At 59.3% G+C, this 57264-nt stretch carries 50 protein-coding genes and 2 pseudogenes (1 of these 52 only partly in view); 24 read left to right on the top strand and 28 right to left on the bottom strand.

Going from position 1 to position 57264, the window contains the following annotated elements; translation table 11 throughout:
* The 3 genes and pseudogenes from AEQ67_RS33540 to rpiB form a co-directional block, all read right to left on the bottom strand.
* Positions 1–137 (bottom strand): annotated as a pseudogene (locus tag AEQ67_RS33540) (transketolase); the annotation flags it as partial.
* A gap of 17 nt (positions 138–154) precedes the next feature.
* Positions 155–1126, bottom strand: a complete 972-nt coding sequence (tal, locus tag AEQ67_RS03900) for a transaldolase (protein ID WP_059402577.1) — start codon at positions 1124–1126, stop codon at positions 155–157.
* A 78-nt stretch (positions 1127–1204) separates the two neighbouring features.
* Entirely contained in the window at positions 1205–1684 is a 480-nt protein-coding gene (rpiB, locus tag AEQ67_RS03905; protein WP_059402578.1) for a ribose 5-phosphate isomerase B, read from the bottom strand.
* A 269-nt stretch (positions 1685–1953) separates the two neighbouring features.
* On the opposite strand from rpiB, the gene AEQ67_RS03910 reads away from it, so the two are divergent.
* Genes AEQ67_RS03910 through dhaL form a run of 6 tightly spaced genes read left to right on the top strand, consistent with a single transcriptional unit; the run spans position 1954 to position 8002 of the window.
* Positions 1954–3441 (top strand): sugar ABC transporter ATP-binding protein, encoded by a 1488-nt coding sequence (locus AEQ67_RS03910; RefSeq protein WP_059402579.1) that lies wholly within the window; start codon positions 1954–1956, stop codon positions 3439–3441.
* On the top strand, positions 3438–4433 hold the full coding sequence (locus AEQ67_RS03915) for an ABC transporter permease (RefSeq protein WP_059402580.1): 996 nt from the start codon (positions 3438–3440) through the stop codon (positions 4431–4433). Before AEQ67_RS03910 ends, AEQ67_RS03915 begins: the two co-directional genes overlap by 4 nt.
* Before the next feature lie 44 nt (positions 4434–4477).
* Positions 4478–5500: a substrate-binding domain-containing protein gene (locus AEQ67_RS03920; RefSeq protein WP_059402581.1), complete on the top strand. Its 1023-nt coding sequence runs from the start codon at positions 4478–4480 to the stop codon at positions 5498–5500.
* A 55-nt stretch (positions 5501–5555) separates the two neighbouring features.
* Positions 5556–6314: an SDR family oxidoreductase gene (locus AEQ67_RS03925; RefSeq protein WP_059402582.1), complete on the top strand. Its 759-nt coding sequence runs from the start codon at positions 5556–5558 to the stop codon at positions 6312–6314.
* 35 nt (positions 6315–6349) lie between these two features.
* The gene (locus AEQ67_RS03930; RefSeq protein ID WP_059402583.1) at positions 6350–7351 is read left to right on the top strand and encodes a dihydroxyacetone kinase subunit DhaK; all 1002 of its coding nucleotides are present in this window, start codon (positions 6350–6352) and stop codon (positions 7349–7351) included.
* Between the two features lie 3 nt (positions 7352–7354).
* Entirely contained in the window at positions 7355–8002 is a 648-nt protein-coding gene (dhaL, locus tag AEQ67_RS03935; RefSeq protein ID WP_059402584.1) for a dihydroxyacetone kinase subunit DhaL, read from the top strand.
* A 57-nt stretch (positions 8003–8059) separates the two neighbouring features.
* On the opposite strand, the gene AEQ67_RS03940 is transcribed toward dhaL, so the two are convergent.
* Positions 8060–9037 (bottom strand): sugar-binding transcriptional regulator, encoded by a 978-nt coding sequence (locus AEQ67_RS03940; RefSeq protein WP_059402585.1) that lies wholly within the window; start codon positions 9035–9037, stop codon positions 8060–8062.
* 154 nt (positions 9038–9191) lie between these two features.
* Entirely contained in the window at positions 9192–9698 is a 507-nt protein-coding gene (locus AEQ67_RS03945) for a GNAT family N-acetyltransferase (protein WP_059402586.1), read from the bottom strand.
* Between the two features lie 300 nt (positions 9699–9998).
* On the opposite strand from AEQ67_RS03945, the gene AEQ67_RS03950 reads away from it, so the two are divergent.
* The 4 genes from AEQ67_RS03950 to katG all read left to right on the top strand — a co-directional run bounded on the left by AEQ67_RS03950 (position 9999) and on the right by katG (position 16606).
* Positions 9999–11297 (top strand): sialidase family protein, encoded by a 1299-nt coding sequence (locus tag AEQ67_RS03950; protein WP_059402587.1) that lies wholly within the window; start codon positions 9999–10001, stop codon positions 11295–11297.
* On the top strand, positions 11294–11905 hold the full coding sequence (locus AEQ67_RS03955) for a hypothetical protein (RefSeq protein WP_059402588.1): 612 nt from the start codon (positions 11294–11296) through the stop codon (positions 11903–11905). The genes AEQ67_RS03950 and AEQ67_RS03955 overlap by 4 nt, the downstream gene beginning before the upstream one ends.
* A gap of 32 nt (positions 11906–11937) precedes the next feature.
* Entirely contained in the window at positions 11938–13974 is a 2037-nt protein-coding gene (locus AEQ67_RS03960) for an LTA synthase family protein (protein WP_059402589.1), read from the top strand.
* 376 nt (positions 13975–14350) lie between these two features.
* A complete protein-coding gene (gene katG, locus AEQ67_RS03965; RefSeq protein WP_059402590.1) occupies positions 14351–16606 on the top strand; it encodes a catalase/peroxidase HPI in 2256 nt (751 codons plus the stop codon).
* Between the two features lie 390 nt (positions 16607–16996).
* On the opposite strand, the gene AEQ67_RS03970 is transcribed toward katG, so the two are convergent.
* A complete protein-coding gene (locus tag AEQ67_RS03970) occupies positions 16997–18400 on the bottom strand; it encodes an MFS transporter (RefSeq protein WP_059402591.1) in 1404 nt (467 codons plus the stop codon).
* Positions 18401–19456: 1056 nt separating this feature from the next.
* Positions 19457–21109 (bottom strand): malate dehydrogenase (quinone), encoded by a 1653-nt coding sequence (gene mqo / locus AEQ67_RS03975; RefSeq protein WP_059402592.1) that lies wholly within the window; start codon positions 21107–21109, stop codon positions 19457–19459.
* A 691-nt stretch (positions 21110–21800) separates the two neighbouring features.
* On the opposite strand from mqo, the gene ilvD reads away from it, so the two are divergent.
* Complete coding sequence (gene ilvD / locus AEQ67_RS03980; RefSeq protein ID WP_059402593.1) at positions 21801–23483, top strand: dihydroxy-acid dehydratase; 1683 nt, start codon at positions 21801–21803, stop codon at positions 23481–23483.
* A 164-nt stretch (positions 23484–23647) separates the two neighbouring features.
* Here ilvD and AEQ67_RS36635 read toward each other — a convergent pair whose 3' ends face one another.
* From AEQ67_RS36635 to AEQ67_RS04005, 6 genes and pseudogenes are all read right to left on the bottom strand, one after another.
* Entirely contained in the window at positions 23648–24511 is an 864-nt protein-coding gene (locus tag AEQ67_RS36635; RefSeq protein ID WP_442965628.1) for a methyl-accepting chemotaxis protein, read from the bottom strand.
* Positions 24506–25261: pseudogene (locus AEQ67_RS36640) on the bottom strand (MCP four helix bundle domain-containing protein); the annotation flags it as partial. The pseudogene AEQ67_RS36640 and the gene AEQ67_RS36635, both read right to left, overlap by 6 nt.
* A gap of 155 nt (positions 25262–25416) precedes the next feature.
* Positions 25417–26364, bottom strand: coding sequence for a phosphatidate cytidylyltransferase (locus tag AEQ67_RS03990; RefSeq protein WP_059402595.1), 948 nt, complete (start codon positions 26362–26364; stop codon positions 25417–25419).
* Positions 26361–26960: a lysophospholipid acyltransferase family protein gene (locus AEQ67_RS03995; RefSeq protein ID WP_059402596.1), complete on the bottom strand. Its 600-nt coding sequence runs from the start codon at positions 26958–26960 to the stop codon at positions 26361–26363. The genes AEQ67_RS03990 and AEQ67_RS03995 overlap by 4 nt, the downstream gene beginning before the upstream one ends.
* Positions 26947–27579 carry a CDP-alcohol phosphatidyltransferase family protein gene (locus tag AEQ67_RS04000; protein WP_059402597.1) on the bottom strand — a complete coding sequence of 211 codons (633 nt, stop codon included), beginning with the start codon at positions 27577–27579 and terminating at the stop codon, positions 26947–26949. Before AEQ67_RS04000 ends, AEQ67_RS03995 begins: the two co-directional genes overlap by 14 nt.
* Positions 27580–27688: 109 nt before the next feature.
* Entirely contained in the window at positions 27689–28432 is a 744-nt protein-coding gene (locus AEQ67_RS04005) for a DUF72 domain-containing protein (RefSeq protein WP_059402598.1), read from the bottom strand.
* A 225-nt stretch (positions 28433–28657) separates the two neighbouring features.
* Between AEQ67_RS04005 and AEQ67_RS04010 the strand changes: the two genes are divergently transcribed.
* The 3 genes from AEQ67_RS04010 to AEQ67_RS04020 all read left to right on the top strand — a co-directional run bounded on the left by AEQ67_RS04010 (position 28658) and on the right by AEQ67_RS04020 (position 30599).
* Positions 28658–29089 (top strand): nuclear transport factor 2 family protein, encoded by a 432-nt coding sequence (locus AEQ67_RS04010; protein ID WP_059402599.1) that lies wholly within the window; start codon positions 28658–28660, stop codon positions 29087–29089.
* A 186-nt stretch (positions 29090–29275) separates the two neighbouring features.
* Positions 29276–29905, top strand: coding sequence for a hypothetical protein (locus AEQ67_RS04015; RefSeq protein ID WP_059402600.1), 630 nt, complete (start codon positions 29276–29278; stop codon positions 29903–29905).
* A 19-nt stretch (positions 29906–29924) separates the two neighbouring features.
* Positions 29925–30599 carry a helix-turn-helix transcriptional regulator gene (locus AEQ67_RS04020; RefSeq protein WP_059402601.1) on the top strand — a complete coding sequence of 225 codons (675 nt, stop codon included), beginning with the start codon at positions 29925–29927 and terminating at the stop codon, positions 30597–30599.
* Here the strand turns inward: AEQ67_RS04020 and AEQ67_RS33545 are convergent.
* The 3 genes from AEQ67_RS33545 to AEQ67_RS04035 form a co-directional block, all read right to left on the bottom strand.
* Positions 30517–31077, bottom strand: coding sequence for a nucleotidyltransferase family protein (locus tag AEQ67_RS33545; protein ID WP_082377775.1), 561 nt, complete (start codon positions 31075–31077; stop codon positions 30517–30519). The genes AEQ67_RS04020 and AEQ67_RS33545 overlap by 83 nt on opposite strands.
* 158 nt (positions 31078–31235) lie before the next feature.
* On the bottom strand, positions 31236–32324 hold the full coding sequence (locus AEQ67_RS04030) for a polyamine ABC transporter substrate-binding protein (protein ID WP_059402603.1): 1089 nt from the start codon (positions 32322–32324) through the stop codon (positions 31236–31238).
* Between the two features lie 57 nt (positions 32325–32381).
* A complete protein-coding gene (locus AEQ67_RS04035) occupies positions 32382–33683 on the bottom strand; it encodes an NAD(P)/FAD-dependent oxidoreductase (RefSeq protein ID WP_059402604.1) in 1302 nt (433 codons plus the stop codon).
* 250 nt (positions 33684–33933) lie between these two features.
* Here AEQ67_RS04035 and AEQ67_RS04040 point away from each other — a divergent pair, with 250 nt between their 5' ends.
* Complete coding sequence (locus tag AEQ67_RS04040; RefSeq protein WP_059402605.1) at positions 33934–34830, top strand: LysR family transcriptional regulator; 897 nt, start codon at positions 33934–33936, stop codon at positions 34828–34830.
* Between the two features lie 374 nt (positions 34831–35204).
* Here AEQ67_RS04040 and AEQ67_RS04045 read toward each other — a convergent pair whose 3' ends face one another.
* Positions 35205–35426: a hypothetical protein gene (locus tag AEQ67_RS04045; protein WP_059402606.1), complete on the bottom strand. Its 222-nt coding sequence runs from the start codon at positions 35424–35426 to the stop codon at positions 35205–35207.
* A 197-nt stretch (positions 35427–35623) separates the two neighbouring features.
* Here AEQ67_RS04045 and AEQ67_RS04050 point away from each other — a divergent pair, with 197 nt between their 5' ends.
* The 4 genes from AEQ67_RS04050 (at position 35624) to AEQ67_RS04065 (ending at position 38920) form a co-directional block, all read left to right on the top strand.
* Positions 35624–36394 carry an alpha/beta hydrolase gene (locus AEQ67_RS04050; RefSeq protein WP_059402607.1) on the top strand — a complete coding sequence of 257 codons (771 nt, stop codon included), beginning with the start codon at positions 35624–35626 and terminating at the stop codon, positions 36392–36394.
* Between the two features lie 130 nt (positions 36395–36524).
* Complete coding sequence (locus AEQ67_RS04055) at positions 36525–36782, top strand: DUF2790 domain-containing protein (protein ID WP_059402608.1); 258 nt, start codon at positions 36525–36527, stop codon at positions 36780–36782.
* Positions 36783–36845: 63 nt separating this feature from the next.
* Entirely contained in the window at positions 36846–37517 is a 672-nt protein-coding gene (locus AEQ67_RS04060) for a heavy metal response regulator transcription factor (RefSeq protein ID WP_059402609.1), read from the top strand.
* Positions 37514–38920, top strand: a complete 1407-nt coding sequence (locus AEQ67_RS04065; RefSeq protein ID WP_059402610.1) for a heavy metal sensor histidine kinase — start codon at positions 37514–37516, stop codon at positions 38918–38920. The genes AEQ67_RS04060 and AEQ67_RS04065 overlap by 4 nt, the downstream gene beginning before the upstream one ends.
* A gap of 225 nt (positions 38921–39145) precedes the next feature.
* Here AEQ67_RS04065 and AEQ67_RS04070 read toward each other — a convergent pair whose 3' ends face one another.
* From AEQ67_RS04070 to AEQ67_RS04090, 5 genes are all read right to left on the bottom strand, one after another.
* Complete coding sequence (locus AEQ67_RS04070) at positions 39146–40429, bottom strand: MFS transporter (protein ID WP_059402611.1); 1284 nt, start codon at positions 40427–40429, stop codon at positions 39146–39148.
* 63 nt (positions 40430–40492) lie between these two features.
* The gene (locus AEQ67_RS04075; RefSeq protein WP_059402612.1) at positions 40493–41371 is read right to left on the bottom strand and encodes an alpha/beta fold hydrolase; all 879 of its coding nucleotides are present in this window, start codon (positions 41369–41371) and stop codon (positions 40493–40495) included.
* Between the two features lie 86 nt (positions 41372–41457).
* Complete coding sequence (locus AEQ67_RS04080; RefSeq protein WP_059402613.1) at positions 41458–42462, bottom strand: PdxA family dehydrogenase; 1005 nt, start codon at positions 42460–42462, stop codon at positions 41458–41460.
* Positions 42463–42794: 332 nt separating this feature from the next.
* Positions 42795–44123, bottom strand: coding sequence for an MFS transporter (locus AEQ67_RS04085; RefSeq protein ID WP_059402614.1), 1329 nt, complete (start codon positions 44121–44123; stop codon positions 42795–42797).
* A 72-nt stretch (positions 44124–44195) separates the two neighbouring features.
* On the bottom strand, positions 44196–45392 hold the full coding sequence (locus tag AEQ67_RS04090) for a fumarylacetoacetate hydrolase family protein (protein WP_059402615.1): 1197 nt from the start codon (positions 45390–45392) through the stop codon (positions 44196–44198).
* A gap of 120 nt (positions 45393–45512) precedes the next feature.
* On the opposite strand from AEQ67_RS04090, the gene AEQ67_RS04095 reads away from it, so the two are divergent.
* From AEQ67_RS04095 to AEQ67_RS04105, 3 genes are all read left to right on the top strand, one after another.
* Positions 45513–46466, top strand: coding sequence for a LysR family transcriptional regulator (locus AEQ67_RS04095; protein ID WP_059402616.1), 954 nt, complete (start codon positions 45513–45515; stop codon positions 46464–46466).
* Positions 46467–46633: 167 nt separating this feature from the next.
* Positions 46634–48181, top strand: coding sequence for a UxaA family hydrolase (locus AEQ67_RS04100; protein WP_059402617.1), 1548 nt, complete (start codon positions 46634–46636; stop codon positions 48179–48181).
* A 72-nt stretch (positions 48182–48253) separates the two neighbouring features.
* Positions 48254–49834, top strand: a complete 1581-nt coding sequence (locus AEQ67_RS04105) for an aldehyde dehydrogenase (NADP(+)) (protein ID WP_059402618.1) — start codon at positions 48254–48256, stop codon at positions 49832–49834.
* 373 nt (positions 49835–50207) lie between these two features.
* Here the strand turns inward: AEQ67_RS04105 and AEQ67_RS04110 are convergent, their stop codons facing one another.
* Together AEQ67_RS04110 and AEQ67_RS04115 are read right to left on the bottom strand one after the other, a co-directional pair.
* On the bottom strand, positions 50208–51305 hold the full coding sequence (locus AEQ67_RS04110) for an NAD(P)H-dependent flavin oxidoreductase (protein WP_059402619.1): 1098 nt from the start codon (positions 51303–51305) through the stop codon (positions 50208–50210).
* Between the two features lie 34 nt (positions 51306–51339).
* Complete coding sequence (locus AEQ67_RS04115; RefSeq protein ID WP_059402620.1) at positions 51340–52050, bottom strand: MOSC domain-containing protein; 711 nt, start codon at positions 52048–52050, stop codon at positions 51340–51342.
* A gap of 113 nt (positions 52051–52163) precedes the next feature.
* On the opposite strand from AEQ67_RS04115, the gene AEQ67_RS04120 reads away from it, so the two are divergent.
* Positions 52164–53057 (top strand): LysR family transcriptional regulator, encoded by an 894-nt coding sequence (locus tag AEQ67_RS04120; RefSeq protein ID WP_059402917.1) that lies wholly within the window; start codon positions 52164–52166, stop codon positions 53055–53057.
* Between the two features lie 83 nt (positions 53058–53140).
* Here the strand turns inward: AEQ67_RS04120 and AEQ67_RS04125 are convergent, their stop codons facing one another.
* The 4 genes from AEQ67_RS04125 to AEQ67_RS04140 form a co-directional block, all read right to left on the bottom strand.
* A complete protein-coding gene (locus tag AEQ67_RS04125; RefSeq protein ID WP_059402621.1) occupies positions 53141–54157 on the bottom strand; it encodes an NAD(P)H-dependent flavin oxidoreductase in 1017 nt (338 codons plus the stop codon).
* Between the two features lie 2 nt (positions 54158–54159).
* Positions 54160–54714: a cytochrome b gene (locus tag AEQ67_RS04130; protein WP_059402622.1), complete on the bottom strand. Its 555-nt coding sequence runs from the start codon at positions 54712–54714 to the stop codon at positions 54160–54162.
* A gap of 151 nt (positions 54715–54865) precedes the next feature.
* Positions 54866–56539, bottom strand: a complete 1674-nt coding sequence (actP, locus tag AEQ67_RS04135) for a cation/acetate symporter ActP (RefSeq protein ID WP_059402623.1) — start codon at positions 56537–56539, stop codon at positions 54866–54868.
* Positions 56536–56850: a DUF485 domain-containing protein gene (locus tag AEQ67_RS04140; RefSeq protein WP_059402624.1), complete on the bottom strand. Its 315-nt coding sequence runs from the start codon at positions 56848–56850 to the stop codon at positions 56536–56538. The genes actP and AEQ67_RS04140 overlap by 4 nt, the downstream gene beginning before the upstream one ends.
* Before the next feature lie 259 nt (positions 56851–57109).
* On the opposite strand from AEQ67_RS04140, the gene AEQ67_RS04145 reads away from it, so the two are divergent.
* A protein-coding gene (locus tag AEQ67_RS04145) for a LysR family transcriptional regulator (RefSeq protein ID WP_059402625.1) crosses the window boundary here: on the top strand, positions 57110–57264 show its start. 757 nt of this gene lie beyond the right edge of the window; only the first 155 of its 912 coding nucleotides appear in the window; it begins with the start codon at positions 57110–57112; the stop codon falls past the right edge of the window.

Here is a 57264-nt window from a genome sequence, read left to right on the forward strand (position 1 = left end):
AGGTAGTCACCCCAAAGTACTTCGGCGATATCCGCCATACCCATAGGGGCACCGGGATGGCCGCTGTTGGCTTTTTGCACGGCATCCATGCTGAGGGCACGAATGGCGTTGGCACGCTCACGACGGCGCGAGTTCACGATTTGTTCAGGCTGGTTCAAGCGACACCTCCGGCAAGTTTTTCCCGCAGTAACACTTCAAGCTTCAACTGATCTGCTTCAAAACCACGGATGCCTTCGGCCAACTTTTCAGTTGCCATGGCGTCCTCGTTCATTTGCCAGCGGAACTCGGCTTCGGTCAGTTGTTTTGGCAAGGCGCCGTCATGCCCGGCAGCATCAATCTGCATAGGCACCAACAGTCCTCCATTCCCCTCCAGCGTCTCCAACAGCGCAGGGCTGATGGTCAGACGGTCGCAACCGGCCAACGCCTGAATCTCACCGACATTGCGAAAGCTCGCGCCCATGACCACGGTCGGATACCGATACTGGCGAAAGTACCGCAGGATGCGTTGCACCGATTGCACGCCCGGCTCTTCCTCAGGCGTATACACAACACCAGGATCGGCCTTGCCGTACCAATCGAGAATGCGCCCCACGAAAGGCGAGATCAGGTAAGCCCCCGCTTCGGCGCAGGCCCGTGCCTGAATGAAATTGAAGATCAGCGTCAGGTTGCACTGGATCCCTTCAGCCTCCAGCACTTGCGCAGCGCGCACTCCTTCCCAGGTGGCGGCGAGTTTGATCAGGATGCGTTCGCGGCCGATGCCGGCCTGTTCGTACAGCTCAACCAGGCGGTACGCCTTGGCAATACTCGCCGGGCTATCAAAGGAGAGCCGGGCATTCACTTCAGTCGACACTCGCCCCGGCACGAGCTCGAGAATCTGTTGACCCATGGCAACCACCAGACGGTCGCAGGCTTCATCTATCGCGTCTTCGACGCTTGTCTCAAGGCCACGCACATCATCCAGAATCTGATCGACCAGAGCGTCGTACTTTCCGGACTGGACCGCCTTCAAAATCAGTGAAGGGTTGGTGGTCGCGTCCTGAGGCGCGAAACGGCGGATCGCGTCGAGATCGCCGGTATCGGCCACCACAACGCTGTGTTGTCTTAATTGTTCAAGCAGGTTGGACATTTTCTGGGCTCTTGTTGATTTGTATTTCAGTCCCTGGCGCTTAACCTGACCAGACGCGCGGCACGGTAAATCCCCGCCTTATTGACTCGGTAGCTCCCGGTTCGCCTTCTCAACCGCGGTAATCCGCTCGACCTTCGACCCGGAGCGTTCAGCTTCGAACTCCGACTCAAGAAAGATTTTGACGATGCTCTTGGCCAGTTCAGGGCCAATCACCCGTGCGCCGATCGACAGAATCTGTGCGTCGTTGCTTTTGCGCGCGCGCTCGGCGGAATAGGTGTCGTGGGCCTGCGCGGCACGCACGCCTTTGATCTTGTTCGCAGAAATCGCCATGCCGATGCCAGTCCCGCAAATCAACACGCCCAAGCGATGCTCGCCCGTGCTGACAGCCGTCGCCACCGCCTCCGCGATATCCGGGTAAAGCACCGGACTGGACGAGTAGCAGCCAAAGTCCTGAAGCCTGTAGCCCAACGATTCGATATGGAGCTTGAGCAGCTCCTTGAGCTCGTAGCCCGCCTCATCGCTACCGATGGCCACAGAAAACGCTGTGTTTGCATCCATAAGTTTTCCTCCATTGCCAGGCAAGAAGCGCTGACAACGATCAAATGATCACGCAATGAAATTATGCACAACCATTACCCTGCCACAAACCCATTCATGTCAAGCGGTATTTTGATCTAAAGCCGCATAAAACCAGCAAAACGCTAAAACAAAGCAAAAGAATGCTAACCGTCGTTGACAGAGCGCAGAGAATTGATTTAAACATATGATCACTGTCCGATCAGATGATCAGTCAGACCTAACAAGAAAATCAGCAAGAGGACACACCGATGGCTACGCCATTACTGCTCCAGGCTGAACATGTCGCCAAAGCCTATGCAGGGATCCCCGCCCTGCGTGACGGACGCCTCTCCCTCCGTGCCGGCAGCGTCCACGCCCTGTGCGGCGGCAATGGCGCAGGCAAATCGACGTTTCTCAGCATTCTCATGGGCATCACCCAGCGCGACGCCGGCAGCATTTTGCTCAACGGCAAACCGGTGCAGTTCGATCGCCCCAGTGACGCACTGGCTGCAGGAGTGGCGATGATCACTCAGGAGCTGGAACCCATCCCCTATATGACGGTTGCCGAGAACATCTGGCTGGGCCGCGAGCCCCGGCGTGCCGGCTGTATCGTCGACAGCAAGGAGCTGAACCGACGCACCCGCGAACTGCTGCAAAGCCTGGAATTCGACGTCGACGCCACCAGCCCGATGCACCGCCTGAGTGTGGCGCAAATCCAGCTGGTAGAGATCGCCAAAGCCTTCAGCCATGACTGTCAGGTGATGATCATGGACGAGCCGACTTCGGCCATCGGCGAGCGCGAAGCGGAAACGTTGTTCAAGGCCATCCGCCGCTTGACCGCTCGTGGTGCCGGGATCATTTATGTGTCCCACCGCCTCAGCGAGCTGGCACAAATTGCCGACGACTACAGCATCTTTCGCGACGGCGCTTTCGTCGAAAGCGGGCGCATGGCCGATATCGACCGCGCGCATCTGGTGCGTGGCATCGTCGGTCAGGAGTTGCAGCGCATCGATCACAAAGTCGGTCGCGAATGCGCCGCACACAACTGCCTGGACGTCAGCGGCCTGAGTCGCGACGGCGAGTTCCAGGACATCAGCCTGCAACTGCGCCAAGGCGAGATTCTCGGTATCTACGGCCTGATGGGCTCGGGCCGCAGCGAATTCCTCAATTGCCTCTATGGCCTCACCGAACCCGACGCCGGCAGCGTCACGCTCCAGGGCCAGCCCCTGCCGATCGGCGTACCGGCCGCGACGATCCGCGCCGGCATGTCACTGGTGACCGAGGACCGCAAGGACAGCGGCCTGGTGCTCAGCGGCAGCATCATGGCCAACATCGCCCTCAGCGCTTACAAGCAGTTGTCGAGCTGGTCAGTGATCAATGCCCGCAAGGAAAACGAGCTGGCGCAAAGCATGGTCAAGCGCCTGCAAATCAAGATCTCGTCCCTCGATCTGCCCGTGGAATCCATGAGTGGCGGCAACCAGCAGAAAGTCGTGCTCGCCAAGTGCCTGTCGACGCAGCCGATCTGCCTGCTCTGCGACGAGCCGACCCGTGGCATCGATGAAGGCGCCAAGCAGGAAATTTATCACCTGCTGGACGAGTTCGTACGTGCCGGCGGCGCGGCCATCGTGGTCTCGTCCGAAGCCCCGGAGCTGCTCCATCTGAGTGATCGCATTGCGGTTTTCAAAGGTGGCCGACTGGTCACCGTCAGCACCGATACCGCCCTCTCCCAGGAAGCCTTGTTGAGTCTCGCCTCATGAACACCAAAATTCTTGCCACACCTGCCCCTGCCCCCATCCCCCCCACCCACTCATCACGCGCCCGCCTGCGCTATGCCCTGGACCGCTTTGGCCTGCCACTGGTTTTCATCTTGCTGTGCCTGGTGATGGCCTTCACCAGCGAATACTTCATGACCTGGCGCAACTGGATGGACATCCTGCGCCAGACCTCGATCAACGGGATTCTTGCCGTCGGCATGACCTACGTGATTCTGACCAAGGGTATCGACCTGTCGGTAGGCTCGATCCTGGCCTTTGCCGGGTTGTGCAGCGCGTTGGTGGCGACCCAGGGTTATGGCTTGCTCGCAGCCGTCAGCGCCGGCATGTTCGCCGGGGCAATGCTCGGCGTGGTCAATGGCTTCATGGTCGCCAACCTGTCGATTCCGCCCTTCGTTGCTACCCTCGGCATGCTCAGCGTAGCCCGTGGCATGACCTTCATTCTCAACGACGGCAGCCCGGTCACCGACTTGCCCGAAAGCTACCTGGCGCTGGGCATCGGCAAGCTGGGCCCGATCGGCATTCCCATCCTTATCTTTGCCGTGGTCGCACTGATTTTCTGGATGGTTCTGCGTTACACCACCTATGGACGCTACGTGTACGCCGTGGGCGGCAACGAAAAAAGCGCCCGCACCTCCGGGATCGGCGTACGCAAAGTGACGTTCTCGGTCTACGTGATCTCGGGCCTGCTGGCCGGCCTCGCCGGTGTGGTGCTCGCGGCCCGCACCACCTCGGCCCTGCCCCAGGCCGGTGGTTCTTATGAACTGGACGCCATCGCCGCCGTAGTGATCGGCGGCACCAGCCTCTCCGGCGGCACCGGCAGCATCGTCGGCACCCTGTTCGGCGCCCTGTTGATCGGCGTGATCAACAACGGTTTGAACCTGCTCGGGGTGTCCTCGTATTACCAGCAAGTTGCCAAGGGTCTGATCATCGTGCTCGCGGTGCTCATCGATGTCTGGCGCAAGAAGAAACGCTAAGTCCTGCCACTGAACCGAACGACTAAAACAATAATGGAGTTCCCATGAAGCTTTCCACGAAAAGACTCGGCAAATCCCTCACGGCGTTGGCGGCTGTCTCCCTGCTCTCCAGCAGCATCGCCTTCGCCCAGGAAAAGACCTACAAGATCGGCGCCGCGGTGTACGGTCTCAAGGGCCAGTACATGCAAAACTGGGTTCGTGAAATAAAGGAACACCCGGCGGTCAAGGACGGCACCGTGAAACTGACCGTGTTCGACGGCAACTATGACGCCATGACCCAGAACAACCAGATCGAAACCATGGTCACCCAGCATTTCGACGCGATCATTTTCGTGCCGATCGATACCAAGGCCGGTGCCGCCACCGTGACCCAGGCCCAGATCAGCGGCGTCCCGGTAATCGCCTCCAACACCAAGGTCGCCGGCGCCAACGTTCCGTTCATTGGTAACGACGACGTCGAAGGTGGCCGTCTCCAGGCCCAGGCCATGGTTGACAAGCTCCAGGGCAAAGGCAACGTGGCGATCATCCAGGGCCCGATTGGCCAGTCGGCGCAGATCGACCGGCAAAAAGGCGAGATGGAAGTCCTGCTGAAAAACCCGCAAATCAAGATCATCGAAATGAAGACAGCCAACTGGTCTCGCGCCGAAGCCCTGACGCTGACCGAAGACTGGCTGAACGCTCACCCCAACGGTGGCATCGCCGGCATTATCGCGCAAAACGACGACATGGCCCTCGGTGCCTTGCAGGCGGTGAAGTCCCGTGGCCTGTCGCCAGACGATGTACCGGTGACCGCCATCGACGGCATGCCCGACGCTATCCAGGCCGCCAAAAAAGGTGAAATCACCACCTTCCTGCAAGACGCTCAGGCTCAATCCCAAGGCGCTCTCGATATGGCCCTGCGAACGCTGGTAGGCAAAGACTACAAACCGCAGTCGGCGATCTGGGAACGCTATGCCAATGATGTGAAATGGGGCGAAGGTATCGATAAGGCGTACATCCTGCCGTGGGTGCCGGTCACCGGTAACAACGCCGATGATTTGTACACGCAAGTCACCGGAACCAAGTAAGCGTTTGCTTAACCTGAAAACCCGGGCCGGATCCGGCCCGTATGGAGTATATGCAATGTCCAATTTCTGGAATCAGGCGTTCGACCTCAACGGCCGCGGCGCCGTGATCACCGGCGGCGCTGCCGGTATTGGTCTGGCCTGCGCCAGCCTGCTGGTGGAGCGCGGCGCCAGGGTCGCCCTGCTGGATCGCGACCCGGCAGTGGTCGAAGTGGCTGCCAGCCTCGGCGCCGGGCATGTGGGCCTGGCCGTCGACCTGCGTCAACTCGATCAGGTAAACGCCGCGATTGACCGGGCCGCCGAACAGCTCGGCCGTCTTGATTTCCTGGTCAACAGCGCGGGTGTCGCCTTGCTGGACAAGGCGCTGGATGTCAGCGAAAGCGCCTGGGACACCACGTTGGACATCAACCTCAAGGCCAGTTTTTTCGTGGCCCAGGCCTGTGCCCGACACATGATCAAGCAAAACAGCGGACGCATCGTCAACCTCGCCTCCCAGGCGGCCGTGATTGGTCTGGACCGGCACGTGGCTTATTGCGCAAGCAAGGCCGCCGTGGTCGGCATGACCAAGGTCCTGGCCATGGAATGGGCGCCACACGGCATCAACGTCAACGCCGTCTCACCGACCATTGTTGAAACCGCTCTGGGCAAGAAAGCCTGGGCCGGCGAACTGGGCGAACGGGCCAAACTGCAGATCCCGATCGGACGTTTCGCCCAACCCGAAGAAATCGCCGGCCTGGTCCTTTACCTGCTCAGCGACGCGGCCAAGATGATCACCGGCGAAAACGTGGTGATCGACGGCGGCTACAGCATTCAGTGATCGGCCTTAACCTTACAAGAACAAGGAAATACTCCATGAATCGAGTCATAAACGATCCGGACCAGGTGGTTGAGGACAGGCTCAAGGGCATCCTCGTGGCTCCCCCGGAACTGGTCCGGTGCGAGGCCAATCCGCGGGTCATCCGCAAGAGTAAACCTTCGCCTGCCGGTCAGGTGGGGATTGTCACCGGCGGCGGCTCCGGCCATGAGCCGGCGTTCCTCGGTTATGTCGGTCCCGGCCTGGGCGATGCCGGGGCGGTCGGGGAAATTTTCTCCTCGCCCCCTGCCAAAAGCTTCTTTGATGCGTTCCGCGCCGCCGATCAGGGCGCAGGCGTTGCCTGCCTGTATGGCAACTACGCTGGCGACAACATGAACATCAAGTTGGCAAAAAAAATGGCCGCCAGTAAAGAAATGAACGTCCGCACCGTTGTGGCCAACGACGATGTGGCTTCCGCGCCCCTGGAAGATATTGCCAAGCGTCGCGGTGTCGCCGGTGAGATCTTCATGTGGAAAGTCGGCGGCGCGGCAGCCGCCCAAGGCTACGATCTGGACGGCGTGATTCGCGTGGCACAAAAAGCCGTCGACCAGTGCCGCTCCATCGGCGCCGGCCTGACCCCGTGCATCATTCCGGCGGTAGGCAAGCCGAACTTTCAGATTGCCGATGGCATGATGGAACTGGGTATCGGCCACCAGGGCGAGCCGGGGATCGAAGTGATCCCGGTCGAATCCGCCGCAGTCATGGCTGAACGCATGATCGCGCCGATTCTCGCCGACCGCGATTTCAGCCAGGATGAAAGCGTTGTGGTGCTGGTCTCTGGTCTGGGCGCCACACCGGTAATGGAGCTGTACATTTTCTACGCGGAAGTTGAGCGCCTGCTCACCGCCAAAGGTCTGCGCGTTCATCGTTGCTACGTCGGCAATTACTTCACGTCGCTGGAAATGATGGGCGTCACCCTGACCCTGCTCGGGCTCGACGCTGAACTGACAACCTTGATCGATCAACCGTGCCGCTCCATCGGCATGTCCCAGTCGGAGTGAACCATGAGCCAGCATTTCTCGAGTAGCACTGGTAGCGCCATCGTGGCCAACCTGGTCTCGATCATCGTCGCCAACCGCGAATACCTCAGCGAAGTGGACGGCGCCATTGGCGACGGCGACCACGGCATCAACATGGCCAAGGGCTTCGCACGTTGTGGCAAAAGCCTCGAAGGTCGCCAGCTATCCCTGGCCGAAGCGCTTGACGAGCTGACCCTGGCGCTCATGGAAGGCATCGGCGGCTCAATGGGGCCACTGTACGGCAGCCTGTTCATCGGCATGGCCGACGAAGTGCGCGGGCGCGAAGAAATCGATGCGGCACGTTTCGCCAGACTGTTGCGCGGCGGCCTCACATCGCTGCAAGACATCACCGATGCGGGCGTCGGCGACAAGTGCCTGATGGATACGCTGATTCCTTCAGTGGAAGCCTTTGAACAGGCCGAGGCCAACGGCGCGTCATTCAGCGAGGCCTTGGGGCAGATGAAAATCGCGGCCTCCCAAGGTCGGGATTCCACCCGGGACCTGGTCGCGAAAATCGGTCGGGCCAGCCGCCTGGGTGAGCGTTCGCTAGGCGTGCTGGATGCTGGTGCGGTGTCTTGCTGCTTGATCCTGACCAATCTTGCCGAGTCGGTTGAAGCACAACTGCAAAGCTAATTGCTGTAAGCCTCCTTTGTAGGAGCGAGCTTGCTCGCTCCTACAAAGCGTTTAGTGCTATTTACGGGTGGCATCGTCCAGCGCGAGTATCGTGTAGGCATTCGACACCGTCGTCGCCAGCGTATTGATCACGCCCGAACGCAAGGCGCCCAGCGTCGCCGCCGCCTTGGTGTTTTCACTGGCAATCGCCACCACATTGGGAATGCGCACCAGTTCCTGCACCGTCAAACCGATCACCCGCCCCTGCAGGGTATTCACGGCCGGCCGGCCATGAATGTCGATAAAGTCGTATCCCATCATATCGCCGACGGTCCCGGACAGGCGTGCCTGGGCAATTTCCTGAGGCGAGAACCACCCCATGCGCACCATATTGCTGTCCTCACTCATGTCGCCGATACCAATCATTGCAATGTCGGCGCGACGGGCACGGTCGAGAGTCGAACGCACGGTGTCGTTATTGATCAGGTTGCTGCGCAACTCCGGGTTCGCCACCAGGGCTGGCGCATAAAGCGTTTCGCTTTCCGCACCAAAGCGTAACGCCAGGCGACGGCAAATATGGTCGGGGTTCATGTACTCGCCTGCCTTCAGCGAACCGCCGATGGCACAGACAAAGGTGCAATTGCGCGTGACCGGCAGGAACACGTTTTCGGCCACGGCCCCCACATTGCGGCCCATGCCGACGGCGATGATCATGCCATCGCTCAACGTCTTGTTCAGGTAGTTGGCCACCAGGCTGGCAACCGCCGAGCGCTGGGTATCGGGGTCACCATGGTCGACGGCGATCAACGCCCGATCCAGCTGGAAGCGCTCGACCAATGCCTGTTCCAGCTCAATGTTCATCGCAGGATGCTGCAGTACACGTACCTCGACCACGCCTTCATCACGGGCACGCTTGAGCAGCCGGCTGACCTTCACCCGGGACAAGTCAAAGCGCTTGGCGATCGCCTCCTGAGTGATGTTGTCGAGGTAATAAAGCATGGCCACTTCAGTCATCAGATCGATGTCGCTGGCTGCACGCTGTGCACTGTCAGTCATGTGAGCTTCCATTTTCGCAACAAAAAACCATTCTCCCTACTCAGCACCGGCCAAGTCCAGCGGCGAATAGCGAATTCAGCTCGGCGCAATACGCTTCGCCAGATCGAAAATCTCCAGCCACACTTTTTTTCGCAGCACGACGGGCAAGCGTTATCTACGCGCACGGGGTTTCCGGGCTTTGGGCTCCGGTAACCAATCGCAGGTTTATCAGCGCGACCCGCCGCCCGTCCGGCGCCAACCGCTCTTCAACCCCATACGGTACAAACCCGAGCTGCGGATACAGCAGCACCCCCGCCGTATTCTCGTTGAAGCATGACAGCTGCACCTCGCGAGCCCGATGGCGTTCAAACGCCAGCCCTACCATCGTCTGTACCAAATACTTCGCGATACCTTGCCCCCGAGCCTGGGGCGACACGATCACGTTGCCGATCGCGCAGATGCCATTGCGCTCAAACGTATAAAAGTTGGCGAAGCCCATGACAGAACCGTCCCCCTCAACCACCGTTGAGTCGGAACGTTGCGCAATCGATGCCTGCAGTTGGTCTTCCGTCAGCGGGTATTGCGCCTTCGGGAACATAAAAAAAAGCTCTTGGGAACTCTGAGGAAAGGCGCAAATTGTCGGAACATCTTCAGCGCTGACGGGACGGTAGGTCAGGTGCATGGTTTGGATCCATCCAGGTATCGGGGGTGACAGATTACTTTTTGCGGAGGATGGAGAGAAGCGTTCGCTGTTCAGGTCCAGCTGTGCGACCAGCGGCGGTGAGGGCTGACAAATACGCTTGGTCCAAAGCGCAAACCGTCTAGCGCAGTAGTGTCCGCGACGCGATCAAGTTCGGTTCAACAACACCGCAGCGCCCTACAAACATCTACTTACAAAACAGTCATTCATAAAACCCGATCATGTACTAGCGAGTGTTACGTTACGACGCTCAATCGGGCCATGAGATGTTCTGTTTTAATTATGCGCATCACCTTTCCCGGTCTTCCTGTCCTCGGTGCTTACCTTGCCCTTGCTTGCCTCTTTGCGGGCGCATGGTTCACCCACCCCGCCCCCAAGCATGCTTCCTTTGCCCTGATGAGCCCGGCAATGGCGGTGGCTGACAAGGTCGCCAAACCCATTTATACCAGCCGCTTTGCCTCGTCCGGGCTGGTGGACTTCGTGCATTCCTCGGCGGTCACCGCCTTGCCTGACGGTAGCCTGATGGCGGTCTGGTTCGCCGGGACTCGCGAAGGTGCAGCCGATGTGCAGGTACGTTCCGCCCGCTTCAATGTGAGCACCGGCGAGTGGGGCGCGGAACAGGTCATGGCGACCCGTGATTCAACCCAGCAAGGCACTCGAAAATACATACGCAAACTCGGCAACCCGGTGGTCGCGCTCGCGCCGGACAATCGCCTGTGGTTGTTCTACGTGTCTGTGTCGATGGGCGGATGGGCCGGCAGCGCCGTCAATGTGATGGTTTCAGACGACTTTGGCGGGCATTGGTCCGAGCCGCGCCAATTGATCACGTCACCCTTTCTGAACATCAGCACCCTGGTCCGCTCGGCACCGGTGTTTCATGTCGACGGCTCCATCGGTTTGCCGGTCTACCACGAGTTCCTGGGCAAGTTTGCCGAGTACCTGTACTTGAGCGCTGACGGCGAGGTAATCGACAAATACCGCATCAGCCACGGCAATAACTCATTGCAACCGGCGGTAGTGCCGCTGGATGGCCAGCGTGGCATCGCCTTGTTGCGCTATGCCGGCAACACTCATCACCGTGTCTTGGCGAGCCGCACGGAAGATGCCGGGCAAACCTGGAGCGAACCTTATCCGCTCGATCCGTCGAACCCGAATTCCTCACTGGCAGCCGTCGCGACGCCCGAACATGGGTTGCTGGTAGCGCTAAACGACCTGCAAGAGGGGCGCTTCAAGCTGAGCCTGTACGGCACCGACGCGAAAATGGACGATTGGCGCTCGTTGCGCGACCTGGACAAATCACCGGATCCGCAAGGCGCGCCGTTTTCACCGCTCGCCTACAAGGAAATCATCGGCAGAGAGTTCCGCGGTTCCAGTGGCAAGCTTCGCGAACCGCTGGAGGCGCAGTTCCTCGACAACCTCGACAAGCGTGTCTGCAAAAGCCAAGGCTGTGAGTTCGAATATGAATACCCGTACTTCATCCGCAGCCCCGACGGGATGTATCACCTGGTTTATTCCTGGAACAACACCTTCATCAAACACGTCACCTTCAATGATGCGTGGCTGTCCGAGCGTCTCAAATGATTAGTCTGTGGCAAGCCCATGCCAGCTTCGCGATGATGATCTTCCTGGTGCTGCCGTCCTTTGGCCTGAACAGGGCCTGGCGCATCGCGTTGCTGATCGCACTGTTGGCTGCCAGCTTCATACCGCTGGACGGGTTGTCGTTGGCCGCGTACTTGCGCAGCCACATTGATGACCTGGCGATCACCTCGTTGGTGTTCATGGTGTGGGGCTGCTTGCGTCGACTGGATATCTTGCCGCCTGCGCAGCACGGTCAAACCAGCGTACTGATCCTCTTCGCCGCGATGGCCCTGGTGCTGTACCCGGCAACCCTGGGCCTGAGTGATCTGGACCCTTACCGGTTGGGTTTCAGCCCACGCCCCCTGTTGATTTTCATCGCTCTGCTCACGCTAGGCCTGTTTTACCTGCGCAACGGCCTGGCCGTCGCAATGTTGGCCGGCGCGACGCTGGCCTTCATCGCCGGGATAAAACCTTCACACAACTATTGGGATTACCTGGTTGATCCGCTGCTGGGCCTGTATTGCTGCCTGGCACTGCTGATGCTGGCGACGCGCTGGCTGTATCGCAAGCTCATCACGCTGTGCGGTCCCATGCGAAAAAATTCCGTTTGAGATTTATCGACATTTTTAACAGGGGAACATGGATGGGTTGGCTGAAATCGAGACGTTTGCATTACTGGCTGGGCGCAACAGCGATCTTGTTTGTGCTGTTTGCACTGCTGCGGGTGGTGTTCTTTTTCGGCTTCTCCGGGTTCGACGCCAAAGCCCTGAGCGACGAAAAGGCTGTCCTGGAAACCCTGGGCATCGGCTTTCGTTTCGACTTGCGTCTTGCCATTCTGGTGATGCTGCCGTTGGCGTTGCTGGCCTGGATTCCGCGCTGGAACCTGATCGGCAGCCGCCTGCTTCGCCTCGTCGCCCGGGTGTATCTGGTCGCTATCCTCAGCGCTCTGCTGCTGATCTACATCATCGATTTTGGCCATTACGCTTACCTGGGCGTAAGGATTAACGCCACGGTGTTGCGTTTCATCGAGGATGCGCAAATATCCCGTGACATGGTCTGGCAAACCTACCCGGTTATCTGGATTTCACTGGGTTGGCTGGCCACGGTCGCTTTCGTGACACTGGCCCTGGTGCGCCTGGAACGCGTCACGCTGGACCGTCCGCGCAAGCCCATTCACAAGCTCTCCGCGACATGGGGTGGTGCGGTGATGGTCGTGCTGGTGCTGCTGGGCATTTTGGGCCGTGTCGAGAACATGAACCTGGAAAACCCGGTCCCGTTGCGCTGGAGCGATGCATTCTTCTCGGGCAATAACCAGGTCGCTGCGTTGGGCCTGAACCCGGTGATCTTCCTCTACGACACGGTCAAGGTCGGCCAGTCGCGTTATGACGAAGCTCAGGTACGCGAGCATTACGCAGCCATGGCCAAGTATCTGGGCGTCGACCAGCCCGACCCGCAAACCCTGAACTTCGTCCGCCATCAGGCACCACAACCTTACAAAGTACCGGGCTCACGGCCACCGAACGTGATGTTCATCATGCTCGAATCGCTGGGCACCAGTGCCGTCGGCGCCTATGGCAACCCGATCAACCCGACACCAAATATCGATCGCCTGGCCACGCAGAGCTGGTTCTTCGAGCACTTTTACGTGCCGGTGACCGGGACCGCAAAAACCGTCTGGGCCAGCATCAGCGGAGTACCGGACGTCACGCGCCAGGAAACCGCGACGCGCAATCCGCTGATCACCCAGCAGAACACGCTGATCAATGCCTTCACCGGTTACGAGAAGATCTACACCATCGGCGGCAACTCCGGCTGGGCCAACATGAATGCCTTGATTCGGCAAAGCATCGACGGCGTCCGCTTGTTCGAAGAGCGTGACTGGAAATCCCCGGTGGTGGACGTCTGGGGGATCTCGGATCTGGACCTGTTCAAGGAAACCGACCAGATCCTGCAAGCACTGCCCAAGGACAAACCGTTCTTCGCCTACGTGCAAACGGCCGGCAACCACCGCCCCTTCACGATTCCCAAGAGCAATGACGGGTTCGAGGTCAAGCACCCGACCCTGGAAGAAGTCCAGGCCGCGGGCTCACGCAGTGTCGAGCAGTACAACGCCGTGCGTTTGCTCGACTTCAACATCGGCCGCCTGATGGAAATCGCCAAGGCCGGTGGCTGGTACGAAAACACCATTTTCGTGATGTTTGGCGACCACAACACCCGCATCGCCCAGATCCCTTTCCTGGCTCCGGCCTACGAGCAACTGGGCCTGGAAAGCAACGCGGTGCCGATGCTGATTCATGCACCCGGTTTGCTCGGGACGCGTAAGGTCAAGGAAGCGGTCGGCCTGGTGGACTTGCTGCCAACCGTGGCTGGCATGGCCGGTCTTGAGTTCCGCAACAGCGGCATGGGCCGTGATATCCAGCAGCCAGCGCCCGAGGGTGAGCGCGTGGTGCCGTTGGTCTTGCGTGAAGGCACGTTCCCGCTGATTGCCGGCGTGACCCAACACTATATGGTGCAAATGGAGCATGACGGCAGCTCGCCGAGCCTGCATGACCTGGCCTCCCAAACCCCGCTGGACAACGTCGCCCAGCAAAACCCTGAAGAATTCAAACGCCTGGTGGAACTGACCCGCGCCATGCATGAAACCTCACGGTTGATGCTGTACCAGAACGTGCGCAAGTGAAGGTTTTCCCGCGTCTACACTGCTAATAGACGCGGGATTCCCCGTGACGCCTTAAAAGACTCTGCCTATCACGATCTAATACTCCACCTATTAGCTGACTTCCCAACTGGGGTCTAACCTTACTGAGCGCTGGCACCATAAGCCGGCCGGCAAGAGCTGATAAGGAGATAGGAATGGGTCAGAAGCCTGACTAAACCTGCCGTGGGCCACCGTGCAGGCAACTCGATTGCCGCTGTTCAGAATTCCCCTGTCATCAAAACAATCAGTTGATCAAAGTGCTGGCCCTGCAGCCTGAGTCATTGGTTTCGCCCGTTGCTGTTTAACGCCCAACACTGGGCCGAATAGCCGGATGAACACGACCAAAGGTAGCTCACAGATGGCAAACGAATCGAAATGCCCGTTCAATCACGCCGCTGGCGGTGGCACGACGAACCGCGACTGGTGGCCGAACCAACTGAATCTGAAGATCCTGCACCAGCACTCGTCCCTGTCCGATCCCCTGGGCGAGAACTTCAACTATGCCCAAGCGTTCAAGAGCCTGGACTTTGCAGCGGTCAAACAAGACCTGAACGCGCTGATGACCGATTCACAGGATTGGTGGCCGGCGGACTTCGGCCACTACGGGCCCCTCTTCATTCGCATGGCCTGGCACGCCGCCGGCACGTACCGCACCGGTGACGGGCGTGGCGGTGCCGGCTCCGGTCAACAACGCTTCGCACCACTCAATAGCTGGCCGGACAACGTCAGCCTCGACAAGGCGCGCCGGCTGCTCTGGCCGATCAAGCAAAAGTACGGTCGAAACATTTCCTGGGCTGACCTGATCGTCCTCACCGGCAACGTCGCGCTGGAGTCCATGGGCTTCAAGACCTTTGGTTTTTCTGGCGGTCGTCCAGACGTCTGGGAACCGGATGAAGACGTTTACTGGGGCTCTGAAAACAAATGGCTGGGCGGCGACACGCGCTACGGCAAAGACAATGAACCCATGCAAGAGCCCGGCGAAGGCCCACTGGTTGCCGAACCCGGGGAAAACGAAGAGAGCCGTACCGAACAGGGACGCAACCTCGAAAACCCGCTCGCTGCCGTGCAAATGGGCTTGATCTACGTGAACCCTGAAGGCCCCGAAGGCAACCCGGACCCCGTCGCTTCGGCCAAGGACATCCGTGAAACGTTCGGTCGCATGGCGATGAATGACGAAGAAACCGTGGCACTGATCGCCGGCGGACACGCCTTCGGCAAGACCCACGGCGCCGGCCCCGCCGACAATGTCGGTGCCGAGCCTGAAGCGGCCGGCCTCGAACAACAGGGCTTTGGCTGGAAGAACAGCTTCGGCACCGGCAAAGGCCCGGACACCATTACCAGCGGCCTGGAAGTGACCTGGACCACCACGCCCACCCGATGGAGTAACAACTACCTGGAAAACCTGTTCGGTTTCGAGTGGGAACTGAGCAAAAGCCCGGCCGGTGCGAACCAATGGGTAGCGAAAAACGGCGCAGGGGCCGGCACCATTCCAGATGCACACGACCCGTCCAAGCGGCGCAATCCGACCATGCTGACCTCGGACCTGGCCCTGCGATTCGACCCGATCTACGAGCCGATTGCGCGACGCTTCCTGACCAATCCCGATCAATTGGCCGACGCCTTCGCCCGCGCCTGGTTCAAGCTGATCCACCGCGACATGGGGCCACTCTCGCGCTACCTCGGCCCGGAAATGCCGGCCGAAGAACTGCTGTGGCAAGACCCGATCCCGGCGGTCGACCATGAACTGGTCAACGACAGTGACGTCGCGGCACTCAAGAGCAAACTCCTCGCCTCGGGCCTGAGCGTTTCGCAGCTGGTATCGACTGCCTGGGCGGCAGCCTCCACCTTCCGTGGCTCCGACAAACGCGGCGGCGCCAACGGTGGTCGTCTGCGTCTGGCTCCGCAAAAATTCTGGCAGGCCAACCAGCCCGAGCAGCTGGCGAGCGTACTGGGCAAACTTGAAAGCATCCAGAATGAGTTCAACAGCGGCGGCAAGAAAATCTCGCTGGCCGACCTGATCGTGCTGGCCGGTAACGCCGGCGTCGAACAGGCCGCGAAAAACGCCGGGCACAGCGTGACGGTGCCCTTCACGCCGGGCCGGATGGATGCCTCGCAAGAGCAAACGGACGTGGAATCGTTCGGTTTCCTTGAGCCCATTGCCGATGGCTTCCGCAACTATCTCAAAAGCAGATACCGCGTACCGTCCGAGCAGCTGTTGATCGACAAGGCGCAACTGCTGACACTCACCGCACCTGAAATGACCGCGCTCATTGGCGGCCTGCGCGTGCTCGACACCAACGTCGGGCAAACCAGGCACGGCGTCTTCACCAAGCAACCGGGGGCGTTGACCAACGACTTCTTCAACAACCTGCTCGACATGGGCGTGGAGTGGAAACCGGTCTCGGAGGCTAACGAGGAGTTTGAGGGGCGTGATCGTAAAACGGGTGAAGTGAAGTGGACAGGCACGCGTGTCGACCTTGTCTTTGGCTCGAACGCGCAGCTGCGAGCGTTGGCCGAGGTCTATGCCAGCAGCGACGCCAAAGAGCAATTCGTCAAAGACTTTGTGGCGGCGTGGACCAAAGTCATGAACCTGGATCGTTTTGATCTGAAGTAACGCAAGCGTACTGCCGAAAGCCCGCAACGCCTCCCTGAGTGGAGGCGTTGTGCTGTGTGCTGATTGGCGGAACGACTAAACGGGAGAGATCGTGGCGAGGGCGCCAATCAAAATGGTCAACACCAGAAATCCACCGAGGAAAATCGCCATCTTGCCCATTGAGGCCTCCTACATAATGAGTTTGCGGTGCAGCAGTTCCGATGAACGCTGACCGTGCCGTCATTGTGAGCCGAGGGCTGTGTGCATTACAGATGCAGAAAGCGAAGAAAAAACCGGATCAGATACCAACCCCTGTAAGGGCTGCCACAGGCTGCGATCTTTTGACCTTAAAAACAAAAAAGCCCCGTCCCATCCAGATGGGACAGAGCCTTTTACCGCACTGAACGCTGCTTACAGGTCAGTGATTTCCTTATGACGCGGCACCAGCGTCTTCATCACGCTCCACGCCACCAGATAGGCCAGCGCACAGATGGCAAACATGATCATGTAGCCGGTGTGAATATCGTTGATGGACTTGTAGTAGTCGAACACCCAGCCGCCGATCTTGGTCATCACGACACCGCCCAAGCCCCCGGCCATGCCGCCGATACCGACCACCGAAGCGACGGTCTTTTTCGGGAACATGTCGGACACGGTGGTGAAGATATTGCACGACCACGCCTGGTGCGCCGACGCGCCCACACCGATCAGCAGTACCGGCACCCAGAAACTGATGTAACCGAATGGCTGCGCCAGCAGCACCAGCAGTGGGAAGCACGCAATCACCAGCATGGCTTTCATGCGACCGTCATACGGCTTGTCGCCGCGCGCCATGAAATAGCTCGGGAACCAGCCGCCGCCAATACTGCCCACCATGGTCATGCTGTACAACACGGCCAGCGGCAACACGATGGCTTGGCCCTTCATGCCATATTGCGCGGACAGATAGGTTGGCAGCCAGAACAGGAAGAACCACCACACACCGTCGGTCATGAACTTGCCGAAGGCAAAGGCCCAGGTCTGGCGGTAGGTCAGCAACTTGAACCACGAGACTTTTTTGACGACTTCGCCCGCCACCGGCGCGGTGACCACTTCGACCGTATCATCGCTGCGGATGTAGGCCAGTTCCTGCGCCGACAAGCGTTTTTGCTGTTCCGGCTTCTCGTACAAGGCAATCCAGACGGCCACCCAAACGAAGCCCAACATCCCGATGACGATAAACGCCGCTTCCCATCCCCACAGGCCGGCAATCAGCGGCACGCAGATCGGTGCCAGGACCGCGCCAACGTTCGCGCCAGAGTTAAAGATACCGGTGGCGAAAGAGCGTTCCTTCTTCGGAAAGTATTCGGCAGTGGCCTTGATCGCAATCGGGAAGTTACCCGCTTCGCCGATCGCCAACACAGCGCGCGACAGCATGAAGCCGGCAATCGAAACCGGGATGGCCGCAAGGCCAAACGCGCTGGTCACGGCAGCGATGCCCTCGCCCATCGGCACCGAAAACGCGTGCATCATCGCGCCAGTCGACCAAATGCCGATCGCCACGATATAGGCTGTCTTGGTGCCGATCTTATCGACGAAACGGCCGGCGAACAGCATGGAAATCGCGTACACAAACTGGAAAACCGAAGCGATGTTGGCGTAATCGGTATTACTCCAGCCAAATTGCGTCGACAGATCCGGCGCCAACAAACTCAGTACCTGACGGTCCAGGTAGTTGACGGTGGTGGCAAAAAACAACAGCGCACAGATCGTCCAGCGATATTTGCCAACGGCCTGGCCTATGCGTTGCGGATTGATGGGCTCGTTCAGATTCATAGCATCACTTTATTATTGGATTATGGTGATGATCTCTCGGTTTCAAGCGAGATCAATTGTGTCGTAGAACATCGCCAATACGCGAGAGTTCGCGTCAAGGCAGGTCAGATTTCCACCGTGTTACCCGATCGACTAAATGACGTCCCCCCGCTACCGGTTGCATGACGCATTAGCGCAACTCTCAGTGACCGGGGTTGGATTTGTAGCTAGTGCTTCAGGCGTTTGGCGGATGAGCGAGCAGGCAAGATCGAGCCATGGGAAGCGGCATTCGAGGAGGTAAGTACGCGGGTTGTTTTCATGATGGGGGCCGACACTCGTTTTTATTTTTAGGGTTGAACAGCTGACTTATCGTCTGTCGTCGTACAACTGTCGCTTTTATATCGACTTCGGTACTGGGCTGTCAATCTGAAAAATGGCCGTTCGTCTTGATAAAGACTGCTGGATTAAGTTCCAGTTTCGTACAGAATGCGCTGGTTGTGGGGGTGGTAGCCCTTGATTTGTGGGGTGTAGACGGCCATGCGTGGGGTTTTGATCGGCATCCTACGTTGTACGATGACCAATATCATGTGCTTCGCTTTGGCGAAATCAGGCTTGATTCTTGATTGGGGGCTTTGACGTGGCGCGGATCAACGTTGATAGAGGCGCCGATGGAGGTAGCTTCAGGTTGACTGAGAGGCTCAGGGCGTGAGGGGGCGGTGCGTCAAAATCAAAAGCTGAAAGCGAGCTAACGCTCGGCCTGATGAGTGGTGAAAAGCGCACGTCAACCCATTTCCTGTAGGAGCTGGCTTGCCAGCGAAGGTCGTTAACGATGACGCGTTTCAACACGATAAACGTGGCGCATTTGAATCCTTCGCTGGCAAGCCAGCTCCTACAGGGGATTGGGGGACGACACGGTCAATGTAGGAGCTGCCGAAGGCTGCGATCTTTTGATCTTGCCGTCGCTGTAGCTGCAGATTTGAGACCTGATGCTGACTGAATGCGGAGCCCTCAAAACCCACCCACAAAAAAGCCCACTGACCGTCACCGATCCAGTGGGCTTTGCGATTTCGCTTCTACTTACAAAGCCATATCACTAGCAGCATTAGCCTTCGGCGCTTTCGCCTTGTCAGCATCAGCCGGAGCAGCAGCCGGAGCTACCACCTGACCAATCGCCGGCGGCGGAGTCAGTTGCAGCACCTTGGCGGTGTAAGCCCACTCCTCGGCAACCTTCTCAGGGCTACCGTTCAACTGAGTGCCATAGCTCGGCACGATCTGATGCAGCTTCTCCTGCCAGGCTGGCGAAGCAACCTTGTCCTTGAACACTTTCTGCAGCACGGTCAGCATGATCGGCGCAGCGGTCGATGCACCTGGCGATGCGCCCAGCAGGCCGGCGATGGTGCCGTCTTGCGAAGCAACAATTTCAGTACCCAGTTTCAGCACGCCACCGGCAGCTTCATCACGCTTGATGATTTGCACACGTTGGCCGGCTTGCCACAGGCGCCAGTCTTCGGCTTTGGCGTTCGGGAAGTATTCTTTCAGGGCGTTGAGGCGGTCTTCGTCAGACAGCATCAGTTGGCCAGCAAGGTACTCGACCAGCGGGTATTCCTTGATGCCGACTTTAGTCATCGGCCAGACGTTGTGCGTGGTGGTGGTGGTCAGCAGGTCCAGGTACGAGCCTTCTTTGAGGAACTTGGTGCTGAAGGTCGCGAATGGGCCAAACAGGATGACGCGCTTGCCGTCCAGCACACGGGTGTCCAGGTGCGGAACCGACATCGGCGGTGCGCCAACGGAAGCTTTGCCGTAGGCCTTGGCCAGGTGTTGTTCGGTGATGGCCGGGTTTTCGGTGACGAGGAACGAGCCGCCTACCGGGAAGCCTGCGTATTCCTGGGCTTCAGGAATGCCGGACTTCTGCAGCAAGTGCAGTGCACCGCCGCCGGCGCCGATGAAGACGAACTTGGCGTCGGTTTCGGATTTAGTGCCGTCTTTCAGGTTTTTGTAGCTGACGCGCCAGCTGCCGTCTTTGTTCTTGGTGATGTCTTGCACTTCGCTAGACAGTTTCAAGTCGAACTTCGGCGTGGTCTGCAGGTGCGCAACGAACTGGCGGGTGATTTCGCCAAAGTTGACGTCGGTGCCGATCGGGGTCCAGGTGGCCGCGATTTTCTGGTTCGGGTCGCGCCCTTCCATCATCAGCGGAACCCACTTCTTGATCACAGCCGGGTCTTCGGAGTACTGCATGCCGGCGAACAGCGGGCTCGCTTGCAGGGCTTCGTAGCGCTTCTTCAGGAACTTGATGTTGTCGTCGCCCCACACAAAGCTCATGTGCGGCGTGGAGTTGATGAACGAACGCGGGTTTTTCAGCACGCCTTGCTGAACCTGCCAGGCCCAGAACTGACGGGAGATCTGGAACGCTTCGTTGATTTCAACGGCCTTCGGGATCGAGACTTTGCCGTTCTCGTCTTCCGGGGTGTAGTTCAACTCGGCCAGGGCGGAGTGACCGGTGCCGGCGTTGTTCCAGCCGTTGGAGCTTTCCAGGGCGACGCCGTCGAGGCGCTCGACCATTTCCATCGACATGCCCGGTTCCAGCTCATTGAGCCAGACACCGAGGGTCGCGCTCATGATGCCGCCGCCGATGAGCAGTACATCGACTTTCTTTGCCTCTTCCGCTTGCGCGGACGTGATCCCCATCGACAAAGCCAGCCCCAGCAGGGCTGTGTTCATTTTTTTAAACATCTGTTGCACCTATGATAAAACGCCATCCGCCCTTCCATCCGCAGTCACAAGGCCCCTGGTTCACGGCACGCAGGCAGCCTGTCGTGGGTTCCCGTGCATAAGGATTGGAGGGTGGGCACACAAGGCCGACTTACTGCATCGACCTCAGTTTATATGTCCCTACTGAACTGACTTTTTATCTTTATTGGCCTCAGCTACTTGAGCGACAGTGATTCTGTTGGCGCGTCGCAAGGACACGCAAACTGAATAGGTCAAACCAAGTTAATGCGAAGAATATCACGACACGGCAAACCCGCGCGTCTGTTCCCGACTTGTCAGTCTGCGCACGGTATTGCCAGCCACACGATTCTGTAGGAGTCCGGCTTGCCGGCGAAGGGCTCGAATGCGCAGGGTTTATCCTGTTAGAACGCGTCATCGTTGACGACCTTCGCTGGCAAGCCAGCTCCTACAGTTGATCGAGTTGTTTGGGCGAACGCGGTCGAAGGTAGGAGCTGGCTTGCCAGCGAAGCACTCAAAAGCGCCACGTTTATCCTGTTGAAAACCGTCATCGTTGACGACCTTCGCTGGCAAGCCAGCTCCTACGCAGGTTGATTGAATACATCGGCAGGTCGATTTCGCTGGCAAGCCAGGATCGTACGGAGGGCGACTATACTCAGTCGTGAATTTTCGGGCGAATCTGTGGGGAACGGTCATGAGCGACAAAGTTGATCTGCGCAAGTATTCCTCTCAAGTGGTCGATGGCGTGGAACGCGCGCCCGGACGCTCGATGCTGCGCGCCGTGGGTTTCACCGACGAGGACTTCAAGAAGCCGCAGATCGGCATCGCTTCCACGTGGGCGATGGTCACGCCGTGCAACATGCATATCGACAAGTTGGCCATTGAAGCCGAAAAAGGCGCGAACGCCGCCGGCGCCAAGGGCGTCATTTTCAATACCATTACCATTTCCGACGGCATCGCCAACGGCACGGAAGGCATGAAGTATTCGCTGGTGTCGCGCGAGGTGATCGCCGATTCCATTGAGGTGGTGGCCGGTTGCGAAGGCTTTGACGGGCTGGTGACGGTGGGCGGTTGCGACAAGAACATGCCGGGATGCCTAATCGGCATGGCGCGGCTGAATCGCCCGTCGATCTTCGTCTATGGCGGCACCATTCGGCCCGGCGCCGGGCACACCGACATCATTTCGGTATTTGAAGCCGTGGGCCAGCATGCGCGTGGGGACATCAACGAGATCCAGGTCAAGCAGATCGAGGAAGTGGCGATTCCCGGCCCCGGTTCCTGTGGCGGCATGTACACGGCCAACACCATGGCCTCCGCCATTGAAGCGTTGGGCATGAGCCTGCCCGGTTCCAGCTCTCAGGATGCCGTCGGCAGCGACAAGGCGTCGGACAGTTTCCGCGCCGGCCAGCAGGTCATGGAACTGCTCAAGCTCGACATCAAGCCGCGGGACATCATGACCCGCAAAGCCTTTGAAAATGCCATTCGAGTGGTGATCGCCCTCGCCGGCTCGACCAACGCCGTGCTGCATCTGTTGGCCATGGCGCATGCCGTGGACGTCGAGTTGACGCTGGATGACTTCGTCGAGCTGGGCAAGGTCTCGCCGGTGGTGGCTGACCTGCGCCCCAGCGGTAAATACATGATGAGTGAGCTGGTGGCCATCGGCGGTATCCAGCCGCTGATGAAGCGCATGCTGGCAGCCGGCATGCTGCACGGCGATGTACTGACGGTCACCGGCAAAACCCTGGCGGAAAATCTGCAAAACGTGCCCGACTACCCCGAAGGTCAGGACGTGATTCTGCCTTTCGACCACCCCGTCAAAAAGGACTCCCACCTGGTGGTGCTGCGCGGCAACCTCTCACCCACCGGTGCCGTGGCCAAGATCACCGGCAAGGAAGGCCTGCGCTTTGAAGGCACCGCCCGTGTCTATCACGGCGAAGAAGGTGCGCTGACCGGTATTCTAAATGGCGAAGTCAAGGCCGGGGATGTGATCGTGATCCGCTACGAAGGCCCCAAGGGTGGTCCCGGCATGCGCGAGATGCTTTCGCCGACATCGGCGGTCATGGGCAAGGGATTGGGCAAGGAAGTCGCACTGATTACCGACGGCCGTTTTTCCGGCGGCTCTCACGGTTTTGTCGTCGGCCATATCACGCCGGAAGCCTTTGAGGGCGGGCCGATTGCGTTGATCGAAGACGGCGACAAAATTACCATCGACGCCGAAACCCGGCAGATAACCGTCGATGTTTCCGACGCCGAATTGGCCGAGCGCAAGACTCGCTGGGTACGCCCGCAATCCAAGTACAAACGCGGAGTGCTGGCCAAGTACGCGAAGACCGTGTCCAGCGCCTCAGAGGGCGCGGTCACGGATAAATACCTTTGACCCGTCGTTCTCCGTTGAATGTTCAGGCCCCTTCGCGGGCAAGCCCGCTCCCACAGGTTTCACGTCGGTCACAACATTAAGGTCCGACATGTACCCCGTGGGAGCGGGCTTGCCCGCGAAGAGGCCTTGAAAAACACCGAAAATCTAACGACCGTACACCCACCTCACAACCGAAACCGATCCACCGACTGCGAAAGCTGCCCCGCCAGCGTCGACAAGTCATCGGTCGTCGAAGCCGTCCGGCCAATCACCTTGCTGTTGTCTTCCGACATACCGGCAATCATTTCCACCTGATGGGCGATTTCGTTGCTGGCCAGGCTCTGCTCACCGATGGTGCGGGTGATGTCGTTGACCAGTTGCGTAGTGTTCAGCGTGGCTTCGAGGATTTCACGGATCGCGCGTTCGACATCAGCGGTCACAGCCATGCCTTTGTCGACCTGCGCAACGCCCGCCTCCATGCTGGTCACTGCCTCGCGAGTGCTTTGCTGGATGCGTGCGACCATGGTGGCAATTTCCTGGGTCGAGGCACTGGTGCGTCCGGCCAGGCTGCGGACTTCGTCGGCGACCACGGCGAACCCACGGCCCTGCTCACCGGCGCGCGCGGCTTCAATGGCGGCGTTCAGCGCCAGCAGGTTGGTTTGATCGGCGATGCCCTTGATCACCTGAATGATGCTGAAAATGCCTTCGGATTCCTTGTCCAGTGTGCGGATCACTTGCGCCGACTGCTGCGCCGAACGCGCAATGCCGTCCATGTCGCTGACCACCTGATGGATCACTCGCCCGCCGTCCTTGGCGAGTGCCTCGGCCTGGTTGGCCATGTTCAATGCGCGCTCGGCATGCCGGGTGATTTCCTCGATGCTCGCGGTCATTTCGCTGGCAGCGGCCGCCATGGTGCTCGCCGCCGCGCTTTGTTGCTGGCTGCTGCCGGCGACCTCGTGGCAGCCATCGCTCAGTTGCGAGCTCATGCCGCTGACGCCATGGGCGTTGCTGCGCACGACCTCGATCATGCCGCGCAGGTCGCGTTGCATAGTCGCGAGGCTGCGAATCAACGCGCTGGCTTCATCCTGGCTGGTGGGTTCGACAATCGGCTCGCTCAGGTTGCCATGGGCGATGCTGTCGGCGATGCGGCTGGCAGTGCGCAACGGTCCCAGAATACTCAAAATCACCCAGCGGCCCTGAACCAGCAGCAATAACAGGCTGGCGATCAGCACAGCGCCGAGGGCGACGTTGGCGTTGTGAATGGCTTGCGCAGTACCGGCACTGGTCTGTTGAGTGGTGGTTTCGATCAGCTCGCTGAGCGCCGCCATCTGCTCTTCCAACTGGCTGAATACCGCACTGAAGGCGCCCAGGTCTTTTTGCGCCGCATCGGGATTTTCCAGCGCCAGGCTGACGATTCGTTCAGCCGCACTGATGTAGGTGTCGAGGCTGGGCTTGACTTTGTTCAGGCCCGCTTTAATCGTGTCGTTAACCGGCAGCTTGAGGTTTTCACCGAGCACTTCACGAAAATGCGCCGCGTGCTCATCGATGGAACTGCGCACCTCGGCTTTGGTGCTGGTGCTTTTGCCCAACCCGACCAGCATCGCCGACAGTACGTCGGCGCGTAATGCGTCGTGCATCATGTCGGCTTCAAGGTGATTGCGCAGCGCGGTCATGCTGACCTGGTTGTCATTCACCGCTTCAGCCATCTGGGTGTTACCCAGATAACTGACCAGGCTCATGATCAAGGCAGTGAGCAAGCCGGTGCCCATCAGCAACAGTAGACGTAATTTTATGGACACGGTGGCACCTCTCTCGGCACGTTGTCAGCGGGCTGGCGCCAACTGCAGATTGCTTTTCTGTAGAGGTTATCGACCGGTCCAGCCGGTTATTTAAGCCTGGCGCCACGCATTCCGTTATTTACGACATGCGGTAGGTCTTGAGCATCGAGGACGCGTTAAGTGACGGAAAAGAAGTACCGCGTCAGGTGAAAGAAAATCGGCGCGGCGAAGCAGATCGAATCCATCCTGTCGAGCATTCCGCCGTGCCCCTTGATCATGGTTCCCCAGTCCTTGGCGCTCAGGCTGCGTTTGATCGCCGACATGACCAGCCCACCCAGAAACCCCATCACCACAATGACAAACGACATCAGCAGTGATTGCCAAAAGTTGAAGGGGGTCATCCAGTACATGCAGCCGCCAATCAGCGTGGCTGAGAGGCCGCCACCGACCAAGCCTTCCACGGTTTTTGACGGACTCACCAGCGGCGCTACCTTGTGCTTGCCGAAGAGTTTGCCGAACACGTATTGCAACACGTCGCTCAACTGCACCACGAACACCAGGTAAAACAGCAGCAGCGCGTTCTGGCCCGTGAAACCTTGCAGATCCAGGAGCAAAAGCGCTGGCGCGTGGCTGATGCAATAGATGCAAATCATCACACCCCACTGGATCTTTGCGGTCCTTTCCAGGAAGCCTTCGGTGTCCTGGCTCAGCACTGCAATCGCCGGGAGCAACAAGAATGCGTACACCGGGATCAGCAGCGTGAACATCGAATACCAATGCGTACCGATCAGGATGTATTGCAACGGAATCAGGATGAAAAACGCCGAAAACAACGCGTTATGGTCACCGAGCGTTGTGGGTGTCAGGGTGATGAACTCCCTGAGCGCGAACAGTGAAATAAAGCTGAACAGGACCACCGTCGCGTTACCGCCGAGCAGGTAGGAAACGAAAAAGATGATCACCATCCCCCACCAGGCATTCACTCGCTGATTGAGGTTTTCGATGGTCGAGACAGAGGTTTCTGTTTTGGCCCGTTTGGCCAGTAGCCGACCGCAGAGCGAAGCAATGGCCAGCAAGCAGGCCAGCCCGAAAAAGAACCACAAAAACTTTGCTTCAAGACTCATTTGGACAGCCTCACTATGGCGTCGCGCGCGCGCTCCAGGAACACCTGCTTTTCCTCGCCGGCAATCCTTTCCAGCGGGTTGCCGATGCGGATCGTACAGATGATGGGCAGAGGCACGTGTTTGCCTTTGGGCATGGAGCGATAAAGGTTTTCCAGGTAGACAGGCACCAGATCGACCTCGGGGAAGGTCTCGCCCAGCCGGTAAAGACCCGATTTGAACGCCCCGGGCAGGGCCTGGCTGGATCGAGTGCCTTCTGGAAAAATGATGATCGAGTGGCCGGCCTGCACCACCTCAAAAATGGGTGCCAGCGCGTTTTGACCGGGGGCCGCCTGACGATCGATCAGCACGGCATTCAGCCCTTTCTGCGAGATGTACGACAAAAACCTGTTCTTCCCCCAGTAATCGGCGGCAGCGACCGGCTTCACATTGATCCTGGCTTCGGGCGGCAGCGCAGCAATAATCGCCAGGGTGTCCATATGACTGGTGTGATTGGCAAAGTAGATTTTTTGCCGAGTGAGATCCGGTGGGCTCTCCCACCGGGCCGTGACGCCGATGACGAATCGAAGGACAGAAATCAGCGCATTACTGATCCACATGGCGGGCATCCTTTAGCTGCCTGGACATTGCCAGCGTTCGCGTGACGCAGGTTGCGGCTGATCCGATGGCGATGATGGACAGAGCGATCAACAGCACATAGTGAGTGCCATAAACGCTCGCTTCGATGGCATTCAGCAAAAGCCCCGCCGTCATCACGGCCATCCGGTGTTGCTTGGCCATCGGGCCCATGAAGCTCTGCTGCAGGCCGATGGAGCCGCCAAACACCCGCACATAGGCGGTCAGCGCAGCAGCCAGTGCAGCAAACCAGCCGAGGTCCGGGTAGCCGATGGCATACCCGAGCCCCACGATCAGCAGGCTGTCCGCAATCCGGTCTGGAAACTCGTTGTAGAGACTGCCGATGGCGGATTGCTTGCCGCCCTCCATCGCGACCATCCCGTCGAAGAGATTGCACAGCAGGCGCAACTGAATGCCCACGGCGCAGCAAATCGAGCCCATGACACCGCTATCAATATTCAGCGCCACAGCACCAAAAAGCGCAAAAGCGATGCTGGTGACGGAGATCTGATTGGGGGAAATGTTTTTTTTCACCAGGATGGCGGTAACGCGTTTAGCCCAGCCCGCAGAGCGCGTCTTGATCGGTCTTCTGTTTTCATCCATGTGCCAAAGTCCCTATCAAAGGTGACGTACTGAAGATGCAGTGTAGTGGCGAGTTGAGTGTTCAGTGCAACCCTAACAAGGGAACCCGCGAATTGATGTCAGACGCTTCCTAAAGTGTGCTGATGGACGCTGACAACGCTTGAAGGGTCAGCGCGTTACCCACGGCAAAACCGCCGGCGGTGTTATCGAAAATGCACCAGGTGTCGATGCCTTCGCGGGCCGACGTGTGTACGTGCTCAGCCAGCGCCTGTAGCCGGCTGGGGTCATAGTCGCTGTAGTAAATACGCGGTGAGCCATGCAGGCGCCAGTAATGAATTCCCGACCAGCCGCCCGGAGATCCTCCACCGGGAATCGGCGATGGATCAGCCGCGACCCGACCGATTTTCTGCTCGATCAATAAATCGTCCGCGCTCAGCCAGGACGCGTGCCGAGGCTCAAGCACCACCGCTCCTGCAAAACGTTGGCGTAATGCCTGGAAAAAAGCTGTGGCGATCGCTTCGTCATAGACCAGTGACGGCGGCAACTGAACCAGCAGGCAACCCAACGATTCTCCCAGCGCCGAACACTGAGCAAGAAATTCGTCCAGCAACAGCTCGCAGCCCTGCAATCGCTGCACATGGGTAATGACCTTGGGCACCTTGACCGAAAAACGAAATGACGCTGGCACTGACTGTGTCCAGCGAAAATACGTTTGCGGCCGATGCGGGCGATAAAACGAACTGTTGATTTCGACCGCAGACAGGTGCGACGCATACCGCTGCAAGTGTGTGCCGTGCCCGGTAAACAACGGCCAGTATTCACGCGGCAGGTTCCACCCGGCACAACCCACGTAAATCGCTGACATCTGATTCATTCCCCTTCACGCACACCTTGTAGGAGCTGGCTTGCCAGCGAAGGCGGCCTTATGAGCAACGTCGAATTTGAGGGCCTCTTCGCTGGCAAGCCAGCGCCTACAGGTACGCGATGTGGCTAACGTTTCCCGGACCTGAACGTTGGAGAAAAAGCCTGCGGTGCAAGTTCGTTTTTCTTGAATCTCATGCTAGGTTGTACGACGACCTACAACAACAAGGAAACACCGATGAAAAACGTCAAATTGCTGGTTGGTTTTCTCTGCCTCTTCAGCGGCTACGTCGCGGCCACCCCGGCTTCGGGAGACAAGGACGTTGCGCAAGCTGTTGACCATCTGACCCAAGCCATGCTGCACAAGAACATTTCCCAACTCGAAGCGCTGACCGCCCAGAACCTGACCTACGGGCATTCCAGCGGGAAGATCCAGGACAAGAAAGCGTTCATTGCCGATATCGAAACTGGAGCAAGTGCGTTCAAAACACTCGAGATGCAGAACCAGACCATCACCGTGTCCGGCGATGTCGCGCTGGTCCGCAACCACTTCTCGGCACAAGCCCTCAAGGGCACCGAAGTGATTCCAACCGAAATCGAGAACTTCCAGATTTGGCAAAAACAGAAAGGCAAATGGTTACTGGTAGGACGACAAGCGTTCAAGTTCTGATGGTTGTTTAATGAAGGGGACGCGGTGGTTGAAAAGTCACGGTCCCCTGCTCTCCTCATTTCCATCGCCGATATCAAACAGGCGTTACACGACCGCTTATCTGTGAGTTCGACCACAAGCCAATAAAAACATATTTATATGCTTTAATTGATTTTGTCGAACAATTCCAAAAACAGAGGTGCCGTCATGAACATCAAGATCCTGGCTTTACTGCTGTTGGCTTTCTGCGCTCAACCGGCCTGGAGCCAAACACCTCCCGCCGCCTCCCCGGCTGCCGATAGCGCTGCACTGACCACACGCCTGGCCCTGCGCGATCTGTGGGTCGAGCATATTTTCTGGATCAGAAACTACGCAATCGCTAACCAGGCCGCTGATAAACAGCAAGCAAAAGTCGCCGCCGACCAAGTCGTCGAGAATGCCACGCAAATCGCCAACAGCATCGCTCCGCTCTACGGCCAGCCCGCTGCTGATCAACTGCTCAAGCTGCTTGCCGGTCACTGGGGCGCGGTGAAACACTACAGCGACGCCACAGTCGCCAAAGACGCAAAAGGCAAGCAGGCCGCCGTCGCGGATTTGACCAGTAATGCCAAGGCCATCGCGGCGTTCCTGGCCAAAGCCAACCCCAATCTGCCTGAAGCCACACTGGTGACCATGCTGGCAGCCCACGGCGGCCACCATGTCGCCCAGGTCGATGAACTCGCCGCCCACGATTACGCCGGCGAAGCACGTACCTGGCAGATGATGCGCAGCCACATCGTGGCGCTGGCGGACGCGCTGACGGCCGCACTGGTCAAGCAATTCCCGGACAAGTTCTGATACCGCGCGAGGGCACACCATGCTTGAAGGATTGGGCCGTACACAGCAGGACCTGCTCAATGCGCTGCTGTACCACGCGAGTGGCATGAGCATTGACGAGTTGGCTGACCATCTTTCGGTGACACGCACCGCGATTCGCCAGCATCTGGCGGCTCTGGAGCGCGACGGATTGGTGCTGCGCGGCGAAACCCGGCCTACGGGTCGGCGACCCGAGCAGCTGTATCGGCTCACCGACCATGGGAAGGAGCAGTTTCCCCGCCAGTATCAGATGCTGGCCAGTGTGCTGATCGAAGAAGTGGCCGACATCATCGGCCCCGAGGCCCTGGCTTCATTGATGCGCAGCATGGGCCGCAAACTGGCCCAGGACCGTGAACCCCGGGTCGTGGACGAAGCCAGGATCGTGCATCACATGAACCAGGCGGGATACGAAGCCGAAGTGTTTTTTCGTTCATCCGACGACAAGGAAATCGTCGCGCACAACTGCGTTTTTCACCGCCTGGCCGCGGCCCACCCGGTCGTTTGCGAGTTGGACCTGGCTTTGATCGGGGCGTTGGGTGGTGGTGATGTCGACCACACGGAATGCATGGTAAGGGGCGGCAATGTCTGCCGTTTCAAACTCCTGCCAGTCGTAAAAACGGCCACCGAGCCTGATAACTCTTTGCCTTCTGCTCATACAAATCCGGCTGGTGATTGAGCGGGTTGATACGCAACAGCCCTGCTTCGACATCACCCAAACCGTAAGGCGCATACACCTCGCCGGTCACTACATCCAGGCCGATACACGTCCCCGCAACCAAGTACCGATCAATGCCATCCCTTGCTGACAGGAGCTTGGGATACGCCCGGCCAAATCGCTGCCCGTACCAAAGGTGAACCCGCGCCTGGTTCTTGATTTCAATGTTCACATCGAGGTCGTGAAAGAGGCTGCGTGCGGCAATGATCACTTCGTTCTCGGCCTCCCACGACTCGTCTTCATCAAAGTAAAAAACGTCGTAGTCCTTGATGCCCCAATCCGTGGGACGGCCGGACTGATGATTCCAGACCGCCTGAAAAAGACAGCCCGCCGTCAACAGACATTGGTTCAGGCCAAGCGAAGGCAAGCGCCGGACCAGCTCGGCGTTGACCGGGTTGGTCATGGCGATCTCGGTTAGCGTTTCGGCCGTTAATGTCATGCTCTCTCCTTGAGGGGGTGTTTGCGACGGATCCCACCCTACCGGCGATCCAGGGCCCACCACAAGTCGCTGCTCGCGAATGCGCCTATTCAGTCAGATCAATGTTGAATCTGCCGGCGTCTTCGCGAGCAAGCTCTGCTCCTACAGGTGATGTTCGGTCAGGTGTTGGTTTTCAGTTTGGTCCACAGACGAGTGCTCAACCGTGCGATAGCGGCGGGCAGGTCTTCGACGGTAAACAGCTTGTCCATCACGTTTTTCGGCGGGTAAATCGCCAGGTCCTGCTTCACCGACGGCGTCACAAACTCATCCGCGGCGCTGTTGGGGTTGGCGTAATGGATGCTGTTGCTGATGTTGGCGATGACCTGAGGGTTCAACAGGTAATTCATGTACGCGTAAGCATTCTTCTCATGCGGCGCGCTCTTGGGCATGACCACCATATCGAGCCAAAGGGTCGATCCCTCGTCAGGAATCGAATAGGCGATTTCGATGCCGTTCTTGGCTTCCTTGGCGCTGGCGGCGGCTTGCACGATGTCGCCGTTGAAGCCGATCACCGCGCAGACATTGCCATTCGCCAGATCGCTGATGTACTTGGAGGCGTGAAAATATTGGACGTAAGGTCTGATTTTCAACAGCGCCTGCTCGGCTTTCTTATAGTCCGCTGGCTCATGGCTATGGGGCGGCAGTCCGAGGTAATTGAGGGTGATCGGCAGGATCTGCGTCGGGTTATCGATAATCGCCACGCCGCACTCACTCAGCTTCTTGATGTTGTTCTCATCAAAAAACAGGCTCCAGGAATGGGTGACATCGGTGTTGCCGAAGATCGCTTTGATTTTTTCGACGTTGTAGCCAATCCCCGCCGTGCCCCACATGTACGGATAGCCGTACTGGTTGCCGGGATCATTGACCTCGAGTTTTTTCAGCAACGCCGGGTCAAGGTTTTTCCAGTTGGGCAACTGGCTTTTATCCAGCTTCTGAATCGCCCCTGCCTTGATCAACCGGGACAGAAAATGGTTCGACGGACTGACCACGTCATAACCGGTATTGCCCGTCATCAGTTTTGATTCGAGGACTTCGTTGCTGTCATGAATGTCGTACGTCGCCTTGATCCCCGTTTCCTTGGTGAAATTGGTCAAGGTATCGTCGGCAATGTAGCCGTTCCAGTTGGAAATATTGACGACTTCGTCCGCGTAACCGACTGCCGAAAACGACGCGAGCAAGACCATCAGGGAAAGTTTATTGGCGTGCATGTTCAATCACCTTTTTAGGAGCTTTTATTCTTTTGGGGCTTTTTCTTTTGAGGGTTTTTAGATTTCTGTTCTGGCCCTGACCGCCTCCACGCGCATTCGAAGCATGGCACCGATATCGAGCAAGGGTTTGGGCGGGAGCCAGCCCGGCTGGGCTCTGTGCATCACCGAACGCAAGATGGGCGAACTGGCGCCCGAGGCCATTTCAGCCAGCAGGCGCCCCCAAAGGGTGCCGCGCGCGACGCCCGAACCGTTGCACCCGGCCACGGCAAACAGGCCCTCTTCGACTTTGGCAAAATATGGTTGTCCGGTGCGCGAGGCGCTCAAGTGGCCGGTCCAGGTGTACTGAATATCCTGCTCGGTCAGTGACGGAAAACGCCGCTGCAAACCCAGCACGTGGTGTTGGCGACGGAGCAAAAGCTCACTGTTGGTCAGATCCTTGGAGCGGTATTCCGCGGTGTTGCGGATCATCACACGACGATCCGGGGTCAGCCGTACCGTGGCACCCAGCGGCCGGGTGGACAGCACGCCCCACGGTTCCACACTGCCAATGGCCTTGAATTCCTCATCGCTGAGCGGCCGCGTCAGGCTGGCGCTGAGTTCCATAGGGAAGGTGCCGCTGTCATCGATTCCCGCACGCGGAATGAACGCGTTCAGGCACACCAACACTTGCTTCGCCTCAATGCATCCATCAATGCCGTTTGCGCGAATACGCCCCTTGTCCAAGCGTTCCAGGCCGGTGATCTCGGTGTTTTCATAAAGGGTCACGCCGTCCGGCAGCGCATTGAGCAGGCCCTTCACGTATTTCGCCGGTTGCAGCAATGCGTTGCCATTGCCGCACCAAATCGCGGCCCGGTAATGCCGGGTTCCGAGTTTCTCGATCAGCTGTTCACCTTGCAGAAAGTGCGCAGACGCCCCGACGGCTTTGAGCGTCGCCAGTTTTTCCTCAACATGCGTCAGCTTGGCCGGGTCGCTGACCGCAAAGAAATACCCGGAATCGCGCCAGTCGCACTCGATGCCGTGCCGTGCAATGCGTTGACGCACCTCGTCGCTGGCCGCGCGTGAAATCGAGGTATCCACTTCATAACCGGCGAAGCCCGCATGGCCCAGAAGCTCATCGGTGGCCGGATGTTCATGACCCACCACGAACCCTGAATTGCGCGCCGAGGCACCTTGTGCCGCACGCTGCCGGTCGACGACCACGATGCGTGCCTGAGGGTGCATTTCCGCCAGCGAATGTGCGGCGGACAGGCCAGTGATACCGGCACCGATGACCAGCCAATCGGCTGTTTGCCTGCCGCTCAGGCGATCACGAACGGGCGCACTGCCCGCCTGCGCAATCCAGCCACATACGTTTTCCATGGGTCACCTCATTTGACTGTCGTTCCGCGAGCCGCCTCACCCCCTGTAGGAGCTGCCGAAGGCTGCGATCTTTTGATTTTCGTTTCTAAAATCAAGATCAAAAGATCGCAGCCTTCGGCAGCTCCTACAGGTTCAACCACATGCATTAATTGCATGAGTAGTTTGAGATGACGGTCGCTAGAGCTAGAATCTATAAGGTATGTGGTGTTACAACCAACGTTATAAAATCATCGAGCTATTCTGAAAACGCATGGATAAAATCCGTCACGTCCCGTCTCTCCAGGCTATGCAGGCCTTGGTGGAAGTCGCTGATTCGGGCAGCTTCACCCAGGCTGCGCAAAAGCTCTGCCTGACCCAAAGCGCAGTGAGCCGGCAAATCCAGCAATTGGAGAGTCACTTCGGCGTACCGCTGTTCGTCAGGAGCAGTCGCAGTATTCGACTGACCCCGGAGGGCGAACAGGTGCTTGCCAGCGCGCGCACTATCCTTGAGCAATTGAAGGCACTCGAGGATCGGCTTAACCCGCAGAATCGCCCTTTTCGCATTCGCATGCATGTGTCGCTGGCGGTTCGTTGGTTGCTGCCCAAGCTGAGCGATTTCTACCGGCGTCACCCGGAGATTTCCCTGGCGATCGAAACCGTGGCGACGGAAATCGTCGAGCCGGCCAGCGACAGTGACGCCTACATTCTTTATCTGCCCGAGCCGTCCAGTGATCCGGTCTGCCTGACCTTGTTCGAGGAAGCGCTGGTGCCGGTATGCGCCCCGGGCCTGGCCAGTTCAACCCGGCCATTGGCGTCCGTGGACGACCTCACAGGTTTCGCGCTGCTCCATCGCTCGGCGGACATGCAAGCCTGGATAGACTGGCTGGCCGCCAATGACGGCAGGTCGCTGGACGACTACCGACACATCCCCTTCAACCTTGACGAACTGGCACTCGATGCCGCGGCGCGCGGCTTGGGGGTGGCCGTGACCGACTTGACCCTGGCCGAGGAATCCATCGATCGCGGCGTGCTCGTCGTCCCGTTCGGCCAGCCCCTGAAGACTGGCGGAGTCTATTCGCTGTGCCCGCAACCCTCGGCCACCTCGCACCCGGCGTGTGCGCTGATCCTGCAATGGTTTGCCGACCAGGCCGCCACAAATCACCTGTAGCCGCTGGCGAAGCCTGCGTTCGGCTCTGTAGCAGCTGTCGAGCTTGCGAGGCTGCGTTCGGCTCTGTAGCAGCTGTCGAGCTTGCGAGGCTGCGTTCGGCTATGTAGCAGCTGTCGAGCTTGCGAGGCTGCGTTCGGCTGCGCAGCAGCTGTCGAGCTTGCGAGGCTGCGTTCGGCTCTGTAGCAGCTGTCGAGCTTGCGAGGCTGCGTTCGGCTGCGCAGCAGTCGTGAACTCAGGCAATGCGGTGTATCAGGAAAACCGCGTGTTCAGGGTTCACGACTGCTACGCAGCCGAACGCAGCCTCGCAAGCTCGACAGCTGCTACAGAGCCGGATGCAGGCTGTGCCAGCTGCTACACGGGTCGTGTTTTGGCTACTATGTTCCGCCGCCTACCCCTTCTATCGCCTTGGCAAAAGCGACGCCGGCCTCGCGAACCAACTTGCGCCATTCAGCGCTGTTAATCAGGCCTGTACGCTCCATCTCATCGGCGGCTTTCAACAGTTCGTCGTACTGCTCTTCAGCATCCATGCGGATTTTTGGCTCTTTCAGGAGCTGATACCAGGCAGCCAAAGCCTGCTCTTTTTGATCATCCGTCATGGCCAGACTTCCAAAGGATTGTGCTCATTTGGAAGGTCCGCGTTGTATAGCCGTTCCTCGGCTCCGACGTACGGCGATGATTACAAACATGTCATCGAGATGTCAGCGTAGCCAGCACCCTCGCTTCATACAGTGAAGTCGTCAGTCACCCATACCGGGTGACACGCCACCTACTGATGATGACAAGGGTCGACACCATGAAACCACTCAGCAAACTCTGCCTGATCGCCGCCAGCCTGTTCATGTTGGGCAGCGGTTCCGCCATGGCCAGCGACATCGCACCGGTCAAGGCCAACAACGTCGTGCTGGTGCACGGTTCCTGGGCCGATGGTTCCAGTTGGTCGGAGGTGATTTCGCGGTTGCAGGCTGCCGGGCTGCACGTTACCGCCGTGCAAAACCCATTGACCTCAGTCGCCGACGACGTCGCCGCCACCAAGCGTGTACTCAACCAACAGGACGGCCCGACCGTGCTGGTCGGCCACTCTTACGCCGGCACCGTGGTCAGTGAAGCCGGGGTCAATCCGAAAGTCAGCTCGCTGGTTTACGTCGCGGCACGGGCGCCGGATGCAGGCGAAGACTTCGTCGCGCTGTCGGCCAAATACCCGACCATGCCCGTGCGCGCCGGCACCGAAGAACACGACGGTTTTATCAGCCTGAAGCAAGACGCTTTCCTCAAATACTTCGCCAGTGACGTGCCTCACGACAAGGCGATGGAACTGTTCGCCGTCCAGCAACCGATCGCCAAAACCCTGTTCACCGACCGCACGACAGCAGCGGCCTGGCACTCCAAGCCGACCTGGTACGCGGTCTCCAGCCTCGACCAGACGATCAACCCGGACCTGGAACGCTTCCTCGCCAAGCGCATGGGCGCGACCACCATCGAGTTGCCGTCGAGCCACTTGTCCCTTGTCTCCCACTCCAGGGAAATCGCCGACCTGATCCTCGAAGCCGCCGGTCGCCAGCCATAACGCCCGCGCCGTTTCATTACAAACTTGTCATTGAACTGTTGGTCGGCTGTCCGGATCGCCTGGTTAACCTGAACTCACTGCCAGGCAACACCTTCCGGCAGCCCACCGCCCCAGATTGGAGAACATCATCATGAAACTGTTAATCCTCGGTTTTGCAGCCCTCCTCGCCACCGGTTCGGCGTTTGCCGATACCCCGGCCGCAGCCCCCATCATCCACGACAAAACCGGTTTCTTCGTCCACCTCGACGTCGCCAAAGAACTGTCCAGTACCGACATCTCACAAGCCTGTGGCATCGTCCCAGCACGGTTCAATTACCTCGACCACCAGGGTCGCGAGCATCAGCTGGATTACCAGGTCCAGGGCATGGGTTGCATCAATGATCATTGATTCGGCAACTGTACTTGCAACTGATCGGGCTACACTGGCGCCAAAGGGCTGAGGCAACTATCCATGAACATCCTCGTAGTCGAAGACGAACCCAAGGCAGGCAACTACCTGCTCAATGGCCTACAGGAACTCGGGTACAGCGTCAGCCTGGCGCGCGATGGGGTCGATGGCTTGCACCTGGCCCTGGAGCATGATTTCGACGTCATCGTGCTGGACGTGATGATGCCGAAAATGGACGGCTGGGAAGTCCTGCGCCGCTTGCGCAAGGAGGCTGACACGCCGGTGCTGTTCCTCACCGCGCGCGATGACATTGCTGACCGCATCAAGGGCCTGGAACTGGGCGCCGACGATTACCTGATCAAGCCCTTTTCCTTCGCCGAACTGGTCGCGCGCCTGCGCACCCTGACCCGCCGTGGTCCCACCCGCGAAGAAGAACAACTGCAAGTCGACGACCTGCAGATCGACGTGCTCAAACGCCGCATCACCCGCGCCGGCGTGCGGATCACCCTGACCAACAAGGAGTTCGCCCTGCTGCACCTGTTCGCCACGCATCAGGGCGAGGTGCTGTCGCGCTCGATGATCGCGTCACGGGTCTGGGACATGAATTTCGACAGTGACACCAACGTCGTCGATGTCGCGGTGCGCCGACTGCGGCTGAAAATCGACGACCCGTTCCAGCTCAAGTTGATTCACAGCGTGCGCGGCATCGGCTACCGCTTCGATACGCAACCATGAGCGTACGCCTTCGCCACTCTTTAACACTGCGTCTGGCACTGGTATTTGCCCTGCTGGCCTTTGTCTCGCTGGCCCTGTTGGGCGTGGCGCTGTACCGCGATCTGGAACGCGAGCTGATCCGCCGCGACGACGCCGCCCTGGTCAACCGCATCGATCAACTGCGCACGTTCCTCAACGACAGCAATACCCTGGACCTGATCAAAACCAAACCGGCGCTGTTCCAGAACATGCTTGGCAACCGCGAGGCCCTGTTGACCATCGGCGCGCCTGGTCAACAACCGTTGCTGGTGGTCAATCCCGGCAACCTCGACATGCCGTCGCTGGCACCGGTGTCGATGGACCATCCGTTGAGCCTGGCCGACGTGCAGCATTACCCGAGTGTGGACGGCGTGCCCTTCGCGGCACTGGCGGCGACCATCGATTCCGGCGATCTGGGCAGCTTGCAAGTGGTCACCGGGCGCCTGATGACCGAGCGCACCGCGGTGCTCGCCAGCTATCGCCTTAATGTGTACCTGTTCGCCAGCGTCGCGGCGATTCTGCTGGCGCTGTCCGGTTATCTGCTGGTGCATCGCGGCCTGCTGCCCCTGCGGCGCCTGGCCAGCCATGCCCATGGCATCGGCGTCGGCAACCTCAGCGAACGCCTCGACAGCCAGGGCGCGCCACGGGAATTGCTGCCGATGATCGAGGCATTCAACGCGATGCTCGACCGGCTGGGCAAGGGCTTCGTGCAGCTCGGTCAGGTCTCGACCGATATGGCCCATGAGTTGCGCACGCCGATCAACAACCTGCTCGGCGAAACCCAGGTCGCCCTCCAGCAAAACCGCAGCATCGAGGCCTACCAGCAACTGCTCGCCTCCAATGTCGAGGAGCTCGAACGCCTGGCGCGGATGCTCGACAACATGCTGTTCCTGGCCCGGACCGATCCGGCCAGCGCACTTAGCCAACGCCAGGAACTGGATGCCGCCGACGAAATGGAACGGATGGCCGACTATTTCGAGGGGCCGGCGGCGGACGTCGGAATCAACATTGATGCACAGGGCAGCGGCGTGATTTGGGCCGAACCGATGCTGCTGCGCCGCGCCCTGGCCAACCTGTGCGCCAACGCCATCAAATACGGCGCGCCCGATTCAGAGCTGTTCATTCGCGCCACGCCCTCGGCTGACGGCATCCGGCTGATCGTGCGCAACCACGGCCAGACTATCCCCGCCGAACACTTGCCGAGATTGTTCGAGCGCTTCTACCGCGTCGATGAATCCCGCGAACGCTCGGCCCATTCCAATGGCCTGGGGCTGTCGATCGTGGCGACGATTATGCAGCTGCATAACGGCGCTTACAGCGTCAGTAGCAGCGAGGGGATGACCTGTTTTGAATTGTTCTTTCCGGCGCGGCGGTTGGATGAATAAGATCGGGATGGGGGGCATATCCATTTCTGCGTTTGGCCTCTGGGAACCCCCCGCCCCTGTAGGAGCTGGCTTGCCAGCGAAGGCCACGAATACGCCACATTTATCCTGTTAAAACGCGTCATCGTTAACGACCTTCGCTGGCAAGCCAGCTCATACAGTCGCTGTAAAAGCCTGAAACCCGGTAACGGGCTTCAGGCTTTTTGTCATTGAGACCAGAAGGCAACTTCAGCTGTGAGTCACCGCAGCCTGCGAATGCCCGGCTGAAACCGGCTCCGGAGCGGGTTCGTCGTCCAGCTTGATAAACATCGCCAGCACCGGCCCCAGCAACACCACGGCAATCGAAGCACCAAACGCCACCGACCAGTTATTGCCGGTGATATCCAGCAACCAGCCGATCACCACCGGCGACACTGCGCCCGCCAGGGCCATGCCGGTGAAGGTGCAAGCACTGGAGGTTGCCGAGTGCTCGTGAGACACCTCGGTGCCGATGACCCAGAGCGGCGAGTCCGCCAGTTCCGAGCAGAAGAACGAGAAGCTCAAACCACAGGCGCAGATGATCAGGTCGTGGGTGAACATCAGCGGAATCAAGCCAATGATCGAGGCCAGGAAGCCGAAGATGATCAGGTCGCGACGTGAGCGCAGGCGGTTGCCGGGGACTTTGAAGCGCCAGTCCGAGAGCATGCCGCCGACCGCGGGGCCGACGGTCCCGCCGAGCAGTACGAAGGTCGAAAACATCGCGGTGTGGGTCAGGTCCATGCCGTAACGCTGGGTGAAGAACGACGGTATCCAGTTGAGGAAAAACCACAACACCCAACCATGGCAAAAACAGGTGGCAGCGGCTGGCCAGACTTTACGCAGCATCTGCGGCCAGTTGACCGGTTTGGCCTTCACCGGCGGCAGCGGCACAGCGGCGGTTGCTTCGACCAGTTTTTTCGATTCGCTGAGGCTGAAATACATGACGAACATGTAGATCAGCGTCACCACGCCGAGGATGACGAAGGTCAGGCGCCACGAGAACTGGATGATCATGAACGTCACGATCAACGGCGCGAGTGCGTTGGCCAGGCGCCCTGACGCATGCATCATGCCCTGGGCCGTGCCGCGCTGGGTAATGGGAATGGCGCGGGCAATCATGCGCGCCGCTGTCGGGTAGATAGGCGCTTCGCCGATGCCCACCACGAAACGAGCAATCACCAGCACCACCAGGCCACTGACCAGACCGGTTGCGATGGTCGCCACCGACCAGATGATGCCGTACAGCAGCATCGCCTTGCGCGAGCCGATGCGGTCACTGAACCAGCCGCCAGGAATCATGAAGCAGCTGTAGGCGATGGCGAAGGCGGAGAACATCATGCCCAGGTTGGTGTTGCTGAACCCCAGTTCCTTGCTGATCGTCGGCGCGGCGACGGCCAGGTTGGTGCGGTCCACGTACATGATGAAAGCCATGACGCAAAGCAACACGAAGGTCAGTGTCGCCCGGCGCTTTTGCGCAAGCGTTGTCGGAATCATTTTTTCCACCTTTTTTTATAGTTGTAGTGGGCAGGCGGTCATCCCGGACCGCCTGTCGTTGTGTTACTTGAAGAAGCCCTGCAGCACCTCGTAGGTTTCGTCCGGGCATTCTTCCTGCAGGTAATGCCCCGAGGGTACGGTGGCGGTCTGCACGATGTTAGTGGCGTAGCGGCTCCAGATTTCGGCGGCGTTGTGGTTGCGGCCGACGCCGCCCTTGGCGCCCCAGAGAATCAGTGCCGGGTTGTCGATCCGCCGGCCCGCGTCGAAGTCAGCGGTGTCCATGTCGAGGTCGATGCCAAAGGTCGCGCGATAGTCCTCGCACATGGCGTGGGTGGTGGCCGGGTTCTTGATGCAGCGGATGTAATCGGCCAGCGCTTCGGGCCCGAAGAAACTGGTGCCCTGGTCGGTCTTCGACAGTTTGCGCCGGATGAAAAACTCAGGATCGGCGTCCATCATGTGCTCGGGTGTCGGGGCGTCCTGGGTCATGAAGAACCAGTGCCAGGAGAATTTGCCCCACTGGCGTGTGACGTTGTTGAGCAAATAATGCTGCGGCAGCATGTCGACGAAAGCGGCTTTGAGCACCGTGTCGCCATGGTCCAGGCACATGCGATGCAGGACCCGCGCCCCCCGGTCATGGCCGGCGGCATAAAACTGGTTGAAGCCCAACGACTGCATGACTTCGACCTGGTCCTGGGCCATGGCGCGGAATGAATAATCCGAGTGATCGCCGCCACCCTCAGGCTTGGAGCTGTCGCCGTAACCGCGCAAGTCGGTGCAGACCACGGTAAAGTCCTTGGCCAGGCGCGGCGCGATCTTGTGCCAGGACAGGTGATTGAACGGGTTGCCGTGCATCAGCAGCAAGGGCGGGCCTTCGCCACCGACGACGGTGACAATCTCGGCACCACTGGTTTTGGTGATGGTTTTGGTGAAGTTTTCGAACATAGCATTAGCCTCGATGTTGGTGCCTGGGCCTGACCGTTCTGACTGTTTTGAAGGTGCAGCGCCCTTCTCTTTCAATTCACCCGCGCTTAGCGTTTGAGCTTGCGTGCAGCGGCGTTATCGGTTGCCACGCGGAACGCCGCGGCCATGGCGCCGACGTCGGCGATGCCTTTGCCGACAATGTCGTAAGCCACGCCATGGGCCGGGGTGGCATAAACGGTCTTGAGGCCACCGGTGAGGGTGACGCCCGACGAGAAGCCCAGCAGCTTGGTCGCGATCTGGCCCTGGTCGTGGTACATGATCACCACCGCATCGAAATCGCCGTTGCGCGCCTTGATGAATACCGTGTCCGAAGGGAACGGCCCTTCGCAGGCCAGGCCTTTGAGGCGCAAGGCTTCGAGGGTCGGGCGAATGATCGTGATCTCTTCGTCACCGAACAGACCGTTCTCGCCGCCATGGGGATTGAGTGCCGCGACGCCAATGCGCGGGGCGTTGTTGCCCAGTGCACGCAAGGTGTCGTGCGCCAGTTGCAGGGCGCCTTCGATGCGATCCGGTTGCACCATGTCGACCGCCTTGCGCAGCGCCACGTGGGAGGTCACGCGGAAGGTCGAAAACTGCGGGATGATGTTCACTTCACCGAAGTAACCAACGTGCTCGGTCCAGGCGGCAAACATCTGGTGTTCGTCGTGGTAGTTCCAGCCGCCCCGGTGCAGGCCGGCCTTGTTGAGGGGCGCGAAGCAGATACCATCCAGCTCGCCGGCCAGGGCCATGTCCGTCATGATCTTCAAGGTTTCGCCGGTCAGGCGACCCGACTCCGCGTTGACCACGCCGCGTTCATACAACGCCGGATCCACGTTGTGTAAATCGATCAAGGGCACGGCGGCCTGGGAATGGTCGGCCTCGCCGAGGCGCTCGATCTTCTGGTAAGGGATACGCAAACCGGCGTCGCGCATGCCCAGTTCGAGCACACGCTCGTCCCCAATGATCACTACATCCGCCCGCTCACGTGCCTCGGGTGTCGACAACAGCTTGACGACTAACTCAGGGCCAATGCCGGTGACATCGCCCAGCATAAGTCCAATCAGGGGTTTCATCAGTTTTTCTCCTGTCCAATCAAGGCGTGTCTTTATTGTTATCGGTCGAGCAGGCCTGGGCCGACTCTTGGGTGTAACCGCTGTGGACATCCTAGGCCGACGGGGTGGGCCTTCAAGGTGTAAAACGTGGGGCGGGCATTCACAGACTGTGGTTTGAGGACACAAAAAAGCCGAAGCCCCTGAGGGCTTCGGCTGTTTTTTAACGGTCACGGCGAGGAAAACTGTAGGAGCGAGCTTGCTCGCAATGAACCTGAGGGCGACGCGTTTTTCCAGTCAACACGCGTAATCGTTAACGTCCATCGCGAGCGAGCTCGCTCCTACAGAGATTGGTATTACCCTGCCAGGGCCTGTTTCAATGGCACTGGCGCCTGAGGCGTGCGCAGCGTCCACAGCAGATAGACGCCCACCAGCCCGGCGGCCGAGAGTGCCAACATCCCCGCTCGCGGATCGGTGAACCAGACTTCCATATTGGCCTTGAGCATCGGCGCGACAAAGCCACCGATATTGCCCATCGAACCAATCAACGCAATCCCGCCGGCCGCCGCGACCCCGCCGAGGTAGCTCGTCGGCAGTGTCCAGAACAACGGTTGCACGGTGACGAAGCCGGCGGCGGCGAAGCAGAACGCCAACAGCACCGGCGCGAAGCTGTTGAGCAACGCCGAGGCGGCAATCCCCAACGCGGCCATGCCCAACATGCACATCGCCATCTTCAAGTGCGCCGCATGCCGGTCGGCATAACGCGTCACGAAATACATGGCGACGGCGGCGCACAGCCATGGCAACGAAATGAACATGCCCACTTCCAGGCCGACCTTGGTCCCCAGCAGTTCGGCGATTCGCGTCGGCAGGTAAAAGATCACCCCGTACACACTGACCTGAACGCTGAAGTAGATCAGGATGAACTTCAGCACGCGCTTGTTGCGAACCAGACCCAGCAGGCTCTTCGGTCCATGGGCGAGTTTGAGCTTGTCTTCCGCCTCGAGCTCCTGGGTCAGGGCCGCTTTCTCCTCACGGGTCAGCCAGTTGGCTTCCTGCGGCTTACTCTTGAGGTAGAACAGCGCAATGATGCCCACCACGACAGCCGCCAGGCCTTCGACCAGGAACATCCATTGCCAGTTGGTCAGGTTGAACATGCCATGCATTTCCAGCAACCAGCCGGACAACGGGCTGCCGAGCATCAAGGCCAATGGCAAGCCGAAGTAGTAGATGCCGATGGCCTGGCCGCGACGCTGCGCCGGAAACCAGTAGGTCAGGTACAGGATCACACCCGGGGAGAAGCCCGCTTCGGCCACGCCGAGCAGAAAGCGCAGCACGTAAAACGTGGTTTCATCGCGGGTGAACATCATGGCGGCAGACACCAGCCCCCACGTGATCATGATCCGGCTCAGCCAGACCCGTGCGCCGACCCGGTGCAACATGAGGTTGCTGGGCACTTCGAAGATCGCATAACCAATGAAGAAAATGCCTGCGCCGAGGGCGAACGCGGCGTTGCTCAAACCGATGTCGGTTTGCAGCGCCGCCTTGGCGAACCCGACGTTGGAGCGGTCAATCATCGCCAGGGCGAACATCAAGGCGAGAAACGGCAACAGCTTCCAGCGACACTTGGCGATGGCGCTTTCGATAGCGGCCGCGTGATCCGATCTTGTTTTATTTTTGCTCATCATTCGTGTGCCTTGTTATTAGAGGTGCAGCAACCACTGTGTTTTATCTGCCCGCAATTTCCGGCCGGTCAATCAGTGGATAGACTTACCGGCCACCAGACCGCGAGCGGCCAGGTTGCCCATCAATGCCCGCAGGCCAAACGTCCAGGGTGTCGCTTCATTGCTGTAAGTGACGCGGTTGTGCAGAGCGCCCAGCAGCGGGCTGCCGATGCTGACGCTGTCGCCCTGTTTGTGGGTGAAACCACTGCCCGGCTCTTCACGATCCTGAGTCGGGGCGAACAAGGTGCCGAGGAACAGCATGAAACCGTCCGGGTACTGGTGATCGCTGCCCACGGTCTGGGCCACCAATTCCAGCGGATCGCGACTGATCTTCTCCATCGAACTGCTGCCACGCAGGACGAAACCGTCATCGCCTTCGACGTCCAGGTCGACCACGCAGCGGCGCACATCATCCAGGGAAAAGCTTTCGTCGAACAGGCGAATGAACGGGCCGATCGAGCACGAGGCGTTGTTGTCCTTGGCCTTGCTCAGCAGCAAGGCGCTACGGCCTTCGAAGTCGCGCAGATTAACGTCATTGCCCAGGGTGGCGCCGTGAATCTGACCACGGCTGCTCACCGCCAGGACGATTTCCGGCTCGGGGTTGTTCCATTTCGACTTGGGATGAATACCGACTTCATTGCCGCTGCCGACGGACGCGAGGACCGGGGCCTTGGTGAAGATCTCGGCATCCGGGCCGATGCCCACTTCCAGGTACTGCGACCACAAGCCCTGCTCGATCAACACAGCCTTGAGCCGCGCCGCTTCGGTCGAACCGGGTTTGATCGCGCTCAGGTTGTCGCCGATCGCCGACTTGACCAGGCTGCGAACGCTCTCGGCCTTGACCGCATCGCCACCCGCCTGCTCTTCAATCACGCGCTCGATCATGCTCGAGGCGAAGGTCACGCCAGCGGCCTTGATCACTTGCAGGTCAACCGGTGGCAGCAGGTACGCTTGGGCGGGATCGGAGTCCGGTCCGGTGTTGGCCAACAGGGCTTCAGTGGTGCAGATGTAGCGACCGCGAGCGTTGCGAACCTCCTCCAGCGGCGATGCACTTTCCAGCAGATCGCTCAACGTCGCAAAGTCTTCGGACAGATCAAACACGCCATCGGCGCGCAGCACCACCGGCGATGGGCCTGCGGTTTTCCCCGGCACCCAGGCACGACCAATCAGGGTTCCTTGCAAGCCATCATTCGGGAGGGTGTTTTCACAGGTCAATTTCAGAGTGGGCATAAGGAGATCCAGATCAATTCAGTGACGTTCGGGCAAAAACTAGTGGACTTGATTGATAAATCCCAATGACATATTTTCAGCATTTGATATCGTTTCGTTATCAACCAGATTGAGCGCCTCATGGAAAACGACGAGATTTCATTCGCCAGTGTCAGCAAGTGGCTCAAGATCAAGCACCTGATGCTGGTCGATACGCTGGCCCGGACCCGCAACATGCACACCACCGCCGAGCTGATGAACCTGACCCAGCCCGCCATCAGCAAGATGCTGCGCGACATCGAGCTGTTGTTTGGATTCCCCTTGTTCGAACGGCAAACCCGCAACATGGCGCTCACTGAACTGGGTGAGTTTGTCGTGCGCTATGCGCGGATGACGCTGGACGACACGCAGTCCTTCGTCGATCAGCTGAATAAGCTGCGCAAGGGTGGCCATGGTCATTTGAAGGTCGGCGCGATTTTCGCCGCGACCTCGGTGGTGCTGCCCGAGGCCATCACCCGGATCAAGCTGGACCGCCCGATGCTGTCCATCGAAGTGATCGAGCAAACCAGTAATCAACTGCTGGAAATGCTCGAGCACAAAAAGCTCGACCTGATCATTGCCCGCTTCACCGATGAGCGTTATCAGCAACCGTTCGAATTTCGTGCGCTGGGGCCCGAGCCTTATTGCCTGGTGGTCAACAGCCGCCATCCCCTCGCGCAGTTCGACGAGGTGGCGATCGAACAACTCAGCGACTGGCCGTGGGTCATGTACCCGTTCAATGCGCCCATCCGTCGGCGGATGGAAAGCGCCTTCAACGAATTCAACATGCGCACGCCCACCAACACCGTTGAAACCATCTCGATGCCGACCTTCCTGCAACTCCTGCAGTCGGGGCCAATGCTCGCGTTTCTGCCCGAATCCATGGTCCAGTCGCAGGTCCAGATTGGCTTGCTCAAAGTGCTCAACACGCCGTTCAAGGTCGAGCCACAGGACTACGGCATCATCACCCGCAAGGACGAACCCCTGAGCGAAGCGGCCCGTGAATTTGCCGATATCCTGCTGGCGTTCGCCAGGCTGCGACGCGAAGCGCTTTGACAACCATTTCAAGTGAGTTAATGGCTGATCAATGAGGAAAGGTTATCGATCAATCCAAAGGTCTCATTAGGCATCAGCGTCCGGGGGCTCTTATAGTGGGGCCACAAAAGGTATGGCGCGGCCCGTGTGCCAGCGACCTCCCACGCTTGATAGCCAGAGAGTTTCCGATGGAATTGATCATGAAAACCGGCGCAGCCGCCGTCCTGCGCCTCAATCCTCTGGACGATGTGTTGATCGCCCGCCGACCGTTGTTGTCGGGTGAAGTCCTTGAACAAGACGGCGTGACCGTCCGCCAGCCCGTCCCCGCCGGCCACAAGATCGCCTCGCGCCGTGTCGAAGCGGGCCAACCCTTGCGTCGTTACGGGCAGATCATCGGGTTTGCCACCGAGGTGATCGAAGCCGGTGACCACGTGCATGTGCACAACCTGGCCATGGGCGATTTCGCCCGCGACTACGCCTTCAGCCACGATGTGAAACCTGAGCAGCCGTTAAACGACGAGCCTGTGTTTATGGGCATCGTGCGTCCGGATGGTCGTGTGGCGACGCGCAATTACATCGGCATCCTGACCTCCGTGAACTGCTCGGCTACCGTGGCCCGTGCCATCGCCGACCACTTCCGCCGCGATATCAACCCGGCCGCGCTACTGGCGTACCCCGAAGTCGATGGCGTGGTCGCCCTGACCCATTCCGCCGGTTGCGCCATGGACTCCGGAGGCGAAGGCCTGGCCCTTTTGCGCCGAACATTGGCCGGTTACGCCACCCATGCCAACTTCGCGGCCGTGCTGGTGATCGGACTGGGCTGCGAAACCAACCAGATCGAAGGGTTGCTCAGTACCCAGGGTCTGAGCAGGAGCAATACCCTGCGCACCTTCAGCATTCAGGACAGCGGCGGCACCTCTAAAGCCATTGCCAGCGGCATTGCCCAGGTCAAGGAATTGCTTGAGGAGGCCAACCAGGTCAAGCGCGAACCGGTGAGTGCCAAGCATCTGGTGATTGGCCTGCAATGCGGCGGTTCGGACGGTTATTCCGGGATCACCGCCAACCCTGCACTGGGGAATGCCGTGGACCGTCTGGTCGCCTGCGGCGGTACGGCAATCCTTTCGGAAACGCCGGAAATCTATGGTGCCGAACACCTGTTGACCCGCCGCGCCGTTGACCGCGCCGTGGGCGAAAAACTCGTCGCGCGGATTCACTGGTGGGAAGCGTATTGCGAACGCATGGGCGCCGAATTGAACAACAACCCGTCGGCCGGCAACAAGGTCGGTGGCTTGACCACCATCCTCGAAAAGTCGCTGGGCGCCGTCGCCAAGGCAGGCTCGAGCAACCTGGTCGATGTGTACGAATATGCGCAGCAGGTCAGCGCGAAAGGCCTGGTGTTCATGGACACCCCCGGCTACGACCCGGTGTCGGCCACGGGCCAGGTGGCCGGTGGCGCCAACCTGATTGCCTTCACCACGGGACGCGGCTCTGCCTACGGTTGTGCGCCCTCCCCGTCGATCAAACTGGCAACCAACACCGCGTTGTGGAATCGCCAACGCGAGGACATGGATATCAATTGCGGCGAGATCGCCGAAGACACCATGACCATTGAAGAATGCGGTGAAGCCATCTTCAACCTCATGCTGCGCATCGCTTCGGGCGAACGCAGCATGAGCGAACAGCACGGGTACGGCCAGAACGAATTCGTGCCCTGGCAGATCGGCGCTGTCACCTGAATCGACGGCCTCTCCTCACCTCCCCCGACATCCCCGTAAAGGGGATGCGAACCTCTCTTTCTGGAGCCAGAAATGTCTACGATTACCGGCCACAACTACATCGGCGGCCAGCGCAGCGCTGCCGGCACTGTCATCGTCAAAAGCGTTGATGCCAGCACGGGCGATCAGCTGCCTTACAGTTTCCATCAAGCCACCCTTGAAGAGGTCAACCGTGCGGCCAAGGCTGCCGCTGGCGCCTATCCGGCCTACCGCAGCCTGAGCGCCGCCAAACGTGCCGAGTTCCTCGACGCTATCGCCGATGAACTGGATTTGCTCGGTGATGACTTCGTCGCGCTGGTCTGCCGCGAAACCGCATTGCCCGCTGCACGGATTCAAGGCGAGCGTGGCCGCACCAGTGGCCAGATGCGCCTGTTCGCCAAGGTGCTGCGTCGCGGTGACTTTTATGGTGCGCGCATCGATCAGGCACTGCCGGAGCGCAAACCGCTGCCGCGTCCGGACCTGCGCCAGTACCGCATCGGTCTCGGGCCGGTTGCGGTGTTTGGCGCGAGCAACTTTCCCCTGGCGTTCTCGACGGCCGGCGGCGACACCGCTTCGGCATTGGCGGCCGGCTGCCCGGTGGTGTTCAAGGCGCACAGCGGCCACATGGCCACGGCTGAACACGTGGCCGATGCAATCATCCGCGCCGCGGAAAAAACCGGCATGCCCGCCGGTGTCTTCAATATGATCTACGGCGGCGGGGTTGGCGAAGCGCTGGTCAAGCATCCGTCGATTCAGGCAGTGGGTTTCACCGGTTCGCTCAAGGGCGGTCGCGCATTGTGCGACATGGCGGCGGCGCGTCCACAGCCGATCCCGGTGTTCGCCGAGATGTCGAGCATCAACCCGGTGATCGTCTTGCCGCAGGCACTTGAAGCTCGGGCAGAAAGCGTGGCTCGTGACCTGACGGCTTCGGTGGTTCAGGGCTGCGGTCAGTTCTGCACCAATCCGGGCCTGGTCATCGGCATTCGTTCGCCGCAGTTCAGCGCGTTCGTGCAGCAGGTGGCGGGCTTTATCGGTGATCAACCGGCGCAGACCATGCTCAATGCCGGAACGTTGAGCAGCTATGGCAAAGGCTTGCAAAAACTCCTGGCGCACCCTGGCATCGAGCATTTGGCCGGCGCGGCGCAACAGGGCAATCAGGCCCAGCCGCAACTGTTCAAAGCTGATGTAAGCCTGCTGATCGATGGCGATGAAGTGCTGCAAGAGGAAGTGTTCGGCCCGACCACGGTGTTTGTCGAAGTGGCGGATCAGGCGCAACTCAGTGCCGCGCTGAACGGCCTGCACGGGCAGCTGACGGCGACGATCATTGGCGAACCGGCGGACTTTGCGCAGTTCGCAGAGCTGACGGCGTTGCTGGAACAAAAGGTTGGGCGGATCCTGCTCAATGGTTATCCGACCGGCGTGGAAGTCTGCGATTCAATGGTGCATGGCGGACCGTATCCGGCGACTTCCGATGCGCGCGGCACGTCGGTGGGCACCCTGGCGATTGATCGTTTCCTGCGGCCGGTGTGTTTCCAGAACTACCCGGACAACCTGCTGCCGGAACCATTGAAAAACGCCAATCCACTGAACATCCAACGCCTGGTGGACGGCCAACCGTCCCGTGATGCGCTCTAACGGTCAACCACAACCCCTGTAGGAGCTGAGCTCGCTCGCGAAGACGGTGTATCAGTCACATAGATGTTGAATGTGCTGCCGTCTTCGCGAGCAAACTCGCTCCCACATTTTGATCACTGTCGCTCACACATTCTGTACTCACTCACACACCGCCTGTAGGAGCCGAGCTTGCTCGCGAAAGCGGTATATCAGTCACATAGATGTTGAATGTGCTGCCGTCTTCGCGAGCAAGCTCGGCTCCTACAGGGGCTCTCTGTCGTACACAAATTCTGTGTTCACTCAACGCACCCGGTGAACTGACACACGCTAACGACCGAACACAATCAATGTGGGAGCGGGCTTGCCCGCGATAGCGGAGTGTCAGGCAACTTCATCATTGCCTGAGTGACCGCCATCGCGGGCAAGCCCGCTCCCACAAGGGGCAGGCTTTGATTTCCGCAGCCAGCACATTCACCAACGCCGCTGCCGGCATTTCGCGGCACAGTGGTGCGCCCTGCCCGGCCCATTGCACGGCGAACTCGGTGTTGGCTTTGGCGTTTGCTGCGGCGTTGAGTGCTTTGTTGGCGTCGTAGGTCAGCGGGTAGTCGGGCAGCGCCGAGCTGCCCGCTTCCAGGCTGGAGAAGTTGCGGTTGACCATGCCCCGAGCCGCCCGGCCGGAGATCACGCGGGTGACTTTGGTCTGGTGCGCACGCGGCCCCTTCAGCGCTTCGCGATAGGTGCTGTTGGCGGAGGATTCAGGGCAGAGGATAAACGCCGTTCCCAACTGCGCTGCACTGGCCCCCAGTTGCATGACCGCCTTGATGCCCGCGCCATCCATGATGCCGCCCGCCGCGATCACCGGCAGTGTGCACGCGTCGACCAGCACACGCACCAGCGCAAACGTGCCCATCTCGGTGTCCTGTTGCGGATCGAACACCCCGCGATGGCCCCCGGCTTCGTAACCTTGCGCCACCAGCGCATGCACGCCGGCATGTTCGGCCAGCTGCGCTTCGGCGAGGTTCGTCACCGAACAGAGCAGGATGATGCCGGCGGCCTTGAGTGCGTCGATTGCCGGTTGCGGCGGCAAGCCAAAATGGAAGCTGACCACAGCTGGCCGTTCTTCCAGCAGCATCTGCAGCGTCTCCGGGTCTTCGACGAATGAGGTGTAGATCTCACGCAGCGAAGCCGGCGCAACGGCACCGAACTCGGCAAAAAACGGCGTCAGAAAATCCAGCCACTGCGCCTCTCGATCACGGTCATGAACGGCAGGCGGGTGGCAAAACAAATTCCCATTGAGGGGCTTGTCCGTCAGCGCCGCCGGCCCTCGCAACATGGCTCGCGCCTGCTCGACGTGGCTCGCGCCAATGCCAATGGCCCCCAGCCCGCCGGCATTGGACACCGCCGCCGCGAGCTTGGGTGTGGATACGCCGACCATGGGCGATTGAAGGATGGGGAGTTCAATGTTCAAAAGAGACAGCAACGCATTGGACATGACAGCACCTGAATGTGATGAATGTGAGTAAAAGCTATTGCGCCTGATCTCCTGGCGTTCTCGGGGCGGAGCAAGCACTCTCAAGCCGCTGTTGCAGCCACTTCGCGCGCTCCGACAGGCGCCGTTTCCAGTCCTCGGCCAAGCCTTCGGTCGCCGCCAATGCGAGCACGTCATCGATCACTGGCCGGTGCGACAACTGCACCTGCCAGAACTGGTCGATGGAGAAGCGTTCGGTGTGCCGGTCGAGCCGTTCGATCGTGTCCCCCGCTTCAATAAAGCCTGGCTGCAGGACACGGTAATACCAACCGGTGATTCGCTCCTTGGCGACATGCATCGACATGCGTTCGGCATCAAAGCGATGATTGATTTTCCAGCATGGGCTGCGCGGCTGAGAAACCTGCAACACCGCGCTGCCAACCTGAAATACATCACCGATATGCACATTCAGCTCAGTGAATTCAAACGCTGAAATGTTCTCGCCCAGGCTGCCTGGAATCAGCTCGTCAGCGCAGTGCGCAAAGGCCTGCGCCAGGCGCTGATAGTTTTCCGCCGCATAGTGATGAACAGCCTTTTCCGGACCGCCGTGAACCCGGGTATCACCGTGCTGGTCGCCGACTATTCCACTGACGTCGATGCGAGCGGAACCTGAGATCCTGCGTTTGAAGATGCCCGTTCGTTGCCCTTCAGGCTTCAAGACACCCAAACCACCGGCAAACACATGGTCAATTTTTGCAGTCGGTGTCATCGTCCCACTTCGCTCATCAACCTGTTTTATTGACTTTACTAAGCGTCAACCAGCGCCGTAAAATGATGGCTCGTGATGCGACTCATCACTTTTTATGATAGGTGGCAATGATCATGGAAATGCGCCAACTGAAGATTTTCTGCGCGGTTGCCGAACTTGGCAGCTTCACGGCAGCCGCCATTAATGTGAACACGGTGCAGTCCAACGTCACCATGCGGGTGAAGGAGCTCGAAGCCGAACTGAATCGCGAGCTGTTCATCCGCAAGAAATCCGGGGTCGTGCTGACCTCGGCGGGCGAGACTTTCCTCGGGTATGCGCGGCGCATCCTGCAGCTGACAGACGAGAGTCGCAGTGCCTTGATGGACACCGGCGTTCCGGCAGGTCTGCTGCGACTGGGATCGATGGAAACCACGGCCGCCATTCGCTTGCCGCAAGTGCTGACGAAGTACCGCGAGAAATACCCCGAGGTTCAGTTGTCATTGCTGACCGGCACCACCGCCGAGCTGATCAAGGCGATTGAAGCGCATCGACTCGACGGTGCCTTCGTCGGCGGCTTCCACCAGAACTCGGCGTTGACCCAGGAAGAAGTGTTCCAGGAAGAACTGGTGCTGGTCAGCAGCAACCACTTCGATTCACTGGCGGCACTCATCGAGAAAATCCCCCAGCAGACCGTGCTGGTCTTCCGCACAGGCTGCTTCTACCGCTCGACACTCGAAAACTGGTTCTATCAGGTCGGACTGGTGCCCAACCCGATCATGGAACTGGGCACCCTCGACGGCATCTTGTCGTGCGTCGCCGCCGGCATGGGCGTGACCCTGCTGCCCAAGGCCATCGCCGAAAACTGCAGCGTGCGCCATGCCATTCGTTGCCACACGCTACCGGCCGAATTCGCTCACGTCTCGACCGTTTTCATCCGCAGAAACGACTCGATGATCACCTCGGCCATGAGCGCGTTCATCGGCTTGGCACAACAACAGATTGCCCGGCCGGCGAGTCTGCCGATCTGAATCCGGTAATGGTTGCATCGCCACGAAAAACGGCTCGGTGAATCCCACCGAGCCGGTTTTCATCTCACGCTCAATGACGCCGCTTACTGCCAGCCAAGCGACCTTCTCTCCTCAAGCATGAACCTGCCCCGCGCGGCGTGATCGACGCTGACCTGTGCGCCTGCGCTCATCGACAATCCACGCACCAGTTCTGCCACGCGCTCTGCCGCAGGAACCACACTGTGGATCTTGCCAACCCCCTGCCCCGCGTACAGCGACAGCTTCTTCGCCATCCGTGGTTTATCGATCGCCCGTGCGCCACCGCCAATGAAGCGCAACAGGTTCCACTTGTCACGGTTGGGGATCACCCGGTGCGGCGTGCCGTAGGTCCAGCCGAACGAGTAACCCGTTCGGTATTCGGTGTCATCCGTGGTCGCCTCGACGATTTTTTGCTTGTACAGCGGATGCGCATTCGACTCGTCGGTGGCAATAAACGCCGTGCCCACTACCACCCCAGACGCGCCGAGTGACATCAATGCCCGGACATCGGCGCCGTGGGTGATGCCGCCAGCCGCGAGCACCGGTCGACCCGCTGCAACAGCCAGGATCGCCGTCAACAACGCCATGATGCCACCCGTGCCTCGGTTTAATTGTCCGCCACTTTCACTGCCTTGCGCCACGACAATGTCCGCTCCTTGGGCGATGGCGATTCTGGCCAGCTCCACCGACCCCGCTTGCACCATGACCGTCAGCCCTGCGTCTTTCGCCCGGGGAATCATGTCGGCGGAATAGGCCTCGGCATAAAACAGTGACAGCAGCCGGGGTTTTTCCTTAAGGACGACCTGGAACTGCGCTTCAAAGACATCCGGACCACCGAATTGCGGCACCAGGTTCACACCAAACGGTTTGTCGGTCTGCGCCCGGGTTTCCTCTATCCATCGGCGCAAGGTCAAGGGCGGCAGGCGCAGACCGCCGATCACGCCCATGCCCCCGGCGTTGGCGACTGCCGCCACCAGCTGGGGACCGGAAATGGCCGCCATCCCGCCGAGAAAGATCGGGTATTTCACGCCACACAGTTGCGTGATGGCATTGCCCGCAAAATCTGATTTGGCTTCGTTCATGCTCACAGCTCCACGTGTTTGCCAAGCATCCGCTTGAGCGTGTTGTTCTTCAGGAGAAAGTGATTCTTGACCGCACCGAAGACATGCAACGCCAGCCCGGCGAGGAATGCCGATGCGCCGATATCGAAGAGCACATCGACCACGTGTTTGAGTCCTGCGTGGTTGGGCAGGAGCGCCGGAATGTAAAATCCTCCAGGCAAGCCCACCGTCTCTCCAGCAGCCGACCGCGAAGCCCAGACCGCGACCGGCAGCAACACCATCGCCAGCGCGAGCGCCACCGCGACGGAACGGCTGATAATCACTTCAATCGGATTGGGCGTGCCCACCGGCAGCGGATGGTAAGAGGTGATCCTGGCCCAGAACCGATAAATCGATACCAGGAACAGCATTAGCCCCATGAGGTTTTGCAGGTGTATGAAAGGCATCCGCACGACATCGCTGGACGCCTGACCGATCACCAGCTGCAGGCCGAAGATCGCGAGCAGCGACAACGCCACGACCCAGTGCAGCACGACGGTGATGGGTGAAAATCTTAAGCCATTGTCTCGAAGTTGCATGGCTGACTCCTTTTTGGAAGTGACAGGCAGTTGCCTGATATCTCTGTAGGAGCGAGCTTTCTCGCGATGGACGTTAACGATAACGCGTGTCTGCTGAATAAACGCGTCGCCCTCAGGCCCTTCGCGAGCAAGCTCGCTCCTACAGATGCCCTTAATGGCTGACAGCCTGGGAGGCCCCAAGGCCGGTCTGGGCGCGGATGAGCTGGTCATCGAAACGCTCGCGCTCAAGCACTGCCCCGGCGCTGCGATCGGTGACCGAGCCGAGCCAAGTGAAGAAGAACGCCACGTTCATCGAGATGATGGCCGGGTAGTCAAAGGGGAAAATCGCCTCGGGATTTCCCAGCACTTTGACCCACACCGCCGGCGAGAGCACGACCAGGCTGACCGAGCTCACCAGCCCGGCGATACCGCCGATCAACGCGCCTCGTGTGGTCAGCCCTTTCCAGTACATCGAAAGCACGAGTATCGGAAAGTTGACCGAGGCCGCCACGCCAAACGTCAGCGCCACCAGGAACGCGATGTTCTGGTCCTTGAACAAAATACCCAGGACCACTGCAACGATGCCGATGCCGACCGAAGCGATCCGCGAAACACGGCGCTCGTCTTTTGCATTGGCGCGGTTTTTCCGGAAGACCATGACGTACAGATCATGTGAAATCGCCGAAGTCCCGGCCATGGTGAGCCCGGACACCACGGCCAGGATCGTGGCAAACGCGACGGCGGAGATGAAGCCCAGCAGCAGGTCACCGCCAACGGCTTTGGCCAGGTGCATCACCGGCATGTTGCTGCCGCCGATGAGCTTTCCACCGACAATGCCGGACTCATAAAAGGCCGGGTCTTGACCGACAATCACGATCGCCGCCAACCCCAGGATCGCTACGATCAGGTAGAAAAACCCGATGAAACCCGTGGCAACGAACACCGATTTACGCGCCTGTTTGGCGTCCGGCACGGTAAAGAAGCGCATGAGGATGTGCGGCAATCCTGCGGTGCCGAAGACCAGGCCCAGTGACAGCGAGATCAGTGCCAGCGGGTCGGCCACCAACTTGCTCGGCAGCAGGATTCGTTCGCCATCGTGATGAGCGGCCACCGCTTGCGTGAACAACTGTTCGAAGGAAAACCCGAACTTGCTCAGCGCCAGAATCGCCAGCAGCGTTCCGCCCAACAGCAGCAAACCGGCCTTGATGATCTGCACCCACGTGGTAGCGACCATCCCGCCAAAGGTGACGTAGACCGCCATCAACAGCCCGACCGCGATCACCGCATAGTTGTAGGGAAGTCCGAACAGCAGCTGGATCAGCTGCCCCGCGCCCACCATCTGCACCACCAGATAAAAGCAGACCACGGTCAACGAACCGAAGGCTGTCATCGTTCGAATGCGATTTTGATCGAGTCGAAACGAGGCAATGTCCGAGATGGTGATACGCCCCAGATTGCGGATGCGCTCGGCAAACAGGAACAGCAGCAGCGGCCAGGCGACGAAGAAGCTGATCGAGTAGAGCAAGCCATCGAAGCCGTTGAAGAAGAACATGCTGGTGACCCCCAGCAGCGCAGCCGCCGACATGTAGTCCCCGGCCAGCGCCAATCCGTTCTGGAAGCCGGTAATGCCGCCTCCGGCCGTGTAGAAATCGTCCATCGATTTGGTCTTGGAGGCGGCCCAATAGGTGATGCCCAGCGTTGTCAGGACGAAGACCAGGAACATTGCAATGGCGGTGATGTTAAGCGGCTGCTTTTCCACCGCCTGCAAGACTTCGGCGGCAGAGGCACACGTCGTCATCGCGCCCAGCACAGCAGGAACAATGAGGTATCGAAAAAGCGGCTTCATACGATGACCCCCGCGCGGATTTCGGCGGTGAGGTCATCGAACTCACCATTGGCACGAAGGATGTACAGGCCGGTAAACAACCAGGCGCCGACAATGAAGGCGACGCCCAGCGGCCAACCTATGTTGATGATGCTGGTTGCCGACAGCTTCTGAGCCAGGAGCTGGGGCGCGAAGGCGGCGACGAGGATGAACGTGAAGTACGGGACTAGGGTGGCGGCGGTAAGGCCAGCGACGAATCTTCGCTGCCGTGAGACCAACTCCTGATACCGGGGGTGATTGCGAATTCTGGCTGATTCGGATGCATGATTCACGTTGACTCCGTGTTGCAGTGGACGCGTTATTATTGTTCCACAGCCTCAAATTCGAAGACTCGATTTGCCACTGGCTGCGGTGTCTGTGCACCCTCAACCTATGCCTGGCCTACAATCATGTAAAACGATCATTAATGATGCTTGTGATCTCTTTTGATGAAATCAGACACGCTTTACTTGTCTTTACACTCCATGAAAACTAATCTCTTAAAAGTTGTTTTTTGTCATCAGTTATTGGTTTTTGAGATAGGTGAACGCGATGGATGTGACGGATCTCAAGGTGGTCGACGCGGTTGCGCGCCATGGCAGCATGAACAAGGCGGCTAGCGAGTTGAATACCGTGCAGTCGAACGTTTCCGCGAGGATTCGCTCGCTGGAGGACGAACTGGGGGTTGCACTGTTTCAACGCAGCGC

The sequence above is a fragment of the Pseudomonas sp. RIT-PI-q genome, from assembly GCF_001297125.1.
GTDB lineage: Bacteria > Pseudomonadota > Gammaproteobacteria > Pseudomonadales > Pseudomonadaceae > Aquipseudomonas.

Coding starts and splice junctions, on each gene's coding strand:
- AEQ67_RS04030 (WP_059402603.1), bottom strand. CDS start 32,324: ATGCACGCCAATAAACTTTCCCTGATGGTCTTGCTCGCGTCGTTTTCG.
- AEQ67_RS04010 (WP_059402599.1), top strand. CDS start 28,658: ATGAAAAACGTCAAATTGCTGGTTGGTTTTCTCTGCCTCTTCAGCGGC.
- AEQ67_RS04075 (WP_059402612.1), bottom strand. CDS start 41,371: ATGTTCGAAAACTTCACCAAAACCATCACCAAAACCAGTGGTGCCGAG.
- AEQ67_RS04130 (WP_059402622.1), bottom strand. CDS start 54,714: ATGCAACTTCGAGACAATGGCTTAAGATTTTCACCCATCACCGTCGTG.
- AEQ67_RS04080 (WP_059402613.1), bottom strand. CDS start 42,462: ATGAAACCCCTGATTGGACTTATGCTGGGCGATGTCACCGGCATTGGC.
- AEQ67_RS04000 (WP_059402597.1), bottom strand. CDS start 27,579: ATGGATGAAAACAGAAGACCGATCAAGACGCGCTCTGCGGGCTGGGCT.
- AEQ67_RS04115 (WP_059402620.1), bottom strand. CDS start 52,050: ATGACACCGACTGCAAAAATTGACCATGTGTTTGCCGGTGGTTTGGGT.
- AEQ67_RS04065 (WP_059402610.1), top strand. CDS start 37,514: ATGAGCGTACGCCTTCGCCACTCTTTAACACTGCGTCTGGCACTGGTA.
- AEQ67_RS04095 (WP_059402616.1), top strand. CDS start 45,513: ATGGAAAACGACGAGATTTCATTCGCCAGTGTCAGCAAGTGGCTCAAG.
- AEQ67_RS04045 (WP_059402606.1), bottom strand. CDS start 35,426: ATGACGGATGATCAAAAAGAGCAGGCTTTGGCTGCCTGGTATCAGCTC.
- AEQ67_RS03950 (WP_059402587.1), top strand. CDS start 9,999: ATGCGCATCACCTTTCCCGGTCTTCCTGTCCTCGGTGCTTACCTTGCC.
- AEQ67_RS04020 (WP_059402601.1), top strand. CDS start 29,925: ATGCTTGAAGGATTGGGCCGTACACAGCAGGACCTGCTCAATGCGCTG.
- AEQ67_RS03990 (WP_059402595.1), bottom strand. CDS start 26,364: ATGAGTCTTGAAGCAAAGTTTTTGTGGTTCTTTTTCGGGCTGGCCTGC.
- AEQ67_RS04105 (WP_059402618.1), top strand. CDS start 48,254: ATGTCTACGATTACCGGCCACAACTACATCGGCGGCCAGCGCAGCGCT.
- AEQ67_RS04060 (WP_059402609.1), top strand. CDS start 36,846: ATGAACATCCTCGTAGTCGAAGACGAACCCAAGGCAGGCAACTACCTG.
- AEQ67_RS03930 (WP_059402583.1), top strand. CDS start 6,350: ATGAATCGAGTCATAAACGATCCGGACCAGGTGGTTGAGGACAGGCTC.
- AEQ67_RS03910 (WP_059402579.1), top strand. CDS start 1,954: ATGGCTACGCCATTACTGCTCCAGGCTGAACATGTCGCCAAAGCCTAT.
- AEQ67_RS33545 (WP_082377775.1), bottom strand. CDS start 31,077: ATGACATTAACGGCCGAAACGCTAACCGAGATCGCCATGACCAACCCG.
- AEQ67_RS04110 (WP_059402619.1), bottom strand. CDS start 51,305: ATGTCCAATGCGTTGCTGTCTCTTTTGAACATTGAACTCCCCATCCTT.
- ilvD (WP_059402593.1), top strand. CDS start 21,801: ATGAGCGACAAAGTTGATCTGCGCAAGTATTCCTCTCAAGTGGTCGAT.
- rpiB (WP_059402578.1), bottom strand. CDS start 1,684: ATGGATGCAAACACAGCGTTTTCTGTGGCCATCGGTAGCGATGAGGCG.
- AEQ67_RS03955 (WP_059402588.1), top strand. CDS start 11,294: ATGATTAGTCTGTGGCAAGCCCATGCCAGCTTCGCGATGATGATCTTC.
- AEQ67_RS03970 (WP_059402591.1), bottom strand. CDS start 18,400: ATGAATCTGAACGAGCCCATCAATCCGCAACGCATAGGCCAGGCCGTT.
- tal (WP_059402577.1), bottom strand. CDS start 1,126: ATGTCCAACCTGCTTGAACAATTAAGACAACACAGCGTTGTGGTGGCC.
- AEQ67_RS04100 (WP_059402617.1), top strand. CDS start 46,634: ATGGAATTGATCATGAAAACCGGCGCAGCCGCCGTCCTGCGCCTCAAT.
- dhaL (WP_059402584.1), top strand. CDS start 7,355: ATGAGCCAGCATTTCTCGAGTAGCACTGGTAGCGCCATCGTGGCCAAC.
- AEQ67_RS04015 (WP_059402600.1), top strand. CDS start 29,276: ATGAACATCAAGATCCTGGCTTTACTGCTGTTGGCTTTCTGCGCTCAA.
- AEQ67_RS04125 (WP_059402621.1), bottom strand. CDS start 54,157: ATGAACGAAGCCAAATCAGATTTTGCGGGCAATGCCATCACGCAACTG.
- AEQ67_RS03945 (WP_059402586.1), bottom strand. CDS start 9,698: ATGCACCTGACCTACCGTCCCGTCAGCGCTGAAGATGTTCCGACAATT.
- AEQ67_RS04070 (WP_059402611.1), bottom strand. CDS start 40,429: ATGATTCCGACAACGCTTGCGCAAAAGCGCCGGGCGACACTGACCTTC.
- AEQ67_RS04005 (WP_059402598.1), bottom strand. CDS start 28,432: ATGAATCAGATGTCAGCGATTTACGTGGGTTGTGCCGGGTGGAACCTG.
- AEQ67_RS04055 (WP_059402608.1), top strand. CDS start 36,525: ATGAAACTGTTAATCCTCGGTTTTGCAGCCCTCCTCGCCACCGGTTCG.
- AEQ67_RS03940 (WP_059402585.1), bottom strand. CDS start 9,037: ATGACTGACAGTGCACAGCGTGCAGCCAGCGACATCGATCTGATGACT.
- katG (WP_059402590.1), top strand. CDS start 14,351: ATGGCAAACGAATCGAAATGCCCGTTCAATCACGCCGCTGGCGGTGGC.
- AEQ67_RS04050 (WP_059402607.1), top strand. CDS start 35,624: ATGAAACCACTCAGCAAACTCTGCCTGATCGCCGCCAGCCTGTTCATG.
- AEQ67_RS04040 (WP_059402605.1), top strand. CDS start 33,934: ATGGATAAAATCCGTCACGTCCCGTCTCTCCAGGCTATGCAGGCCTTG.
- AEQ67_RS36635 (WP_442965628.1), bottom strand. CDS start 24,511: ATGCAACGCGACCTGCGCGGCATGATCGAGGTCGTGCGCAGCAACGCC.
- AEQ67_RS04085 (WP_059402614.1), bottom strand. CDS start 44,123: ATGAGCAAAAATAAAACAAGATCGGATCACGCGGCCGCTATCGAAAGC.
- AEQ67_RS03920 (WP_059402581.1), top strand. CDS start 4,478: ATGAAGCTTTCCACGAAAAGACTCGGCAAATCCCTCACGGCGTTGGCG.
- AEQ67_RS04035 (WP_059402604.1), bottom strand. CDS start 33,683: ATGGAAAACGTATGTGGCTGGATTGCGCAGGCGGGCAGTGCGCCCGTT.
- AEQ67_RS04090 (WP_059402615.1), bottom strand. CDS start 45,392: ATGCCCACTCTGAAATTGACCTGTGAAAACACCCTCCCGAATGATGGC.
- AEQ67_RS03960 (WP_059402589.1), top strand. CDS start 11,938: ATGGGTTGGCTGAAATCGAGACGTTTGCATTACTGGCTGGGCGCAACA.
- AEQ67_RS03925 (WP_059402582.1), top strand. CDS start 5,556: ATGTCCAATTTCTGGAATCAGGCGTTCGACCTCAACGGCCGCGGCGCC.
- mqo (WP_059402592.1), bottom strand. CDS start 21,109: ATGTTTAAAAAAATGAACACAGCCCTGCTGGGGCTGGCTTTGTCGATG.
- actP (WP_059402623.1), bottom strand. CDS start 56,539: ATGAAGCCGCTTTTTCGATACCTCATTGTTCCTGCTGTGCTGGGCGCG.
- AEQ67_RS04120 (WP_059402917.1), top strand. CDS start 52,164: ATGGAAATGCGCCAACTGAAGATTTTCTGCGCGGTTGCCGAACTTGGC.
- AEQ67_RS03915 (WP_059402580.1), top strand. CDS start 3,438: ATGAACACCAAAATTCTTGCCACACCTGCCCCTGCCCCCATCCCCCCC.
- AEQ67_RS03995 (WP_059402596.1), bottom strand. CDS start 26,960: ATGTGGATCAGTAATGCGCTGATTTCTGTCCTTCGATTCGTCATCGGC.